This is a genomic window from Paenibacillus sp. FSL H7-0703 (assembly GCF_038003485.1).
Taxonomy (GTDB): domain Bacteria; phylum Bacillota; class Bacilli; order Paenibacillales; family Paenibacillaceae; genus Paenibacillus; species Paenibacillus polymyxa_B.
In genome coordinates this window covers 4,455,632-4,513,302 of sequence record NZ_JBBOPF010000001.1, presented here as the reverse complement: position 1 = coordinate 4,513,302, position 57,671 = coordinate 4,455,632, and the positions used below count along the sequence as shown (strand labels likewise).

53 protein-coding genes and 1 riboswitch (2 of these 54 running past the window's edge) are annotated in these 57,671 nt (G+C 48.2%); of the genes, 13 read left to right on the top strand and 40 right to left on the bottom strand.

What is annotated here, in order from left to right:
- The 16 genes from MHB46_RS20135 to MHB46_RS20060 form a co-directional block, all read right to left on the bottom strand.
- Positions 1–772, bottom strand: the 5' portion of a protein-coding gene (locus tag MHB46_RS20135) for an NAD-dependent epimerase/dehydratase family protein (protein WP_341163213.1). The gene continues 227 nt to the left of window position 1, outside the view; the window shows 772 of its 999 coding nt (coding positions 1–772); it begins with the start codon at positions 770–772; the stop codon falls past the left edge of the window.
- Positions 733–1,587, bottom strand: a complete 855-nt coding sequence (locus MHB46_RS20130; RefSeq protein WP_254326742.1) for a dTDP-4-dehydrorhamnose reductase family protein — start codon at positions 1,585–1,587, stop codon at positions 733–735. Before MHB46_RS20130 ends, MHB46_RS20135 begins: the two co-directional genes overlap by 40 nt.
- Complete coding sequence (locus MHB46_RS20125) at positions 1,584–2,570, bottom strand: polysaccharide biosynthesis protein (protein WP_069290300.1); 987 nt, start codon at positions 2,568–2,570, stop codon at positions 1,584–1,586. The genes MHB46_RS20130 and MHB46_RS20125 overlap by 4 nt, the downstream gene beginning before the upstream one ends.
- Positions 2,563–3,654: a non-hydrolyzing UDP-N-acetylglucosamine 2-epimerase gene (gene wecB / locus MHB46_RS20120; RefSeq protein ID WP_341163212.1), complete on the bottom strand. Its 1,092-nt coding sequence runs from the start codon at positions 3,652–3,654 to the stop codon at positions 2,563–2,565. The genes MHB46_RS20125 and wecB overlap by 8 nt, the downstream gene beginning before the upstream one ends.
- Positions 3,655–3,775: 121 nt before the next feature.
- The gene (locus MHB46_RS20115; protein WP_341163211.1) at positions 3,776–5,437 is read right to left on the bottom strand and encodes a glycosyltransferase; all 1,662 of its coding nucleotides are present in this window, start codon (positions 5,435–5,437) and stop codon (positions 3,776–3,778) included.
- Positions 5,438–5,497: 60 nt separating this feature from the next.
- Positions 5,498–6,631 (bottom strand): CgeB family protein, encoded by a 1,134-nt coding sequence (locus MHB46_RS20110; protein WP_165179117.1) that lies wholly within the window; start codon positions 6,629–6,631, stop codon positions 5,498–5,500.
- A gap of 33 nt (positions 6,632–6,664) precedes the next feature.
- Positions 6,665–7,756: a CgeB family protein gene (locus tag MHB46_RS20105; protein WP_341163210.1), complete on the bottom strand. Its 1,092-nt coding sequence runs from the start codon at positions 7,754–7,756 to the stop codon at positions 6,665–6,667.
- Positions 7,757–7,937: 181 nt separating this feature from the next.
- Complete coding sequence (locus MHB46_RS20100; protein ID WP_061830076.1) at positions 7,938–8,297, bottom strand: hypothetical protein; 360 nt, start codon at positions 8,295–8,297, stop codon at positions 7,938–7,940.
- Entirely contained in the window at positions 8,245–8,595 is a 351-nt protein-coding gene (locus tag MHB46_RS20095) for a hypothetical protein (protein WP_013311763.1), read from the bottom strand. Before MHB46_RS20095 ends, MHB46_RS20100 begins: the two co-directional genes overlap by 53 nt.
- Positions 8,595–8,927, bottom strand: coding sequence for a hypothetical protein (locus tag MHB46_RS20090; protein ID WP_029518277.1), 333 nt, complete (start codon positions 8,925–8,927; stop codon positions 8,595–8,597). Before MHB46_RS20090 ends, MHB46_RS20095 begins: the two co-directional genes overlap by 1 nt.
- Positions 8,928–8,956: 29 nt before the next feature.
- Positions 8,957–9,244, bottom strand: coding sequence for a hypothetical protein (locus MHB46_RS20085; RefSeq protein ID WP_013311765.1), 288 nt, complete (start codon positions 9,242–9,244; stop codon positions 8,957–8,959).
- 119 nt (positions 9,245–9,363) lie between these two features.
- Complete coding sequence (locus tag MHB46_RS20080) at positions 9,364–10,824, bottom strand: glycosyltransferase family 2 protein (RefSeq protein ID WP_341163209.1); 1,461 nt, start codon at positions 10,822–10,824, stop codon at positions 9,364–9,366.
- A gap of 72 nt (positions 10,825–10,896) precedes the next feature.
- Positions 10,897–11,628 carry a sugar phosphate nucleotidyltransferase gene (locus MHB46_RS20075; RefSeq protein WP_341163208.1) on the bottom strand — a complete coding sequence of 244 codons (732 nt, stop codon included), beginning with the start codon at positions 11,626–11,628 and terminating at the stop codon, positions 10,897–10,899.
- Entirely contained in the window at positions 11,625–12,425 is an 801-nt protein-coding gene (locus MHB46_RS20070; RefSeq protein WP_341163207.1) for a glycosyltransferase family 2 protein, read from the bottom strand. The genes MHB46_RS20075 and MHB46_RS20070 overlap by 4 nt, the downstream gene beginning before the upstream one ends.
- A complete protein-coding gene (locus MHB46_RS20065; RefSeq protein WP_341163206.1) occupies positions 12,422–13,357 on the bottom strand; it encodes a glycosyltransferase family 2 protein in 936 nt (311 codons plus the stop codon). The genes MHB46_RS20070 and MHB46_RS20065 overlap by 4 nt, the downstream gene beginning before the upstream one ends.
- Entirely contained in the window at positions 13,354–14,292 is a 939-nt protein-coding gene (locus MHB46_RS20060; protein WP_341163205.1) for a glycosyltransferase family 2 protein, read from the bottom strand. Before MHB46_RS20060 ends, MHB46_RS20065 begins: the two co-directional genes overlap by 4 nt.
- 560 nt (positions 14,293–14,852) lie before the next feature.
- Between MHB46_RS20060 and MHB46_RS20055 the strand changes: the two genes are divergently transcribed.
- Together MHB46_RS20055 and MHB46_RS20050 are read left to right on the top strand one after the other, a co-directional pair.
- Positions 14,853–16,631, top strand: a complete 1,779-nt coding sequence (locus MHB46_RS20055) for a M4 family metallopeptidase (protein ID WP_341163204.1) — start codon at positions 14,853–14,855, stop codon at positions 16,629–16,631.
- Between the two features lie 464 nt (positions 16,632–17,095).
- Positions 17,096–18,895 carry a M4 family metallopeptidase gene (locus MHB46_RS20050; RefSeq protein ID WP_341163203.1) on the top strand — a complete coding sequence of 600 codons (1,800 nt, stop codon included), beginning with the start codon at positions 17,096–17,098 and terminating at the stop codon, positions 18,893–18,895.
- A gap of 130 nt (positions 18,896–19,025) precedes the next feature.
- On the opposite strand, the gene MHB46_RS20045 is transcribed toward MHB46_RS20050, so the two are convergent.
- The gene (locus tag MHB46_RS20045) at positions 19,026–19,805 is read right to left on the bottom strand and encodes a WIAG-tail domain (RefSeq protein ID WP_341163202.1); all 780 of its coding nucleotides are present in this window, start codon (positions 19,803–19,805) and stop codon (positions 19,026–19,028) included.
- Between the two features lie 113 nt (positions 19,806–19,918).
- On the bottom strand, positions 19,919–21,082 hold the full coding sequence (locus MHB46_RS20040; RefSeq protein WP_341163201.1) for a glycosyltransferase family 4 protein: 1,164 nt from the start codon (positions 21,080–21,082) through the stop codon (positions 19,919–19,921).
- Positions 21,083–21,287: 205 nt separating this feature from the next.
- On the opposite strand from MHB46_RS20040, the gene MHB46_RS20035 reads away from it, so the two are divergent.
- Together MHB46_RS20035 and asd are read left to right on the top strand one after the other, a co-directional pair.
- Complete coding sequence (locus MHB46_RS20035; RefSeq protein ID WP_341163200.1) at positions 21,288–22,415, top strand: YheC/YheD family endospore coat-associated protein; 1,128 nt, start codon at positions 21,288–21,290, stop codon at positions 22,413–22,415.
- A gap of 88 nt (positions 22,416–22,503) precedes the next feature.
- Positions 22,504–23,301, top strand: coding sequence for an archaetidylserine decarboxylase (gene asd / locus MHB46_RS20030; RefSeq protein ID WP_341163199.1), 798 nt, complete (start codon positions 22,504–22,506; stop codon positions 23,299–23,301).
- Positions 23,302–23,488: 187 nt separating this feature from the next.
- Here asd and MHB46_RS20025 read toward each other — a convergent pair whose 3' ends face one another.
- Entirely contained in the window at positions 23,489–24,274 is a 786-nt protein-coding gene (locus tag MHB46_RS20025) for a helix-turn-helix domain-containing protein (protein WP_061830088.1), read from the bottom strand.
- A gap of 179 nt (positions 24,275–24,453) precedes the next feature.
- Between MHB46_RS20025 and MHB46_RS20020 the strand changes: the two genes are divergently transcribed.
- The gene (locus MHB46_RS20020) at positions 24,454–25,752 is read left to right on the top strand and encodes an aminotransferase class I/II-fold pyridoxal phosphate-dependent enzyme (RefSeq protein ID WP_341163198.1); all 1,299 of its coding nucleotides are present in this window, start codon (positions 24,454–24,456) and stop codon (positions 25,750–25,752) included.
- A gap of 101 nt (positions 25,753–25,853) precedes the next feature.
- Here MHB46_RS20020 and MHB46_RS20015 read toward each other — a convergent pair whose 3' ends face one another.
- The gene (locus tag MHB46_RS20015) at positions 25,854–27,131 is read right to left on the bottom strand and encodes a sensor histidine kinase (protein ID WP_028541463.1); all 1,278 of its coding nucleotides are present in this window, start codon (positions 27,129–27,131) and stop codon (positions 25,854–25,856) included.
- A 206-nt stretch (positions 27,132–27,337) separates the two neighbouring features.
- On the opposite strand from MHB46_RS20015, the gene MHB46_RS20010 reads away from it, so the two are divergent.
- Positions 27,338–27,454 (top strand): hypothetical protein, encoded by a 117-nt coding sequence (locus tag MHB46_RS20010; RefSeq protein WP_023990126.1) that lies wholly within the window; start codon positions 27,338–27,340, stop codon positions 27,452–27,454.
- A 118-nt stretch (positions 27,455–27,572) separates the two neighbouring features.
- On the opposite strand, the gene MHB46_RS20005 is transcribed toward MHB46_RS20010, so the two are convergent.
- The 5 genes from MHB46_RS20005 to MHB46_RS19985 form a co-directional block, all read right to left on the bottom strand.
- A complete protein-coding gene (locus MHB46_RS20005) occupies positions 27,573–28,796 on the bottom strand; it encodes an ABC transporter permease (RefSeq protein WP_341163197.1) in 1,224 nt (407 codons plus the stop codon).
- A gap of 2 nt (positions 28,797–28,798) precedes the next feature.
- Positions 28,799–29,545 carry an ABC transporter ATP-binding protein gene (locus MHB46_RS20000; RefSeq protein WP_013311782.1) on the bottom strand — a complete coding sequence of 249 codons (747 nt, stop codon included), beginning with the start codon at positions 29,543–29,545 and terminating at the stop codon, positions 28,799–28,801.
- An 18-nt stretch (positions 29,546–29,563) separates the two neighbouring features.
- Positions 29,564–30,955 carry a DEAD/DEAH box helicase gene (locus MHB46_RS19995; protein WP_341163196.1) on the bottom strand — a complete coding sequence of 464 codons (1,392 nt, stop codon included), beginning with the start codon at positions 30,953–30,955 and terminating at the stop codon, positions 29,564–29,566.
- A 122-nt stretch (positions 30,956–31,077) separates the two neighbouring features.
- Entirely contained in the window at positions 31,078–31,857 is a 780-nt protein-coding gene (locus tag MHB46_RS19990; protein WP_103050018.1) for an SDR family NAD(P)-dependent oxidoreductase, read from the bottom strand.
- A gap of 39 nt (positions 31,858–31,896) precedes the next feature.
- Entirely contained in the window at positions 31,897–32,355 is a 459-nt protein-coding gene (locus MHB46_RS19985; RefSeq protein ID WP_061830098.1) for a chemotaxis protein CheX, read from the bottom strand.
- A 428-nt stretch (positions 32,356–32,783) separates the two neighbouring features.
- Here MHB46_RS19985 and MHB46_RS19980 point away from each other — a divergent pair, with 428 nt between their 5' ends.
- The 4 genes from MHB46_RS19980 (at position 32,784) to MHB46_RS19965 (ending at position 36,680) form a co-directional block, all read left to right on the top strand.
- Positions 32,784–33,686: a LysR family transcriptional regulator gene (locus MHB46_RS19980; RefSeq protein ID WP_341163195.1), complete on the top strand. Its 903-nt coding sequence runs from the start codon at positions 32,784–32,786 to the stop codon at positions 33,684–33,686.
- Between the two features lie 60 nt (positions 33,687–33,746).
- A complete protein-coding gene (locus MHB46_RS19975) occupies positions 33,747–34,556 on the top strand; it encodes a histidinol-phosphatase (protein WP_209949719.1) in 810 nt (269 codons plus the stop codon).
- A 155-nt stretch (positions 34,557–34,711) separates the two neighbouring features.
- Positions 34,712–35,452, top strand: a complete 741-nt coding sequence (locus MHB46_RS19970) for a GTP pyrophosphokinase (protein ID WP_341163194.1) — start codon at positions 34,712–34,714, stop codon at positions 35,450–35,452.
- Between the two features lie 340 nt (positions 35,453–35,792).
- Positions 35,793–36,680: an NAD-dependent epimerase/dehydratase family protein gene (locus MHB46_RS19965; RefSeq protein ID WP_209949717.1), complete on the top strand. Its 888-nt coding sequence runs from the start codon at positions 35,793–35,795 to the stop codon at positions 36,678–36,680.
- 342 nt (positions 36,681–37,022) lie between these two features.
- Here MHB46_RS19965 and MHB46_RS19960 read toward each other — a convergent pair whose 3' ends face one another.
- The 7 genes from MHB46_RS19960 to MHB46_RS19930 form a co-directional block, all read right to left on the bottom strand.
- Entirely contained in the window at positions 37,023–37,631 is a 609-nt protein-coding gene (locus MHB46_RS19960; RefSeq protein WP_341163193.1) for a GNAT family N-acetyltransferase, read from the bottom strand.
- A gap of 51 nt (positions 37,632–37,682) precedes the next feature.
- Positions 37,683–38,423, bottom strand: coding sequence for a metallophosphoesterase family protein (locus MHB46_RS19955; protein WP_025724028.1), 741 nt, complete (start codon positions 38,421–38,423; stop codon positions 37,683–37,685).
- A 105-nt stretch (positions 38,424–38,528) separates the two neighbouring features.
- A complete protein-coding gene (locus MHB46_RS19950; RefSeq protein ID WP_341163192.1) occupies positions 38,529–39,473 on the bottom strand; it encodes a metallophosphoesterase in 945 nt (314 codons plus the stop codon).
- A gap of 65 nt (positions 39,474–39,538) precedes the next feature.
- Positions 39,539–40,348 (bottom strand): aminoglycoside N(3)-acetyltransferase, encoded by an 810-nt coding sequence (locus MHB46_RS19945; protein WP_341163191.1) that lies wholly within the window; start codon positions 40,346–40,348, stop codon positions 39,539–39,541.
- 161 nt (positions 40,349–40,509) lie between these two features.
- Positions 40,510–41,277 (bottom strand): succinate dehydrogenase iron-sulfur subunit, encoded by a 768-nt coding sequence (gene sdhB / locus MHB46_RS19940; RefSeq protein ID WP_013311795.1) that lies wholly within the window; start codon positions 41,275–41,277, stop codon positions 40,510–40,512.
- Between the two features lie 19 nt (positions 41,278–41,296).
- Entirely contained in the window at positions 41,297–43,042 is a 1,746-nt protein-coding gene (gene sdhA, locus MHB46_RS19935; RefSeq protein ID WP_061830109.1) for a succinate dehydrogenase flavoprotein subunit, read from the bottom strand.
- A gap of 93 nt (positions 43,043–43,135) precedes the next feature.
- Entirely contained in the window at positions 43,136–43,810 is a 675-nt protein-coding gene (locus MHB46_RS19930; protein WP_061830110.1) for a succinate dehydrogenase cytochrome b558 subunit, read from the bottom strand.
- Between the two features lie 226 nt (positions 43,811–44,036).
- On the opposite strand from MHB46_RS19930, the gene MHB46_RS19925 reads away from it, so the two are divergent.
- Positions 44,037–44,942, top strand: coding sequence for a LysR family transcriptional regulator (locus MHB46_RS19925; RefSeq protein ID WP_028541456.1), 906 nt, complete (start codon positions 44,037–44,039; stop codon positions 44,940–44,942).
- Positions 44,943–44,947: 5 nt separating this feature from the next.
- Here MHB46_RS19925 and MHB46_RS19920 read toward each other — a convergent pair whose 3' ends face one another.
- Both MHB46_RS19920 and MHB46_RS19915 read right to left on the bottom strand, forming a co-directional pair.
- On the bottom strand, positions 44,948–45,625 hold the full coding sequence (locus MHB46_RS19920) for a potassium channel family protein (protein ID WP_028541455.1): 678 nt from the start codon (positions 45,623–45,625) through the stop codon (positions 44,948–44,950).
- A 192-nt stretch (positions 45,626–45,817) separates the two neighbouring features.
- Positions 45,818–47,158: a TrkH family potassium uptake protein gene (locus MHB46_RS19915; RefSeq protein WP_103050007.1), complete on the bottom strand. Its 1,341-nt coding sequence runs from the start codon at positions 47,156–47,158 to the stop codon at positions 45,818–45,820.
- A 409-nt stretch (positions 47,159–47,567) separates the two neighbouring features.
- Positions 47,568–47,720, bottom strand: a riboswitch (cyclic di-AMP (ydaO/yuaA leader).
- A gap of 261 nt (positions 47,721–47,981) precedes the next feature.
- Between MHB46_RS19915 and MHB46_RS19910 the strand changes: the two genes are divergently transcribed.
- The gene (locus MHB46_RS19910; RefSeq protein WP_165179095.1) at positions 47,982–49,712 is read left to right on the top strand and encodes a CPBP family intramembrane glutamic endopeptidase; all 1,731 of its coding nucleotides are present in this window, start codon (positions 47,982–47,984) and stop codon (positions 49,710–49,712) included.
- On the opposite strand, the gene uvrC is transcribed toward MHB46_RS19910, so the two are convergent.
- The 4 genes from uvrC to MHB46_RS19890 form a co-directional block, all read right to left on the bottom strand.
- A complete protein-coding gene (gene uvrC, locus MHB46_RS19905; protein ID WP_341163190.1) occupies positions 49,681–51,762 on the bottom strand; it encodes an excinuclease ABC subunit UvrC in 2,082 nt (693 codons plus the stop codon). The two genes, MHB46_RS19910 and uvrC, sit on opposite strands and share 32 nt — an antisense overlap.
- A gap of 160 nt (positions 51,763–51,922) precedes the next feature.
- Entirely contained in the window at positions 51,923–52,240 is a 318-nt protein-coding gene (gene trxA / locus MHB46_RS19900; protein ID WP_010347861.1) for a thioredoxin, read from the bottom strand.
- 125 nt (positions 52,241–52,365) lie between these two features.
- Positions 52,366–53,313, bottom strand: a complete 948-nt coding sequence (dnaI, locus tag MHB46_RS19895; protein WP_025724035.1) for a primosomal protein DnaI — start codon at positions 53,311–53,313, stop codon at positions 52,366–52,368.
- Positions 53,314–53,354: 41 nt separating this feature from the next.
- Positions 53,355–54,872 carry a DnaD domain protein gene (locus tag MHB46_RS19890; protein WP_209949710.1) on the bottom strand — a complete coding sequence of 506 codons (1,518 nt, stop codon included), beginning with the start codon at positions 54,870–54,872 and terminating at the stop codon, positions 53,355–53,357.
- A 345-nt stretch (positions 54,873–55,217) separates the two neighbouring features.
- Between MHB46_RS19890 and hemQ the strand changes: the two genes are divergently transcribed.
- On the top strand, positions 55,218–55,997 hold the full coding sequence (gene hemQ / locus MHB46_RS19885; protein WP_341163189.1) for a hydrogen peroxide-dependent heme synthase: 780 nt from the start codon (positions 55,218–55,220) through the stop codon (positions 55,995–55,997).
- Positions 55,998–56,183: 186 nt separating this feature from the next.
- Here hemQ and MHB46_RS19880 read toward each other — a convergent pair whose 3' ends face one another.
- A complete protein-coding gene (locus MHB46_RS19880; RefSeq protein ID WP_341163188.1) occupies positions 56,184–57,350 on the bottom strand; it encodes an ABC transporter permease in 1,167 nt (388 codons plus the stop codon).
- Positions 57,347–57,671, bottom strand: partial view of an HlyD family secretion protein gene (locus tag MHB46_RS19875; RefSeq protein ID WP_341163187.1) — the 3' end only. 1,013 nt of this gene lie beyond the right edge of the window; the window shows 325 of its 1,338 coding nt (coding positions 1,014–1,338); its start codon lies off the right edge, out of view — the gene reads right to left on this strand; the stop codon is at positions 57,347–57,349. Before MHB46_RS19875 ends, MHB46_RS19880 begins: the two co-directional genes overlap by 4 nt.

Below are 57,671 nucleotides of genomic sequence, written 5' to 3'. Positions count from 1 at the left end.
CCGAGTAAACTCGGCCTGGCACACCCTGTTCCAATAGCACCCCGTATGCGCGAACGGCATCACGAACGTCGAGGAAATCACGTTGCGCATGTCGGGAAGATACCCGGAACGGGGCAGTTTCAGTTATGGACTGCCCCTCCAGACGTTCCGTCTGAACGATATACCCCGCGAGTAATGCACAGAATCCGGTAGATGGACCCGGACCGATCAAGTTGCAAGGCTCTGCCAGCATGACGGATTGTTCGAACAGCGCGCCCCACGAGAGCGCGACTGCCTCTTGGAGGCTTTTGCTAAGGCTGTATGGATGCGTTGGATGATACGGTGCTTGCAAAGCCGTCTTTAGCCGAGAACCCGCCACAACAATTCTGGCTTTGGGGAAAGGTCGCAGTACATCGAGCAGATACAGAGTGGACAGTACATTGGATTCCATGTATAGCAGGGGGCTTTGCCAAGATTCAGGGACGGAATTTTTACCACCTAGGTGAAGCACGTAATCTGGAGCAATCTGTCTAATGACTTCGCCTAGACGTTTCTTGTCGAGCAAGTCACACACATAAGGCGTAATACAGCTACGGGTCTCCGCCTCTGGGCTGCTATTTTCATCATCGTGAGCCAGTAAGATCAGTTCTGGGACGGAATCGGCAGTGCGAGTCAGCGCCGCTACCTCCCAACCGAGCTTTGCAAAATGGCGGCAGGCATGCATCCCGGTATAGCCCGCCGCTCCGGTAATGACTATGACAGGCCGACGTTGTTCCGCTGTGCTTCCGTCCATTCCAGCAGCTCCTTCAGCATGATGCTGTAGTGAGGAACATCGTAGAGCAGATCGGCCCGGGTAGAACGAAGCGTCCGGTCCTGCACCGGCTCATCTTTCGGCACGATCCGAATATCCTCCCTTTTCCAGATGTCTTTGAACAGCAGCAGCAAATCATGCTTGCTGATCGGTTCAGGGTGAACCAGATGAATGAGTCCGTCCAGCGGCTCATTCATCTGCACCTGTATCGCCTTCGCTAATTCCAACGTCGTAACCCCGTTCCAAAAGACTCGGCGATACCCGTTAACGTCTCCGCTCTGCTGCAAGAACCAGTGCAGCAGACCAATGCCTCCCGGCCGAATTTCCGGCCCGATAATGGAGGTACGGATAGTCAGATGTCCTGTGGCCTTTACTTCTCCGAGTATTTTCGTCAAAGCATAGGCACTTGTCCCATCGGGTTGATCCGTCTCCTTATATAAACCAGGTATGCGATTTCCTTCGAATACGCAATCCGTGCTGATATGAATCAATCGGGCACCAATACTGTCCGCTATCCGCCGGAGAAGATGTGGCAGCAAGCCATTGATTTGGTATGCTGCTATCTGATCCTCTCCGGCATGCTGATTCAGTACGCCTACCGCGTTAATCATAACGTCTGGCCGTACACTCCGTACCAGTTGCTCCACCATAAAGCTGTCCTTTACATCCAGCAGCAGACCGCCTTTATTTTCGGGATCACGGGTGGTGTAGAACACGTTATACCCGCTCTGGTTTTGGAAATACTTAACCAGAACATGGCCTGCCATGCCGTTACCACCCAAAATAAGCAGCTTCATTTGATGAACCCCCCGCTTTGGAGAATGCTGCGAATCTCCTCTTTCGACATCAAATTAAACTCCGAACTAAAGCTGCTGAATGACACCGGAGGGCACTGATTATAGCGGTCCTTTAATTGAGGAATATTCAGCGTTGGGAGAATGACCAAATATTGCTCGTCATAGACTACCGTCGTCAGGCTTTCAAAGTCACTCATCAAAATCTCATGAATTTTCTCGCCGGGACGCACACCTTTTTCTACAATTTCTACGTTTTCCACACCTGAATCCTCAATGAGCACCTCAGCCAAGTCCAAAATACGGCAGGTTGGCATGGTCATGATAAAAATTTCCCCGCCGACACTTTCCACCGAGGCTTTGAACAGGAGACTGATCGCATCACGCAAGGTCAGGAAGAAGCGGGTCATGTTCATATCTGTGATCGAAACCTTGCCTTTTTGGCGAATCTGGCTTTGGAACAGATGCACCACGCTTCCGTTGGTGCCTAAAACATTACCGCCGCGCACCGTCACGAAACGTGTATCGCTATTCAGCAGATTGGCGTAAACAATCAGTTTTTCTCCAATCGCCTTCGTCATGCCGTAAAAATTGGACGGATTCGCTGCCTTGTCAGTCGATATATAAATGACTTTCTTTACCTGATTGGCAACAGCGGCCTCGATCACGTTTTGGGTGCCTACGACATTGGTTTTGAGTGCCTCGTAGGGCTGATCTTCACAGACGGGAACGTGTTTGAGCGCTGCCAAATGAAATACATAGTCCACTCCTTGACAAGCGGTGGTCAGCGCATCCTTATCCCGAATATCTCCAATACAGAAGCTGAGCCGTTCATCCTCAAACTGCCTGTTCATTGCAACCTGACTGGATTCTCCGCGTGAAAAGATAATGACCTCTTTGGGGTTACGCGGCAGTAACTGGGTAACCAGCTCATGCCCCCAGGAGCCGGTACCGCCGGTAACCAAGATACGTTGGTTTTCAAACATGCCGTTTCCCTCCAAGCAGAAATTTAACTACCTTATCCGACACATCTTCCGCCAGATAGCCCGCGGGACATTGCCACTTATGGGTCATCCCGGTCATTATGGCTACCGCGTTTGCTATAACCTCGCCATCAAGACCAGACACGATATTGCTGCCGCAATCTACCGTTTCCGGCCGTTCGGTCGTCCGGCGCATCGTAACCGTCGGCACCCCCATGACACAGCATTCTTCCTGTACGGTACCACTGTCCGTCAAAGCGCAGCGGGCATGCCGCTCCAGCAGAACGAAGTCAAAAAAACCGAACGGTTCGTGAAATTCCACTAGCGGATCAAGCTGGATCGGCGGGTGGCTTGCGATTCGGGCGGCAGTGCGGGGATGAATACTGCAAATGACCCGCTGCCCGAACTGCTGGGCTACCCGGTTAAGACCATCTAAAATAGCCAGCAAATGCGGTGGATGGTCCACATTTTCAGCTCTGTGGGCAGTGACCAGGAAATATTCTCCCGGCGACAGTTCCAACTTTTTCAAAATTCCACTGCTCGATATCTCTTTCTTATAGTGCTGCATCACTTCGTAGATCGGATTTCCAGTCAGTATAATTCGTTGGCTTGGGAAGCCTTCGCGTAGTAGGTGCTGCTTGCTTTGCTCCGTATAAGGCATATTAATGGTAGATATCGCATCAATGACACGCCGGTTTTTCTCCTCCGGCACATCCAGATCATAACAGCGGTTCCCCGCCTCCATATGCACGACCGGATAACCCATACGTTCCGCAAGTAAGGCACATAAAGCGCTGTTCGTATCACCGAGCAATAGCACATGATCGGGGCGTTCCTTGTTTAAAATATCCTCCATCTGCGAGTACATGGCGGACAACTGTTTGCCCAGTGTCCCCGCTTTCTCCTGAAGTACATAATCCGGGGCACGCAGTCCCAGCTCGCGAAAGAACTGCCCGCTCAGGCTTTCGGTGTAATTTTGGCCCGTATGCACAAGCACATGTTCATCTGCATGGCGGTCCAGCTTCGGAATGATCAGGCTGAGCCGTATAATCTCCGGTCTTGTGCCGAGCACGGTCAATATTTTCATGGTTTTGGAACCCACCTTTGCTGTCGTTGTTTCATTGAATTGTGGCGTTCAATGAAGGATAGCCATCCAGCAGACTGGCTGTGCTCCAGCTTAACGTTCATCTCAACGGTCCGGCGTAGGTTCACCCGGACCGTTGTTTTGTATGCTGTCCAGCCTTGAGCGTGACTCGCTTCTGCTTGTGCGTGTTGTGTCGCCGTGACCGGTGCTTTAATTTCCGCTTGAGTTTCTGTCTGGACTTGGTTTTCGGATAAAGTCCCTTCGACAACGGGGACCCGTGAATTTTCTTGAGGCGACTCTTGCCGCCGCTTCTCTTATACCTGCGATTCCGCAGTCGGGTACGCTTGCGGCCCTTTGGCCATCTCGCCCGAATACTACGATTGCCGCGGGGCAATTCGGGTGGTGAGTCAGGTAAAGGGGATACTGGTTGTGGCAAGCCTTGAATAGCTGCATATTCGATTGGCGGCAGGCCCAGCACAGGCAGTTGACACACCACCGATTCGGGAAATTCTCGAATCGTGCTGGTATAACCCTCCGGTATAGCGGTGACCTGACGCAGTCCTTCGCCTTCCCTCGTCCATACAGGTCCACCCGGCTGCTGAATCAACGGGAACCAATGCGGATGATGACATACCCATTGACTGACCATGAGGTGTAAACTACCTCGGTAGGAATCAGGTCCGTATACACGTGTAGCCGCACTGTTGTTACGCACACCAATCCGTTCCACTTCTTCGGGATGATCGAGCAGATAGCCCACTTTTTGCGCCAGCATGTCGCTGTTGCCCGGCTCTACCAAAAAATCTGTATTTCCGGTCGCCTCCATCAACTCCACAAGTCCACCCTGCGCAAAGGCTACCACGGGCTTACCGTAAACCAGCCCTTCCAGGGCGGTCAGGCCAAAGCCTTCCTCCACCATACTTGGGATTACAACAATATCCATTGCGCTATAGGCCGTTGACACGGATTCCTCGAATGAATTGAACTGGAAGCGGCGGCTATAACGAGATTGGCGGATTAAAGAGACACATTTTACGTAATATTCCGAGTCCACCGAGCTGCCGATGATCCAGAAACGACACCGCGAATTGGTTTCGCACAGCTTTAGAGCCATTTGGACAAAAGGCAACAGCCCTTTGGCTTCGTAGATAAAGGAAGAAATATAACCAATACAAATATGGAAATCCCGCAGCCCCAGTTTTTCACGTTTCCTTTTCCGTTCCAGCACATGCTCTTTGGGAGACGGCATATCCATATCCCGGCAGGGAGACAACACCGTATGCGGACGTGTCAGTCCCCCACCATGCAAAGGACGCATTACAGCTTGCGAAATGCCGATGACCCATTGGCTATAGCGCTCAATAATAGAAACAGAAACTGGCGTATGCGCATTCTGGTTAATGACCTCGGTTATTTTCCAGATCACCGGAATATTAAGCTCTTGGGCAGCCATTGCAGGCATGACGTTCACACAGGTATTGACCAGCACCACATCAGGTCGAGCATGCCGAAGCATCTGGAACAACGGTGCATACGCCACATGGGTCCGCAAATTCTCCGCATCCTGCGCCAATCCCTCATATGGGGTATACATGCCATGCAGCATGAACAGGTTCTGTGTCAGAACGGTGATTCCGCGCTTGCGGGCCATTGAGGTCAGCCGCCCTTCACCAGGCGTTACGAGAATACAATCGAAGTACGTACGCATGTCTAGACAAAATTGCAATAGCAGCTTCTCTGCCCCTGTAATACTGCGGACGTTGCTAACATGGCTGAATAGCATCATTTTCGGCTTGATCGGAGTTCACCTCCTTTAAAATAGCAACCATCGGACGTGTGAATCACCTTATGGAAATATGACCGACAATAGTTGGTCAATCCGGTGACCATACGTGTGCTCCCGCAGGGTTCGTTCCAGAGCACGTAGGGCAATTTCATGGCGCTCTTTTTCATGCGTCAAATAAAACTCAACCTTCTCCAGCAATTCCTGCTGGGAGCTGTAGGTCTCTATCTCTTCCCCCGGCTTATAAAAACGAGCCAGATCATCTCTTGTATCTGTCAGTTGCAACGTGCCACTGGCAGAAATTTCAAACGTGCGCGGATTGGGCGAAGCCCCCGGAATTTTCAGTGAGTTGTTGTTCACCGAATCATCCTGATGGGAACGATGAAGATTAATTACGATTTTGCTGCCGTTATACGAATCATTGGTTTCGACCGGAGACATCCAGCGACCCAGCTCAATTTTGTCACCATACGACTGATAATCCGGGAGACGATCCCACCAGATTCCGTTGATTTTAATGTTACGAGCCATGAGCTGCGGCATAATCGGATTGAAGAAATAGATGCGGTTCCAGTAGGCTGAGCCTGTAAACCCAATCTCACGTCGTACCGAAGCGGGCGAGCTGAGTGGGAAATAGTGAGTCAGAAATGCTCCAAAGGGCAAATAGTGCACAGACGTGCAACCTAACTGACGGTACAGCTCCATGCAGTTCATTTCTAACGTGAACACATAATCATAATTCGTAACAATTTTGGTCGTCGTGTCAGTGTAATATGGATCGTCCGTTAGCCAGATGGCGGTGGGGATGCCCAACTGGCGTACCGCAGTAACTTGCTCCAACGGAAGATCCATTCCATCCAGTGCCAGCATCAGATTCGGACGGAGCTGAGCGGCAATATCTCCTACCGGCTGACGTGGGTCTGTTACGGTAACCTGAGCCGTCATGCTTTGCAACGTGGTAATGACCGCCTCATCCAGCGGAGAATACGGAAGGCCTTTGCCTGAGACGACATACAGTACATGGATTTGTCGAAAAGGGAAAACTGCTTTCATCCGTGCAACAATTGCGTTAGCACGTCCGCGCAGATATCCTTCGTCGTATCCGTCATGCACTCCCGCAATTCTCCCCCTTTCCCAGGAGGCTGCCGCCGTCTGGTGAACGGCCGGGTCATACGGTCCTGTCGTAGATATCGTCATCACTTTCACTCCTCACTGTTTATGGTGTTTACTTTAGGCCATCGCCTTGTCCAGCAGTTCTTCCATGCGATTGGAGTACATATGCTTTTGCATAGTCGTGTACAATGCGCGCCAGGCCATGCGTTCGCGTTCCCAGTCATGCTTGAGATAGTAGTCCAGCTTCACTTTCAGTTCCTCTGCTCCAGAGAAGGTTTCAATGTCATAGCCTGGTCGGTAATAACGGCTCAAATCCTTCCGAACATCTGTCATTTGAAGCGTGCCGCAAGCAGAAATTTCGTATGTCCGAGGATTGATGGACTCCGCTGAAAGCTGGTGTGTATTCCGATTATCCAGTCCGGGGTCTGTCGGGCGGTGCATATTGATGACAATTTTGGAGCCGTTATAATATTGAGCGGTCTCTTCCGGCTCCATAAAACCCGGACGGATAAAGCGTTCCAGCACATCCCGCCGGGTCAGCCGATCCCAGTGTCCACCTACGATCAGCACTCTTTTGTCCGCCAAGAAGGGAGCAAGATGGTCGAACAGCTTCACACGGTTCCAGAAGGCATTTCCAATGAAGCAAATATCATGCTGATGCTCCCGCTCTACCCTTCGGGGATAAAAGATACGAGCTGACGCAGCCAGCGGCAAATAGTGAACCCTCGTTACTCCCTGATCGCGATAAAACGGCAGGCAAGAAATTTCGTGCGTAAATACGACATCGTAGGATTGACAGATCAACGCCGTATCCTCCGTAAAGTAAGGATCATCTACAAACCATATGGCCGTCCGAATGCCTAGGGCTCGTATTTGCTGCACCTGCTCCAGATGATCCGCCGGAAAAACATGCAGCCCGTTCATGACCAGCACAAGGTCTGGACGTTGAGCCTCGGCGTCAGCTAGCATCGTAGCAGGTGTACCGATGGCGCATGAGCTGCATATTTGGCCTAATGCCTCTTGCACACCTGTGTCTATAGCTGCGAAACCTTGCGGAATATACAACACTTTCAAATGACGAACAGCAGGCTGTATTGCCACGACCTGTGACAGAGCAGCCGTGCAACCGCCCATTCTGCGTCCTTCCCGATAGCCGCATCGGTACGCTTCGCGTTCATGTCCGCTTTGTTGATCGTTCACATCCTTCACCCTGTCCTGTTGTAAGATAAACTTCTGTCACTCCTAAACTATATGCGGAGGGGTCAAACGCATCATGGACGACTGCCACTGCCCGGACAAAATTGGCGTTTGCCCGTCCAACTGCCGAACCGCAAATAACCCCAAAGCTGTTAGCTTCGGGGGTGAACAGTAATAGAATGATTTGTCCAGTTTACTGAGCTTTGTAAGCGAGCTGGTGTCCATCTTCATAACCTTTGGCAAAACCTGAATTGAAACCCTCGTTGTAAGCTGCATCATATCCCTGCTGAAATGCCTGCGGATCATGCTCCAATGCAACAGTCCCGGGCTGTGGATTCTCCGCAGAAGGGGCTGCCACCGGGTTAGCTTGAGGTTTTTTCCGCCGCCGTAAATGAGGATGTCTTCTACGTGCAGAATAAAGTCCCCTTTTACGGCGTCTTAGAGCAAGGAGACGTCTTCTTCTTCGTTTTAATCTACGAATGCTGGAACGCCGGGCATCTTTACGTCTTTTGCGGGCTTTGTCCCGAGTGGCGCGTTCCCACCTTGTACTCATTTTCATTCCTCCTTTGCTTTCTCGTGGTGGTTTCATTTTTCTGAACAGGCACATGGAGCCACGGCTTAGTCGGTTTTCCATATACCTGTCGTCTTAATGGAATACCCGCCAACATTTGCGTGATTTCTCCCTGGTAGTTGCTGAGTATACGGATGGTTTCTTCCAGACGGGTAGCCGACATATCCGCATGGGGCGTCAAGTCCGCAAGACTGGTCAGCATCCGAGCAACGGCGTGCTGGCTGGCAGCAATAGACTCCATCATATCCAGCTTGATCTCACGTTCACGCCTCATGCTCATTAGTTCATATCCCCCGAGCCCATTCCTCCCATCATCCCTTCCATGCCGCCACCCTGCTGCTCATCCTGATCCAACAATGCTTTGAGATTGCTGCAAAGTCCAGTCTGAAGCCGCGTTAATCCCTCCAACATTTCCACCATCTGCTCGTGAATTTCCAAAGGCCGTCCCAACTGCTCTTCATCGGTGTCAAAGGCGTGGGGGGCCAGATGGTTCAACGCCCAATTACGCACTTTTTCTGCTTCGACCGCCTTGGCCTCCAGGATCATAGACACATTCCGCTGCATTTTGGAGGCTGCGTCCAGCATGTGAATCATTGCTTGTTCCCTACTCATGTGTTCACTCCCTGCCCTCGGTTGGTACGTTACTCCTCTTCCGGGTATGCCGTCTCTTTCACGACACGAACGAGCATTTCAGCCATTGCTTCCTGAAGATCGGCAATACCGTTCAAGTAGGCAACAATGCTTTTGTTTACTTGTCCCGAGCTGTCGAGAATGCCCGGAATTCCGTCAAAACGCGGCTCCTCATCTGGCAGTTCATGTATGATCTGCGCCATGCGCACAACCACCTGCCGTTCCGCATCCAACAACCTTGACATCTGTTGTTGCGAGTGCGAAATGTGGATCAGCAAATCATCTAACTCGTTATGCATAAGCCCCTCCTTTATGTGCTCCGCCGTGCGGAACGCACGAATTACCTACGGGCTTTCCGCTACTACAGCGTATGCCGCAGCGAGTAGTCGGTTCCGCCTAAAAGCGCCTATTCAGATCATTACAGATGCCCGTGCAGCACTGGTGGAGCAATAATAGGCTGCTTCTCCACCAAAGCCGACAAATCTCCGGGAGACAAAAACTGAATTCGGTAGTCCTCTGCCCGCCAGCTCATCGCAGCGTACAGAGTAAGGAACGGCCTTTTCCAGCCGTTACCGATTTGATACAGTTGCCCGCCCTCAGCATACAATACCTCGATCCATCGCTTGCGTTGAGCCGGTATATTCAGTGTGGGCAGCATGGACATGTTCTCCAGATCGGGAGCTGCCAGTACAGGAATGGGTTCCTCTGGCAGCTCAGCTGTAGGTGCATCAATGTTGCCGGAAACTGTAGCCTCCGGCTTCCCTACCAAGGGAAGCACCAACAAATCCAGCTGAGACACTCTAACAGGGCGCACATTTTCACCTCCCGCAGCACTGACTCCATGCAGATATCGCCTTCTTCCCGGCTCTAACCGAAATACTGCACCGGACGGTCCCTGAACAACCGCTCCGATGGGATAAAAGCTTGCCCCTGATACGTGTGTTTCCTTACCTGTTGATATCTGGCCGTCCGTCTCCGCTGTACTGAATTCCAGATTGCGGATTAGCTTATCCGCGTCTCCCCACTTTTGTACAAAAAAGGATCGGTTCCGGCTGCTTTCCTCCATTGAACCGCTTTTTTCGGTCGTTTGAGGAAAACCATACACCGTATCCCGATCTCTTTCTTCATAATGGATAAAAGCATCTCCAGCAATTGCCATACGTATCCCCAACAAACGCACACGCAGTAGCCAATCTGCATGGGCTTCCTCAGTACTGTGGCAGCCTTCGTCCCAATAGCCCGTTTTTTCCAATGTCTCTCTGCGCAGCAATAAACAAAATCCGGCTAAGCTTTCGGTCTCTCGCCATGCATCCGGATTGGGAATATTGAAGGCCATGGCAAATTGACGAGCTCCATTTTCGTTCATATAAGGAACCTCAATCTGCTGTTCTTTGAATGGACCATTCGTTACAGCCCCAACAACACCAATACGCGGATCGCTGTATAAACACCCTAACAACCGATCCAACCAGCCGGGGGTCACCATAGAGTTTTGATCCAGTACCACGATAGTTGTGCCTTTTGCCATCATCAGCCCCTGATTCAGGCAACCTATCATTTGAACATCTTTTTTTAACAGCGCATAACGCACAGCGATGCTTTTACGGAGCAAATAGGTGGGTGTCCCGTCCGTCGATCCGCAGTCCACCACAATAATTTCGTGAGGATGGCTCGTATTCTCCTCAATACGGTGAATGCATGCACGGAGCTGCTGAAGCTGATTGCAGGACGGAATGATAATACTGACACCTTCAAAAACCTTGCCGAACGAAGCCTGGCCCAACCTGTTGCCCTGCTCCTGCCCCCTTTTATATCCTGACCAATAGCCTTTCTTTCCGAGCCGCTTGCTGTGTTTCCTTTGCATACTCAGGCGTTTCATGCCGTTCACTCCTCCGGGTGGCATTATGCCTATACTATATGCCTGGCCCGGCCGGATGGTGTTTCGTTGAGATCAGGGTAGAAGTCCTTTCATTTTCACTCCAGCTTCCTGAAGGGAATCGAAGGTTCCTGCGTCGCTCCAATAGCGCCGTAAAATATCATATTCCAGCTTGCCTTCAGCTGCATAACAGTTGTTAACATCCGTGATCTCAAGCTCACCGCGTGCCGAAGGTGTAATTTGCCGGATCTTATCGAACACGGCAGTATCGTACATATAGATACCCGTAACGCAATATTTGGATTGGGGATGCTGCGGCTTTTCTTCAATCCGCATAATGCTCTCCGGGCGCTCAGGATCAAATACGGGTACCCCGTAACGACGAGCATCTGCCACCTTTTTCAACAACACTCTGGCGCTCCCCGGGGGCTGTTGCTTGAACCGTTCGATCACAGGTCCCAAGTCTTCCTTGAACAAATTATCACCTAACAAAACAGTGAATTGCTCTTCTGACTGCATGTAACTTCTTGCCAGTTCGAGTGCTTCCGCAATGCCGCCCGCCTTTTCTTGAATCCGGTATGTCAGTTGGACACCATAATCACTGCCACTGCCCAAAAAATCGGTATACAGCCCGGCCGATTGTTTACCAATAATAATAAGCATATCGGTGATTCCAGCCTGTCGTAGCCTCTCGATACCATATACGATCATGGGATACTTGCCGACCGGAAGCAGATGCTTGTTGATTAATGTAGTCAACGGATGAAGGCGCGATCCGGTTCCTCCTGCGAGAATAACCCCTTTCATATCTTCCTTCCTCCTTCGACAGCATGTTCAGTGCATGCAACCCCAGTGTTTCCAGTTTCGATGAACATTCTGGGATCTATGCTCCATTTCTCTATAAACAAACGATAGTTCCGCTCGATCAGCTCTTCAATCCAGGAAGTTTCCGAGCGTGAGAAGCTCGCATTCCCCTCGTGATAGACAAAACAGTCGTTGCACATGAGCAGCTTGTAGCCATGCACGCGTGCGCGCAGACAATAATCGTCATCCTCATAATGTCCGGGACTGAACCGTTCATCCAGCAATCCGATCCGTTCCATCAGATCGCGCCGGAACAGCAAACAAAACCCGACCAACCGCTTGACCTCCTGCCATCTGGAGGGATTACTTGCATTATTCTGCTCCGCATATCTCAGACAACTGGCCAAATCTCCTTCCAATCCGTGTATCTGCTGAATACCGCTGACGTAATTCGTCACCGGTCCCACCAATCCCACCATGCTTTCGCTCTGCAATGCAGCCAACATAATCGATAGCCATCCCCGCGTAACCGTCACATCATTGTTTAAAATAACGAACTGATCACCCGAAGCTAGCCGGAGCCCCGTATTACATGCTGCTGGAAAGCCCCTGTTTTCAGGAAGACGTATGCTGATCAGCCGCTCGGATGCGCAAAAACCATCCGTTCCGTCATTCGAAGCGTTGTCCACAACAATGATTTCATACGGTACATCTATCGTATGTGTCCGAATTGCTTCAATACACGGCTTTAACAGATGTAGGCCGTTATAAGTCGGAATAATGATGCTCGTCAGACTCATTGTGCATTCCTCCCTTTGGCAACGTCTACCCGTGTTGGAACAGGCCCGAGCGGGGAATACCCGGCTACCTGAAACAACGCCGTCAGTGCCTCTGCATGATCACCGACGATCAACTGTTCCATAGCGTTCCCTTTGCCAGCATTGAAGGTCCGCTTACGGTTTGTTTTAATGACATCGACAGCATGTACTGCCGCCACGATCATGCCATGCAGAATTGCCATGGCGTGGGCTTTTGGCGGTACGGCAAGCACGGCTGAGCCAAGCTGATCCAGTAAACGCCGAGATAATGCATGCGGTACGGCGGTTAATGAGCTTGCTCCCAAATCCGGCCTGCGCAGTACGCGATTCAGGAATGCTTTGCACCGTGTCACGCTGTCCTGCTGGGCATAGGGCGGCAAATGTCTGCCCAGATCATTAAGCGCAACATCCGTTCCCTGATCCACCGCGTGGAGAAAAGGCAGCAAATCAGATGCTGGAATCGGCAAATCTCCGTCCACGAACAGCACAATATCAGCCTGCGTCATACGCGCGCCTACCGCCCGGCCAACATCATGCCCCAGTCGATCCGGCACGTTGACAAGAGTCACACTGGGATGATGTTTGGCTACGGTGGAGCGCGTGCCGTCCGTGCAGCCGTTCAATACGACAATGATATCCGTAAGCGGAAGTTTTTCCAGCTCGCCCAGTACCCGGTCAATCGTTGACTCTTCATTACAGGCGCTGACCACGGCCGCTGCCGTTCCCTGTAACATAATATCTCCCGGAACTTCGCGTTCCACAGGCGGAGTCACTTCGGTCATTCCTTTCGCCCGAGGTGTGGGCTTTCTCACCCTACGGCTATGCATTGAAGTCGTCGTTCCTCGTTTTCGCTGCACACGTCTGATCCCCCAGCTCGGTTCTTCACGCTTCCCTCTGCGATACTGTCTACTCACAGTTTCACCTCGTCTCTGATCCGTTTGCGCCCCAAATCCGTATATCCCGCACGCGTTCCCAGACGCGATGTAAGCCAGGCAATGGCATCCAGATGATCCTGAACAATTACATCTGCCAGCGGGTCCTTGCCGTTCTGTTTTTTACGTGTCGCATTTATTTTACCGACAGCTATTCCATATACAGTCACCACTCGTAACCCGGAGGCGATGGACATAGCTTGAAATAAAGGAGGTTTCTCCAAGGGCTTTAGACCTATTTCCTTTAGAGCCTTTTGACTTATGGCGTGTGGAATGCCAGTCATAGATGCTCCCCCTAAATCAGCACGATTCGACAAGATATTCAATACATGCTTTGCCTCCACTACAGGATGTACGGGCGTACGATTCACAGGTCCATGGTAATCATTCAGCACCACATCCGCCCCTGCACATATGGCGTGTATAAACGGCCGTAGTCTAACGCAGGGAATGACGATATCCCCATCCAGGAAAAGCAGGATCTGTCCGGATGCCGCCTCCGCTCCAATACGACGGCCAACATCATGTCCGAGCGGTTCCGGAAAGGAAAGCACACGAGCTCCCGCCGCTGCTGCCACCTTCGCCGTTCTATCGTGTGATCCGTTCTCAACGACGATAACCTCTGTATGTGGATGGACACGGCGCGCTTCGCGAATCACAGCTCCGATTGTTTTTTGCTCATTCATGGCCGGAATAATGACAGATACGAAAAACTTTCCCACTGATGACGGTTCAGATGGTCGCTCTTCGCCGATCTGTGCCCCTCTCTCCGTGTCGAGTACCTCCCTCATGGCAGGGGCTACCGGATTCTTATGCATGTTCGGCATTCGTAACGGCAGCCACATCTTAGAATGATAGTAAGCGCCGGAATGCCGCCTCCGTTTGATCTTGTATCCAGCTCTTCCCTGTTTCTTCATGCTCCCGTCTCACCTCCCTTCCTGCTGTATAGATGGACAGCATGATTAGGACAGTTCAACATAACCTATGCGGTCCAAAAGCCGTGTGTAACGGCAATCGTGGAGTCTTTTCGACACAGCAATTTTCGACTTTATTTTACATAACTTATTAATCCTATTAAATAAATGAGTTATTAGGGTCTAAAGAATCATTTTGGATAAATTTGTGACATAGATCTTCTCGTCCGTCATTCTCTGTGCTAATATCAGAGCCAGATGATGGGAGTTCAAAAAATCAACATTTGTTTTTTTTGCATAACTCAATATTTTTCCATTATCCACCATTATTCTATTTTCTTTTTATACGACAGGAAAGGAGGAGTTTGTCACCTTATTAGGCTACATGCTTCATATTGCAGTACCCTCTTTTCACGTACGCTTCATGAAAAACACTTCGGTATTTCTCTTCATGTTCCATTTTCTTCTATTCCAGACGACAACACGACCTACATAAATGGCGCAATGCCTTATTCAAGACAGGATGATTCATCCTGACAATAATCGAGGAGAGTGAATTTTTAATGAAAAAAGTATGGGTTTCGCTTCTTGGAGGAGCTATGTTATTAGGGTCTGTCGCGTCTGGTGCATCAGCGGAGAGTTCCGTTTCGGGGCCAACTCAGCTTACACCGACCTTTCACGCCGAGCAATGGAAAGCCCCTTCCTCGGTATCCGGGGACGACATTGTATGGAGCTATTTGAATCGGCAAAAGAAATCGTTACTGGGTGCGGACAACTCTAGTGTACGTGAACAATTCCGAATCGTTGATCGCACAAGCGACAAGTCCGGTGTGAGCCATTATCGGCTGAAACAGTATGTAAACGGGATTCCCGTATATGGAGCTGAACAGACTATTCATGTGGGCAAATCTGGTGAGGTCACCTCTTACTTAGGAGCGGTGGTTACTGAGGATCAGCAAGCTGAAGCTACGCAAGGTACAACTCCAAAAATCAGCGCTTCTGAAGCAGTCTACACTGCATATAAAGAAGCAGCTGCACGGATTGAAGCCCTCCCTACCTCCGACGATACGATTTCTAAAGATGTTGAGGAACAAAGCAGTGTAAGCAAAGACACTTACGCCGAAGCAGCTAACAACGGAAAAACGCTATCTACTGATAAGGACGAGCTGAGTCTTGATAAAGCATCTGCCCTGAAAGATAGCAAAATTGAGGCGGTGGAGACAGAAAAAAGTTCCAATGCCAAAATCGCTAATCTGCAGCCAGAAGTAGATCCTAAAGCTGATCTGTACTTCTATCCTAAAGGGGATGACCTGCAGCTAGTTTATGTAACAGAAGTCAATGTTTTAGAACCTGCCCCACTGCGTACTCGCTACATTATTGATGCCAATGATGGCAGCATCGTATTCCAGTATGACATCATTAATGAAGCGACAGGCACAGGTAAAGGTGTGCTTGGTGATAGCAAATCATTCACCACGACGGCTTCCGGTAGTAGCTATCAGTTAAAAGATACAACACGCGGTAATGGTATTGTGACCTACACGGCCTCCAACCGTCAAAGCATCCCAGGTACCCTTCTGACCGATGCCGATAATGTATGGAATGATCCAGCCGGCGTGGACGCCCATGCGTATGCTGCCAAAACATATGATTACTATAAGTCCAAATTTGGACGCAACAGCATTGACGGACGCGGGCTGCAACTCCGTTCGACAGTCCATTACGGTAGCCGCTACAACAACGCCTTCTGGAATGGCTCCCAAATGACTTATGGAGATGGGGACGGTAGCACATTTATCGCATTCAGTGGGGACCCCGATGTGGTAGGTCATGAACTTACTCACGGTGTCACAGAGTATACTTCGAATTTGGAATATTACGGAGAGTCTGGTGCATTGAATGAGGCTTTCTCGGACATCATCGGCAATGACATTCAGCGTAAAAACTGGCTTGTAGGCGATGATATTTATACGCCAAACATTGCAGGCGATGCTCTGCGCTCTATGTCCAATCCTACGCTGTATGATCAACCAGATCACTATTCCGACTTGTATACAGGCAGCTCCGATAACGGTGGCGTTCATACGAACAGCGGCATTATCAATAAAGCCTACTATCTGTTGGCACAAGGTGGTACTTTCCATGGTGTAGCAGTAAATGGAATTGGCCGCGATGCAGCGGTCCAAATTTACTATAGTGCCTTTACGAACTACCTGACTTCTTCTTCCGATTTCTCCAACGCACGCGCTGCTGTGATCCAAGCAGCAAATGATCTGTACGGTGCGAACTCGGCACAAGCAACTGCAGCTGCCAAATCTTTTGACGCTGTAGGCGTAAACTAAATCATATACGCTATAATCCTCATATCCCGTCCATAGACCTTTGCCGTTGTGCAACTGTCACTTAGGCCTGCTCATAATGGACGAAAAAATAGGGGTGCAGTGTACAAGTCTGCGCCCCTTCCCCCCTTATTTATGGCGTCCCCTCAAAGGGGCGCCCTTTTCTTGTTCATCGGGTCCCTTCGATCATTTTCGACTAAATAAGACAAATAAACAGTAAATCAGGGACTAAAGATTCATTTTGGGGTATTTTGTAAAATTAATCTTCTCGTTCGACAACCTCTGTGCTAATATCAGAGCCGAGACGATAAAATTGCAAAAAAATAAACCTTAATATTTTACATAAGGTCATTTTTATCCAGCCTCTTCACGTTTCAAAGGAGCAACAAGACTTACATATATGACGCAAGACTTCTTCAAACAGGGTGTTTTTTACCTCAACATTAACTAGGGAGAGTGAGTATGAATTGAAAAAAGTATGGGTTTCACTTCTAGGAGGAGCTATGTTATTAGGATCTATAGCGCCCGGGGCCTCCGCAGCTGAAAATTCTGTTCCCGATCCGACTCAGTTTACACCAACATTCCAAACGGTGAACTGGAAGTCTCCTTCAACGGTAACAGGTGACAATCTGGTCTGGAGCTTTTTAAATCGACAACAAAAAACATTATTGAGTCTGGACGATACCCACATCGGCTCCCATGTGCGCGAGCAATTTCGTATCGTGGATCGCACCAGTGACAAATTTGGTACAAAGCATTATCGGTTAAAACAATATGTAAACGGAATTCCCGTATTTGGAGCCGAACAGACCATCCATGTGAACAAATCTGGTCAAATCACCTCTTATTTGGGAGCGGTCATTTCGGAAGATCAACAAGCCGATGCCAAAGAAAATACAACTCCAAAAATCAGTGCTACTGAGGCTGTATATACCGCATATGAAGATGCAGCTATACGGGTTCAATCTCTCTCCTCCTCCGTCCAAATCGTTCCTGAACCTTACGAGGATACAAGTAGTGTAAGTAAAGACACTTACGAAAAAGCATCTAACAATGAATTATCAATTTCTACTGATAAGGACTCCTTGGATTTGGATAAAGCAGTTGAACTGGAGAACAGTAAATTGGAAATGGTAGAGCCTGCATCCTCTATCCCCAAGATTGCCAATCTGGAACCAAGTGTAGACCCTAAAGCAGAACTGTACATCTATCCCGATGGAGACTCAACACATCTCGTCTATGTAACCGAAGTTAATACTTTACAGCCCGCTCTGCTGCGCACACGTTACTTTATTGACGCTAATGACGGAAAAATCGTATTCAAGTATGACATTCTTAACGAAGTGATCGGCACAGGGCGCGGTGTATTCGGTGATACCAAAACATTTGAAACAACAGCTTCGGGTAAGAAGTATCAACTAAAAGATACGACTCGTGGTAAAGGAATCCTAACTTATAACGTCTACAACACCGAGACGCTCCCCGGCACCCTGTATACAGATTCCGATAACGTATGGGAAGATCCGGCTGCGGTGGATGCCCACGCTTACGCTATCCGCACTTACGATTATTACAAGGATAGATTTGGGCGCGACAGTATTGACGGGCATGGCATGGCCATCGCTTCGGCAGTCCATTACGGCGCAAAGAACTACAATAATGCCCACTGGGGCGGCACTCATATGCTTTATGGAGACGGAGACGGCACGTTATTTGCCCCTTTTAGCAGCGACCTTGAAATTGTTGCCCATGAGCTGACACACGGTGTAACCGAGCATTCATCAGGGCTCGTGTATTTCGCTGAATCTGGTGCATTAAGTGAAGCCATCTCAGATATTATAGGCAACGACATTGAGCGCACCAATTGGGATTTCGGCAAAGTCGCTTATACCCCTAATATTAAGGGCGACGCCATTCGCTCCCTTTCCGATCCTGTCAAATACGGTCAAGTCGATCACTACAGCAATCTCTATCCTGATCCTAACAACGAGGATTATGGTGGAGCCCACATTAATAGTGGTATTATTAATAAAGCCTACTATCTACTGGCACAAGGAGGCACTTTCCATGGTGTCAAGGTAGATGGAATCGGACGTGATGCAGCCGTATATATTTATTATAATGCCTTCACCAATTATCTGACTTCCACGTCTAACTTCTCCACTGCGCGAGCCGCTGTGATCCAAGCGGCCAAAGATGGTTATGGTGAAAATTCAATAGCAGTAACCTCTGCTATGAAGTCTTTTGACGCTGTAGGTGTGAGATAAGTGAAATAATATAAACTTCCCCGATATTACAAGTCTCCCCCCTTCTCTCTTATGTATACGGCGTCCCACTATGGGACGCCTTTTTTCTAGTATAAAGCTGATTATTGGCAATTATATTTCCGGCTTCTTATTATTGCCCCATCGCAATCCAAAGGACCAACCCTTCACATAGCGGACCTGAGTGTATGCGTTCCACAGTAAGTACTGCTGAATACCTCTGACGTTGTGTGACGGATACCATCACTCCCGGTATACTCGCATTGGCAGTGATTACATACTGTGTATTTATAAAAGGCTTCTCAAATACAACGCTCACTTCACCCCTATCCGCTCGTGCGGGGAGGTGAAAAGAAATGCTCCCATATTGAGGTGAAGCTATATGATCGTCAGAAGCCTCGTCACTGGTCGCTGATCCGTCGTGAATGGCATTCAGGTTTAATTCTTTCTCCATATCGAAAGCTAGATCGATATCTTGCTCAGACAAGACCACGCGTTGCTTTGGGCGTGGTCTTCCTTCAGCAATGTGAATACTGGTTATGGAACAATCCAGTAACGAATCTTGCTCTGCCTGATCTTCCGTCGTAATAGACGGTTTGTCGTTATCTAACCTGTATTCCGTATCTGACCCAGGCACAGACAACAGCAGTACAGATGCTCGATTCATCTGCATCGCTTCCTCTAGCGTTTTGGGGAGCTTATGCTTCTTCCATGCCGCTTCCTCTATAGCTTGAACCGATGTGTCCTTCTCTACGGGGGCAGGGACCGTTGCCGTTCCACGCTGGTTCGATTTATGACTGCCGGAAGTCGAAGCCGCTTTTTCCTTGTTAACACGGGGGGAGGGAACCGCATGGGAAAGGTTACGCCGTGCTGTTCTTTTATCCTTAGGGCTATGGTTCGTACGATGGTTCATGGTGACCGCTCCTTTGGCACAGGAGTGAACCAGCGGTCGCTCCGCTTCATTCACCCGGCTGGGAATCATGGCTAATGCCTATAAGATAGCCTATGCGCGTAACAGCGCCTACGTCACTCCGCTACGCAGTCCGTTATGATTTGTGCCCAGCGTTGTGCTGAGTGTTGCCATAAAAATCGTCTCCGTACCTCGCCAAGCCCGGCTTCTCCCATCCGTCGTCGCAAGCTTGGTTGCTGGAGCAGCCTGATGATGGCATCGGCCATTTCCTGCTCACCGTGAGACGGATACACAAGCCAGCCTGTCTCGCCGTGTTGTACAACCTCTGGAATACCGCCGATTCGTGAAGCGACCACAGGCACTCCTGCCGCCATGGCTTCCAGATTGACCAGCCCGAAGGCCTCATCCTTCACTGAAGGAACAACGGTCACATCGGCTAGCTGATATAGCGAGGCCAATGCTGGATGCGGAACATAGTCCAGGAATTGCACATGCTTCCCCAACCTTAGTTTACGCATCTGCCGATGCAACGACGCCGTGTATGGCGTGAGGCGGTCATGCCCGTAATAGGCACTACCTGCAATGAGCAGCAGTACGTCCGGGCAGGCGCGGACCACATGCCGCAGGGCCTTCAGCAGCCGGTGAACGCCCTTCCCTGGCATCAGTCTGCCCGCGAATAACATGATTTGGCGGCCTGACCAGCCGAAATCGTCCAATCGCGCCGATCTGGCTGCTTCTGCTGCTGGAGTCCACCGTGGCAGGAAATCGCCGGGATGGATACCCAGCTTGTTTATGACGATGCGCTCTCTGACGGCCTCGGGACAGTCAGAAGATACGATTGCCCCTAAATACGCACTGTTCACGATAATGCGATCCATCGACAACAGCAGCCTGCCCATATCCTTCCGTTTGAGGTAAGGCTCCCGGATGAACGTGGTCGAATGCAAAGTCAACACAACTCGGCTATCGGGTAAAGCCTCGCGAATTGCATACGCAACTGCCGGGCGGTTGTGTACATCTACTACCGCTGGTAACCATCTCTTTAAATCGGCAATCACCTCAGAAATATAGCCTGTTCCCCGCGTATAACGCATGCAGGGAATTCCGTCGACATCGCCATGATCCGGTGCCTCTGCTCCCTTTATGCCATAGATCTGCGCTTGAAGCTCATGACTAGCCAGCGGTACCATGCGGGCAATTACCCGCTCCACAGAACTGCTGCGGGGCGAAGGTATAACAAAGGAGCCCGGTGTAACGACTGCTACCTTCGGCCTCTGCATTACCTCACCTACTTTCTGAGCTTATTCCAACACTCTTCAACACTCATCTTTTATCATATCGTCTGCCTCGCTGAAATGTGCCTCGCTTCTAACTTTGGGCTTACCGCAAGGCAAGCGTCCATGCCTGGCCGATCTTTGATACATATGATGGACTAGAATCACAGTATGATCAGTTGGAGTGACTACAAGGAGGGCGGACATACTCATGTTGCATGTCGGCGTCATGCTCAACCCGGCAACCTACCGGGGCATTCCCGCCATGAGGACGCGATATGAATCTATCGCCAATTACGAGGACGCCGGGTTAAGCTACGAGCTCATCCCCTGCTTTCTTCGTCTGGAGGATATTCATATAGCGACCGGAACATGCCGGGCTTATGTTAAAAACGGCAACGAGTATCGGCAGATGATTCTTCCGTTGCCGCCGGTCATCCACAATCGGACTCTCTATCGGCAAAATGAAAATGCTAGAGATATCAGCAAGCTTGTACAAAAGGGGTTCTATATTTTTAATGAACAAAACCGTTTCCACAAAGACCATATACATGCAATTCTGCAGGAAGACCCTTTGCTACGAATCCATCTCCCCAAAACATTGCAAGGCAACCTTTCCTCCATCCATACCTTGATGGAAGAAACCGGAGATGTTGTAATTAAACCCAGTAGCGGTAGCGTGGGTAGAGGAATTATGCGTCTGCGGCATTCCCGCGGAGGCTGGACTTTGCAATGCGCTCATCCGGCTATACCTGAGCGTTGGTCCACCCTACGTTTGAATGTCGGAGAACTCCCATTATTTCTGCACAAGCGACTGCTGCAGGTGCCTCATATCGTACAGGAAACCATACCGCTTGCTTTGTACAACAATCGTCCGTTTGATGTCCGTGTGTCGGTTCAGCGCGGATATGGCGGTATCTGGGGTGTGACAGGCATGTATGCTAAAATTGCTCCTTCCCACACCTTCGTCTCCAATGTGGCACAGGGCGGTACGGCCCGTTCCTTACTGGAAGTGTTATCACAAACAGAGACGGTTCAGACTTCGAACGTAGTCCGGCTGATGAATGAACTGGAGCGACTCTCATTACAAATCGTGCACCGACTGGCACAAACCCTTCCCCGTCTCGCCGACGTCGGTCTGGATCTGGGAATTACCCATGAGGGCAAGATTGTTTTTATCGAATGCAACGGTCGTGACCAGCGCTATGGCTTCAGCCAGGCGGGCATGCACAATGTCTGGAAAGAAACATACACTCAGCCGATGGCTTACGCTCGTTGGCTTCTCGAACGGATGCCTTCGTCAGACACCGAACGTTCACCAGGCCGTCCACTGTATTGATTTACGTCACATTCTGTGTCAATATAGTTCAGAGCGGCCGGACAGGTTCCGGCCAAGACGGCTCGGAAATGAACAAGGGGGATCTGTAATGGCAAAACAGTGGCTGCGGCTCATGACGGAGCTATCATCGCGCAAGTGGGTGTGCCGGATTGTAGGCTCCTTCGCGCAAAGCGGTGCAAGCCGACTTTTTATCCCCACCTTTATACGTACGTACCAGATCCAGACGCATGAGGCGGAACAGGAATGGAAGGAATACCGTTCTCTAAACGCCTATTTTACACGCAAATTAAAAGCGGGCATGCGCCCGATTGATACGAACGCCGAGGTGATGACCAGTCCGGTGGATGCACGGATTACTTTCACTGGCCCAATTACGTCCGGCACTCTTTTGGATGTCAAAGGGCAGGACTATACGCTGGAAGAGCTTCTTAACCGTTCTCCGCGTCTTGAAAAATACACACACGGCTATGCTTTTGTGCTCTATCTCAGCCCGACGGATTATCATCGCATTCATGCACCAGTATCCGGTACACTGGTAGAAAAAGAACATCTGCGCGGCAAGGTATACCCAGTGAATGACTTCGGCTTGCAACATATGCGAGCAGTTCTTAGCCGCAATGAACGACAGATTACGTACATTGCCCATGAATATGGTGAGGTGGCGGTCGTCAAGGTTGGCGCAATGAATGTGAGTAGCATCAAATATACGGATGATAAGGCCGTCTCATGGACAAAAGGAGACGATCTAGCCTATTTCGAATTTGGATCAACTGTCGTTTTGCTAACTGAGAACGGCACGTTTGAGCCAGACCCCGCATTGAAGCCGGGGGATGCGGTGAAAATGGGACAACGTCTGGGTTGCTTTCGACATGATCCCAAAGCATAAGTGAATTTATCGTAACAGGATTATAGCTACACATATGAGCATTGGGATGGATGATGTTAAATTCCTCATATAAAAAAGGACCCGGCGTAACTGCTCGGGTCCTTTTTTTGGAATTTATCCTTTATATTCTTCATGCGTTAATCCCATTACGCCTAAATCCGAAACAGCTTGTCCACCGTCCGTATCATTACCGGATCTCAGACGGACTTTTCCCCGTGTACTGCTTGAATTGGCGGCTGAAAAAAAAGATGTCACGATACCCCAAAGCCTCTGCCACCTCGGTCACATTCATTCCGGCATGTAGTAATAGATGCTGTGCACGCTCAATCCGCATGCTGATAATATGAGATTGCGCGGAAACACCCAGCAGCTCCTTGAATTTAATCGAAAAATAACGCGGTGACAGCCCCGCCCGTGCAGCCAAATCCTCGACGCGATGAGGAAGTCCCGGATGCTGACGCACATAGTTGGCCGTTTCCCGAATGACCTCGGTGAGCTGGTTACTGGCCTGTTGCTCCTGAGGCTCCTTGCGGTCCGCACGCAGCAGATGAATCATCAGTTGTTTCAGGATCAGCTTGCCTTCCTCGTCAGCTCCGTAAGCACGCTCCAGGCGTAGTCGAACGTATCTGGCAAGCATATGCTCTACCTCGAACGTTTCCTCCAGCATACGGTAGCTTGCAGGGATAAGCTTTGGTTGTTCGATGAGATCAAAATGAATATAGGTAAGTATGAGCGGCTTTTGTGGGTTATGTGTGGCACGGGTATCATCTCCCGGCTTGAACAGGAAGCAACTCCCCTTGCTCACCGGATACGACGTCCCGTTTAAGACCACTGTTCCTTCTCCGCTCCATACATAAAATAAATCATAGTTTGGCATCGGCTTCTCGCGTACCTGCCACTTCCAGCCCGGCTCGCACACAATTTTGGCGAAGGCCGACAACAGGATAAACGATGACGCAGATGTATCCAGCAAAACCTGCACCTCCTTTTGTTAATCTTTGGTTGTCCTCTATCCCGTTAATTTATAATATAAGCTCAGCGCCGTCATTAAGCAAAAAAATGCGCTTTTATGTTCCAGATGCTTTTGCGTGACGCTTACCGTGTGTAATGCTATAATATGTAATCAAAATGACTTGGAAGGATGAAACGGGAATGAATCCACTGGCAGCGCAGTTAAACCAAAACATTCAGACAGGCAACGAGCATGTATATCAAATGCTTTCTCTTTTAGGGAAAGAAATTTATTTCCCAAAAGAAGGGATTTTGAGTCAATCCGCAGAAGCAGGGAAGCTTGCTAAAAAGTACAACGCTACGATTGGCATTGCTACAGAAGGCAATGGTCCTATGCATTTGGAGGTCATTCAGGAAAAGCTGTCCGCTTACAATCCCAAGGATTTATACCCTTACGCTCCCCCTGCGGGCAAACCTGAACTACGTAGTGTATGGCGCGACAAAATGCTGAAGGAAAACCCTTCGTTGGCTGGAAAAAGTTACGGCCTTCCCGTAGTTACGAACGCGCTGACCCACGGTTTGAGCATCGTTGCCGACCTGTTCACGGATGAAGGGGATGCTGTCATTTACCCAGACAAAAACTGGGAAAACTATGAGCTGACTTTCGGTATTCGCCGTCATGGACGTTTGGTGAATTTCCCGTTGTTCACAGAGGATCAACGTTTTAATAGTGAAGGATTACGCGACGCTCTACTGGCACAGAAAGAATATGGCAAAGCGATCGTTGTGCTGAACTTCCCGAATAACCCGACGGGCTACACACCGGGAGTCGAAGAGGGTAAAGCGATTGTTGCTGCCATCCAGGAAGCCGCGGAAGCAGGCATCAATGTCGTAGTTGTGACGGATGACGCTTATTTTGGTCTGTTCTTCGAGGACTCCCTGCACGAATCACTATTCGGTCAGTTAGCTGGACTTCATCCGAGAATTCTACCAGTCAAAATTGACGGAGCTACCAAGGAAGAATTCGTTTGGGGCTTCCGTGTCGGATTTATTACCTTTGCTTCGGAACATCAGGATGTACTGAGCGCACTGGAACAAAAAACATTAGGGATTATCCGGGCAACGATTTCGAGCGGTCCTCACCCATCTCAAACCTTCGTACTGGATGCCCTAAAATCAACGGACTTTGAACAACAGAAGAAAGAAAAGTTCCAAATTATGAAGGGGCGGGCTAATAAAGTCAAAGCGTTACTCGATAGTGGAAAATACGGAGATGTATGGGGCTACTATCCTTTCAATTCGGGTTATTTTATGTGCCTCAAGCTGAACGGCTTGTCCGCTGAACGACTGCGCACACATTTGCTGGAACAATATGGGGTAGGGACGATTGCGCTGGGTGAATATGATCTCCGAATCGCATTCTCATGTATCGAGGAAGAGTATCTGGAAGACCTGTATGACATTGTTTACCGTGGCGCACAAGATTTGTTGAACGCCTAATATGTAACAGATTAAATATAGCATCATTAGCGGTATGCCGGATGTTGCGGCATACCGCTTTTTAATGGGCTGAACCATTGTAAGTCACACTTCGCAACAAACTATCCTTCAGCAGCGAGCAAAGATTTCTGTGCGAGTGGCAGCAGGATGACTACCTCGGTTCCGACTCCGGGCTCACTCTCATAGTGTATACTTCCGTTCATGGCTTCAATGATTCGAAAGGAGACAACCGTTCCCAGTCCCGTTCCTACCTCTTTGGTTGAAAAAAACAAAGTACCCACTCGCTCCAGATGCTCCTGACTCATGCCTTTTCCGGTATCCCTAATATGCAGACATGCCTTCTCTTCCTGAATCGCCAGCTTTATGTATACCCTGCCCCCATCATCCGCAGCTTCGATCGCATTTTTCGTCACATGTATTAACGCCTGTAACAGCTGATTACGATCCATATGTACGTATATTTCATTCCTTAGCTCAGTATACAGTCTTACGCCTTGCTTGGTCGCCATCGGTTTCAAAAGCAAAACAATCTGTTGAACCATGCCAGACAGATCCATCAGCTCTGTGTTCCCAATCTGCGGTCTGGATAAGTTCAGATAGTCGCTAATAATTCTTTCAGCCCGATCGACCTCTGCTAGTGCCAAAGCAATATATCTGCGATTTTTCCCTTCTAGCCCTGACTGAACCATTTGCAGGAACCCTTTAACCACGGTCAACGGATTCCTTACTTCATGAGCCATAGAGGCAGCCAGTTCACCTAAGGTATTCAGATGCTCAGCATATTTAATCTTTCTTCTCATTTCTTCCCGTTCCAAACTAAACTCCATCCAGAAAGAGGAGGCTCCAATGCTTAGGAATTGAATCACACCGAACCAGAGTATTGCCCGGATCAGCTCGACCTCATCCTTATCCAGCCTGCCATTGGCCCAGGAATGTATTAACAAAAATATAAGCATGGCAATATTGGTCCATATACTCATTAGCATATTCATGCCCACCCGAAGCAACATACTATTGAGCTGCATAAACTTTTTTCTTACCAAGAGAGGGCCCAAATAACACAACATCATGCTGGGAAAGCTCACCACCATAGACTCAGGATCTATATACATACGAGCCATCACTATCAGCGTTATATTCAGAAGCCCTGCCTTAGGACCAAAATATAAAACAGAGAGGATCAAAGGAACATATCGGAGATCCCAATATAATCCATACCAAATGTACGAAAACATAAGGCAAAGCACAGAAGACACACCCAGCACCCCTCCCATAAGCAACGGGGTATGTTTCCTATGCCGATGATCTGACAAAGCGCTATATACTAATAACGGTACAAACACAAGAAATATGTTCACGAGCAGCTTATCTACCAGCATCTCGTCTTTCCCACTTTCCAAGTGATAATGACTACGTACTTCTTCTATTCTCGATAATACGTGTCTTTTCCTCTATCCTCCCCTACATCTGATGAAAAATATAAGGCGATTCGGCAACACACCTGAGCATTGGCCCACGCAATCTGAAAATCCACTTCATAAGATACGATGTATCCTTTATCACAATGACCGAGAGGAGAATGAGCATGGGAGCAGAAGAAACAAGAGGCGGTTACGGTGGTTACGGCGCATTCACAAGCACAGGAACAATTCTGGTACTGTTCATTTTATTAGTTATCATCAGCAAAACGATCTTTATATAAGCAGACGGATATCTGCACCCACGGCTACGATAGCAGTGAGCGTACAAAAAAAAGGCTAATTCGCAGACAGCTCTTGCTGCTTGCGAATTAGCCTTTACTTTATTCACATAGATACAAATTACACTTCTTCCTCATCCTGACCGTCCAAACGCCATTTTTTGGCTTGAGCGCCTCGTAACAGAAACACTACTGCAACTCCCCCAAGCAGCGTGAGCAGTGTAGACAGTAGATCTTCCGTTCCTTTTGCCAGAAAAGGAAGCCACAAAACCACAGCAGCCGGCAACGTCAACCGAACAACAAAGTCGAGAAAAGACGCACGACGACTATGCGCAGGAATCGGATATAACTGAAGCCACAACGAATCCTTGTGATACTGCCTTAGCGAAGTGACCTGTACACCGATGAGGAATATGAAAAATAAATATACTGCAATCCCAATCCAGCTAGCATGGGTGATATATATAATTAACAACCCCAGAATTCCAAGCCGAATGACAATACCTGCTGGCTCTGTACGCAGGAATGTCTTAAACAGCAGGTAACGATACGCTCCCCTTCTGTTCCAAGGTATATTACCTCCCAACCAGGACAGCCAACGACGTGGCGTCACTCTCTGCGTAAGGGCGGGCACATCGACAAACCAGCCCAAAGTGCGCATCACCCGAGCAGCCTGCATACCCTCTGTACGAATCAGCTTTTCCCAAGCCACTAGCAGCTTGACCGGAAAGCGCAGAACAAGCACGTACACCACACCGACTAATATGATAAAAGGCACGCTGTGTAGTGGAGGCTGCCATAGCCATGCGGCTACCATCAGCACAGCCAACACCCACCGAAGCAGACGATAGCCTACACTCCCACCAATCGATACCATGCGAAGCTCTTGCCAGCCGCCGTAGCTGAATAGCAGCTTTAACAGCACAAACAGTAGCAGGGTCAGTAGCAACGGCTTAGGCGCGGCATCACTGCGAATATACAGCGGCCACATGATAATAGACAGCAATAGCAAACCGAATATTTTATACACCACACCCCGAATCCGGCTGGACTTAAAATAATGGTGCATCGCATGCTCCTGTGGACGGAGGAAAACAATATCCGCTGCGTTTAAATACGTACGAAAGCTCGCATGAGCAATCGGAATAGCCACAATAAGCATGATCCAGCGGATGGGCAAATCCGGTGGAGTATGCATTAGTAGCGACGTGTACCATGCGGCAAAGGCAATCAGCGCAAAGCCGAAGACCACCGCCAGACCGCTTTGAATGACATAGCCCAGATAGGGCAGCACCTGTCCCCAGAACGCTACACGTCTTTCTTTATGCAAACGTTGCAAATCCATGCTCATTCCCTGCCCTGTACCAGCTCATAAAATGCATCTTCCAGCGGCATGCCCGGCTTACCCGCCTGTGCTGTCACTTCGTCTAGCGTACCCTGTGCAATGATGGCACCCTGATGAAGTACAATGAAACGATCACAATAATTTTCAATCGTGGACAAAATATGAGAACTGAGCAGGATAGACGAACCCGAACGCTTCATCTCTAACATAAAGTCAAGCAGGGAACGAATACCCAGCGGGTCCAAACCCAAAAAAGGTTCATCTATGACATACAACGGCGGTCCCGCTAAAAATGCGCACATAATCATCACTTTCTGGCGCATCCCTTTAGACAGGTGCATCGACATACTCCCACTTTTATCGCGCATACGGAACAAGTCCAGCATTTGATCACTGCGCGTGCGGAAATCTGCTTCGCTAACTCCGTACGCTCTGGCCGTGAATTCCATATGCTCCATCACCGTCATTTCAGGATACAGCTCTGGAGATTCAGGTACAAAAGCAATGGCTCCCTGATACTCCTCGGGATTTTCATCCTGCTTATGACCCTGCACACGAATTTCTCCGGCCTGCGGTGTCATCAGACCCAAAATATGCTTCATGGTCGTACTTTTTCCGGCCCCGTTTAGACCGATCAGTCCTACCATTTCGCCCGGTTTCACATCCAGCGAAATCTGATGCAGCACCGGGCGCTTGGCGCTATATCCGCCAGTCAGTCCGTTAATTTGCAACACAGGCTGTTGTTCCATGGCTCCCCCTCTTCTCCCTTACTCGTTCGGTTTTGATCCTTTTTCCTTCAGCCATCTTGGTGCACCCTTGTTTTTGCGATCACGCTCGCGCTGTGCTTTTCCTGCTTTGGACAAGGCTGCTCCTTTACTCTTGCCTGGAGCTGAACCGTTCGCGGAATTCCTGCCAGGACGTCCGTTTTCGGTACGAACAGGTGCCTTACGGTTTTCCGTCTGTGCTCCGTCAGATGTGGATCTGGACTCGGATGGTCTTACAGGTGCACGCTTGGCATCCGCCGGACGCGGCACGACTACTCGACCTCCGTGCAACGCACGCTCTGCGATGTCAATGCCCAGTTCACGGGAGAACTTACGCATGATGAACGTTTCACGGTCGGTGACAACCGATGCCACCAATCCTTTGCGTCCCATCCGTCCTGTCCGTCCTGCACGGTGAACATAAGCTTGACTATCCGTAGCCGGGTCAAAATGAATGACCATTTCAAGTCCCTCAATATCCAGACCACGAGCTGCCACATCCGAAGCGACCAGCACTTTGAGCTTGTCCTCGCGGAATTTGGCCAACACGTTGCTACGCGTGACTTTATCCGCATCTCCATACAAGGACGCCGTAGTCAGCCCCATATGCTTGAGCTTGGCTTCAATTTCCCCGATGGCATTGGTTGTATTCACGAATACCAGCGCTTTTCTCGGATTAAAATGACGCACCAGACGGCGTAGCATATCCACCTTATCCCGTTCTTCAGATACAAAGTAATAGTGTTCCAGTCCACTGGCCGTCTTCTGGTCGGGATCAATCCCAATTTCTACGTATTCACGCATCTCCCGTTTCGCCAGCGACTGAATCTCATCGTTCAGCGTTGCGGACAGGAATACCAATTGACGATCACGTTGGGCGGTGCCCAATATGTTGGTTACATCGCCTGCTCCGCCGAGCTGGAACATCTGATCCACCTCATCGATGACAATGGCTGTAATATTGTGCATTTTCAACTTTTTCGAAGCGATGAGTTCCCGTACACGTCCTGGTGTGCCCACGACAAGCTGTGGATGATCCTTGAGCTTTTCGATTTGACGTTTAATAGCCGCCCCACCAATCAGACCGAGCACACGGATTCCACGATGCTCTCCGTAGTGCTGACCCTCACGTACAATTTGCATAGCCAGCTCCTGGCTTGGAGCTAGTATCAGCTTTTGCGTAGCCTTTTTCTGTGGATCAATCGCTTGCAACAGCGGCAACAAATAAGCCAGTGTCTTGCCTGTGCCAGTTTGTGAGCGCGCCAATACATGCTTTCCCTTCATTATTTCCGGTATAGCCTCTGCCTGAACTGGCGAAGGCTGTGTAATTTCATGCTCAGTCAGTTTGTCCAACAGATCTTGTTCAACGCCGAGCGATTCAAAATTCAATGTCATGAAAAGGTCCAACCCCTATACGTAAATTCGTTACTCTCCATTATATGCGAAAATAGCCCTGTTACCAAATCACAAAAATAAAAGATGTCCCTCACCATAGCTAATGGCTTACGGGACATCTTTTATTTCTTATTCATCACACCATGCCCCAGCCTGTCGGTCAGTCTGGGAGCTAACTGATACAGCTTGAGAAAAGGAGATACCCACCGTGGCAGATTAACCTCCTCCTTGCCAAGCTCCATCGCTCTTACGATATGCCGTGCTACCTTATCTGGTTGTAGCATAAACCAGCTTACATTTCGAACATATCCTCCTGAAGGATCTGCCAGTTCAAAAAACGGTGTGTCGATCGGCCCGGGGTTAATCGTCGTTACAGTCACTCCACTCCCGCGCAGCTCTTGCCGGAGCGCATTGCTGAAACCGAGCAACGCATGCTTCGTCGCCGTGTAAGAAGACGATTTGGCTGTCCCGATTTTCCCAGCCATTGATGCTACATTGACAATCTGTCCATGGCCCCGCTCTGTCATTTGCGGCAGAAACGCCTTGATGCAGCGAACAACACCCATGTAGTTCACGTCCATCATTTGTTCAAACTCCGTCAGATCGGTTTCATTAAAATACTCAAACTTTCCGTAGCCCGCATTGTTAAGCAATATATCGACCCGTCCGTACTGTTCCAATACTCGTGCAGCAACAGCCTCTACCTGCTCCTGGCGGGTGACGTCCAGTTGGATAAGCTCATGTCTGCCGCTGATTCCCGCAGATACTTGCTTCAGTCGCTCCTGCGAGCGTGCTGTTAAAATAGGAATCGCGCCCTTTTCGCTTAACAACTGAGCGCAAAGGGCGCCAATCCCACTAGATGCACCTGTAATCACAACTATCTTGTCCTGTAGTATATTCACAGTCATCCCCCCACATTAAAGAAACTTGTTCCTTTAATATTAAGAGATCATCACCTGAATATCCAGCTCCCCGATTCCTTCCACCGTAAGCGGAATATAAAGGGCACGCTGAGGCACAAAAGTGGTCAAGTTTTCTGATTTCATGACCTGCGGAGGCGTAATATCCACGACAATTCCCTGACTGGACAAAATCGTACTGGCATTACCACTAATCATATTGCCCAATTCTGAAATTGCGCTTTTTCCCATCTCATCAATTTCAGTCAACACAAATCCGCCCATCATCGCTGATACCATACGTAGCGCCACCTGTTCATTCAGGCCGAACACAATATTTCCGCTAAGCTGTCCGGTCATCCCGATCATAATCCAGATGTGGTCGTCCACCAGCTCGACATTTTTCACACCAAGATTTCCGGGTGAAGGAGATACTTGGATCAATTGTTCAATGACCCGTCGCGCCGACTCCAAAAAAGGATTTATCACTTCTGCCTTCACGATCAAAGCGCCCCTTTACGATGGGCTTTTAGACACACAACAAAAGTCCCATTTAAATTAGAATTTTTTAATTAAATATTACTGTAAAACGAATCGATCCTCAATAAAATGCTCTCTATATCACTTATCGACAGCTACCCGGCAATTTTTTATAGCTAAATCACAAAAAATGTGAATAATGTCCTATATCTTTACTTCTTACCGGTTTAGATTGATTATTTTTGAAGGATATCAGGACTTTAGTCTTTATTTCCCAATATACCACACTTTAAGGTGCTCTGCTTCGATTCATTGCCCTTCCTGCTCGAATAACCTATAATTTAATGAAATAAAGCATAACGACGGTTTTACATATGAACCTATGGATTGGCTAAAAATATTCATTCTATACAGCTGCGATAAGATTAAGAAAAGAGAGGAGGAACTTCATGAACATCAGTCAACTTGAAACACTTATCATGATTTCCAAAACGATGAGCTTCCGCAAAGCCGGAGAACTTCTCAATTTGACGCAGCCGGCGGTGTCCGCCCAAATTAAAAGTCTAGAGGATGAGTTCAAAACCATTCTGATTGACCGCAACCAGCCTGTCACCCTGACCGACCGGGGAGCTGTTTTTTTGGAACACGCCGAGCGCATATTAGAGGTTGTTGAGGAATTAAGACAAAAATTATACGATCTAAACGAAACACCGCAGGGTCACATTGCGCTGGGCACCACAACATCCATCGCTATTCAAATTTTACCGCGCGTGCTTTCCTACTTTCAGGATCAGTTCCCTCTCATCAAAACCTCCATTCAATCCATGGCTTCCTCCATGATTTATCAGCAGGTGGAGAACGGACTTATTGATGTTGGCATCGGTTATCTGATTGAACGTAATCCCAATTTAAGCACTTCGGTTCTGTACTACGATTCCTTTGAGCTAGTCGTGTCTCCTACTCATCCACTGGCCTCACAACCACATGCTACCATTGAAGCCCTTCGGGAAATTCCGTTGATTCTGCTCTCTCCCGATACGGTGGGACGAAAATTCGTGGATGATGTATTTAAAAAGCACCAAATCATACCTCATGTCGTGATCGAGTTGTCCAGCAGCGAGGAAGTCAAACGGATGGTCGAAATTAATCTCGGTGCTGCCATTATTTCCAGACTATCGGTCACTTCTGAACTGCGTGCAGGCACATTAAAAATGATCCATATTCCCGAGCTGGAAGTTAGTCATCCGGTAGGAGTGATTTATAAATCCGGCCGATATCTAAACTCAGCCATGCAGCAATTTTTAAGTGATCTGAAGGGGATGCCGGAGACGAATTTCACCAGTTCTGAATAACGTAATTCGCTATGAACACCATACGAAATATAAACCCTGATTACGAAAGGAAGACAGGCTATGAAATTTGATCTGCACACCCATCATTTCCGCTGCGGTCATGCAGACGGAAACATTCGAGATTACATTGAAGCAGGCATTCAGTCGGGCTTACAAGCGATTGGTATTTCGGACCATTCCCCTTTCTTGGGCAGCGAACAAGATCAGGCTTTTCCTAAAATTTATATGGCTAAGTCACAGCTTGCTGAATACGTAGAAGAGGTACAACAGCTTAAAAAGGAATACGAAGGCCGTATTGACGTGCTCCTCGGTTTGGAAACGGATTATTTTCCTGATTTTGCTGAATTATATCGTTCCACTCTGGCTCCTTATCCATTTGATTACCTCATTGGGTCGATTCACAATGTCGAAGGGGACAGCATTTTTAACCGTAACCGTTGGAACAAATTAAGCGATGCTCGTAAAATCGAGGTCAAACAAGCCTACTATGCGCTCATTCAGGAATCTGCGCGAAGCGGCATGTTTCAGATTTTAGGCCATATTGACGCAATGAAGGGGAACTTCCCTGCCTTTTCAGACATTCCTGCTGATGCAGCCATTGATGAAACCTTGCGGGTAATTGCGGAATCCAATGTGGCGATTGAAATTAACACTTCGGGTAAAACCAAGCTAAGTGGCGGATGGTACCCGTCTGCTTCTATTTTAGAGAGAGCGCACCATTTTGGTGTGGAGGTTACTTTTGGTTCGGATGCTCATAAGCCTTCGCGTGTAGGCGATGACTGGGAAGAGGTAAAGGCAATGCTGAAGGATATCGGCTTCCGCGAATGGGTTTATTTTAAAGAAAAACGTAAAATTCCTGTGGCGCTTTAAAATTCAAGGCGGGGATTGCCGCTCCGCAAATCATTTGATCTTACGAACGCTGCTGCAATGGGATTGTTGGGGATTGTAATTTATAAGGTGATAATTCCATTGCAAAGGCGAACGCTTAGCAAGATTATGACATCTATGTGTGAGGAGAATTACATATGCACTTGGAAGATCCTATGGACAAGCTTAAAAAGCTAAAGCATGACATCACGCGATTTATGCTCATTTATAAATTTGCGCTCGACGAAATGGAAACCAAGATTGAAATATTAAAGCAGGAATTTCAAGCATTGCACGATTACAGCCCTATTGAGCATACCAAATCACGCCTTAAATCTCCTGAGAGCATCATGAATAAAATGATTCGTAAAAATAGCGAGTTATCGCTGGATGCTATCAAAGATCATATTAAGGATATCGCAGGTTTGCGAATTACTTGCTCTTTTATTTCTGACATTTATGATGTCAATAACATGCTTCAGAGACAAAGTGACTTGAAGGTACTGGAAATTAAGGATTACATCAAGAATCCCAAGCCGAACGGTTACCAGAGCCTGCATTTACTGGTTCAAGTTCCTGTATTCATGTCGGATTGTGAGGAGCTAGTCTGCGTAGAGGTGCAAATTCGAACCATTGCGATGGATTTCTGGGCCAGCCTGGAGCATAAAATCTTTTATAAGTACAACCAGTCCGTTCCCGAAAGTCTGACACGTGAATTAAAGAACGCAGCGGATTCCGCTAATGCGCTCGATCTTCAAATGGAGCGGCTGCATCGTGAAATTAAGGAGATTAAAGACGCTAGAGGTGAAGAAGACTCCATAGAGGAGCTCCGGAAGATTACGATTAATAATCAGCAAATTACGGTGCCGGCCAATTTCCTGAAGCTTCTAGGGGAATAAATGGATAGGCTTCGACGGTGATCCACCGCTATGCGAATGATTTGATCTTATGATCGCTGTTGCAACGGGATTCACTGGATATTATAAGCCCTTTAAAGGGTAGAATCCCATTGCAAAGGCGAGCGCCTGCGCTTCTTCAGATTCAAATTCTCCACTCCTGTTCAAATTCATCTGCCCCCTCAGGACATGCGACTCCACTACAGCCTATGATCCTCCTCTTTTTACTTAATTGTTAGATAAACTATGTAACTAAGAGCACTTCATCAAACTCTTTTCATTCGCTCTGTATCCTTAACAGTCATTATTTCGTCTACCTTAATATATAAGGAGTGATGTAAGTATGAAAAAGATACTTGTTTTGGGTGGAACGCGCTTTTTTGGCAAGAGACTGGTGGAACGTCTGCTGGAGAGCTCCCAGAACTCCGTTACCATCCTCACACGAGGCCAAACGAGCGATTCGTTTGGTGACCGCGTTCAGCGGATCTGTGCAGACCGTACCGACCGGCAAGCGCTCGCTGAGGCGGTAGGTGAGCAAGTGTGGGACGTTGTTTATGATAATATTTGCTTTTCTCCAGATGAAGCCAGCGAAGCCTGCCGCATTTTTGATGCTAAAGCCAAGAGGTATATTGTTACCTCCAGCCTATCCGTCTATGATTCGAGCCCGGAAGTGCTGACAGAGAGCATCTTTGACCCTCAATCTTACCCGGTTCGCAAGGGCGGGAAAGACGATTTTACATATCAGGAAGCTAAACGGCAGGCAGAAGCAGTTTTTATGCAGCAAGCTACATTCCCTGTAGTCGCTGTTCGCTTTCCGATTGTATTGGGGACAGATGATTATACGAAAAGGCTTCATTTTCATCTCGAACATGTTCGTGAAGGAACAGAAATCGGAGTCCCTAATTCCGAAGCACAAATCTCATTTATTCGATCCGATGAAGCCGCAGATTTTCTGCTTTGGCTCGGTCACACTCATTTATCAGGTCCTGTAAATGCTTGCTCCGACGGTACAGTGAGGATTGGGGAGATCATTTCGATCATTGAGCAGACAACAGGAAAACAAGCTGTGGTGAAAGAAAAAACAGCAGACGAGCACATGTCTCCATTCGGTATTACACAATCGTGGTACATGGATACGTCCAAAGCCCAGTCAGAGGGGTACTCATTTCTCTCCCTGAATGAATGGCTTCCAGAGCTGATAACCAGCCTGAACCGTTCTTATAAATCATAAAAAAAGAGGACCCGAAACTTCGGGTCCCAGCAATATATATATGATTTAAAGGGGGTCATGTCTATGTTGTACCCACTGTATGTTAAAGTAACTTTGCAGTTATGTTTCATTTTTGTAACAAAATGAAATACAAATGAGCGCAGCCAAGGCAAGAAGACCACTCGCCGTCACAGCGATAGAGAATGCCCTACTACAGAATAACAAAAAAAGAGGACCCGAATCATCGGGTCCCAGCAACATATATTATTCAAAAGGGGGTCATGTCTGTATTGTACCCGTCCTGTGTTAGAGTTGTTTTGCAGTTATATTTCATCTTTGTAACAAAATATTCCACTGCCATTTCTACGCATAATCCCCTTGGGTCATTGAAAATACCAATACACTCGGCACCTCGCCTGAGGGATCATAAGCACCAATTGTACGCAGCAGGCGCATCTTATTTTTAATAAGTACGCGCATGGAAGCCTGATTATCCTCTTGGCAACGACTTTCGATCCGCTTGAGCTTCAAAGATCCGAAACCAAAATTCAGCATTTCTCCCACCACTTCTGTAGCCAGCCCCTGTCCCCAAAAAGGACGATCCAGAATATAGCCCAGCTGTGCCTCACCCGTTCTTTCATTCCATTGCTGAAAAGAGACGATACCGAGCAACGGTGAGGAGGTAAGCTCATTGGATTCACCAAGTAGATTGCTTTCTCCTGTATTTCTCTGATGCCATTCCACCGCAAAATGCAGGGAATCTAGTGAATCAGCAGATATTTTAATTTGCGCAACCAGACCCCGCATTCGTGTATTGACTGGTTTGCGAATTCGATTCACATATTGGATCACCAATGGATCGGATAGAATCCGTTCCAGCGCGGGATAATCCTCCGTTCTTAGCTGGCGCAATCGGACTCGGCGGGCGTAAAGCTCCGGTAGCCCAAGACGAAGCATTTCTCTGGTCAGCACAATGTTCCCCCCTGCGGATGGATTGGCTTTTAGAAATGAATGTTTCCATACTTAATCCAGGTCCTGAATCCCGCGGTAAATTCCTGTGCGCAGCTCTCGAATATAATACGGCAAAGAAGGCACAGCAGCTTCCTCCGCTTGTTTTACCGCCAGTTCTATATCATAAGGTACACGTACAAAATGAATGGAGAAGGACGTAGGCTGCTCCTCTCCCATCTCACCCTCTAAAATGCAGTAGGAAGCCTGCGTAACATCCAACGGATTCCCGACACTGCCGACGTTAAAAAGGGTTTTTCCCTGAAAATGCTGGATAAAAGCATTGTGCACATCACCATATCCCACGACATCTGGGGCAAAAGCAACTTTTCCATTTTCTTCTGCTAACGGATCGAACATGGCAAGCCGTTTTTCCGGCTCATCCCATGGCTGCACACGGTGATATACACTTTGCGGCGAGGCATGCACCAGACGGATACGGCGTCCGCTCATTCTGAAATCATAATGAAACGGTAACTGTGCCAAATACTGCACTCGTTCTGCACCCAAGCGCTCGGCTTGCCAGCTAAAATTGAGATCATCCGTAATACTAACCAGCTCATCCCAATTCCCCCGCACGACCACTTCACAACGTTGACGGACAGCATCCAGAACCTCGCACGGGCTAGGCCCTTTGCCGATCAGATCCCCCAAACAAAACACACGGCTAATGCCTCGAGAAGCAATATCCTCCAGCACCGCCTCACAGGCAGGCCAATTGCCATGAATATCTGAAATGACAGCAATACGATCCATCTGAACCTCACTCCTTTGTCCGAAACGACTACATCTCTACACTACATTCAAGCCATCTTTATGTAGTTCCAACATATATGATAAAGATGAAAAAAAGATCATGGCCTATTGGCCGGATTTTAGCGTAATGACACTAAGCTCTGGTCTGCACAGCACGCGAATCGGCAAATGTGTCATGCCAATGCCTCGGCTGACATACAGCGGCATTCTCTCTGTTCCCACATGAAATAATCCCTGGATGTACTTGCGTCCACCCGGAGGCGGCATTGGTGCTCCAATGACCGGCAAGCGTACCTGTCCTCCATGCGTATGCCCCGACAGTTGAAGATCAAAGGACATTTGCGCCGCTACATCTGCATAGTCCGGCTCATGCATCAGCAGCAGCTTGCACATCTCATCAGGTAGCCCGTGAATGGCACGCTGCGGATTGGGCTTGCCCATAATGTTATCCTCTAAACCGACCATGGCTACACGCTGTCCCGCAAGCTCTACAATCGCATGCTCGTTTCTCAGCAGCGTAAACCCGGTTTTCGGATACAATTTCTGAACTCCGGCTGGTAAGCCTCTATAATCATGATTGCCCAAAATAGCAAATTTGCCAAGTGTGGCGTGCATCGAAGCCATAACTGGAACAGCAGCCTTCATGGATACTGCATAGTCATCTACAATATCGCCTGTAAAACAGAGCAAATCTGGCTTCAGACCTGCTATACGGTCCGCAAGCTCGCGCAGATCCTGCTCATCCATATGAAAACCCAAGTGCACATCACTGAAATGTACGACCCTGATTCCGTCAAAAGCAGACGGAAGACGAGGGAGAGTCAAGTTGAAGCGTGTAATTTCCAAATGATTAGGCTCCCATAAGGAAGCATATCCTCCAGCCAGAAGCGCTGTTCCGGCTGTGGCTAAAGCCGCCTTTTTCAAAAAATGACGGCGCGAAGGATTGGCTGGTTCATTTGAAATGGAACGCCGCGAAGAACCGGGAGGGATAGCGGCCCCCTGATGCGGGCCATCCTGACTCTCGCGGCGGGTGTGCGGCGTCTTCTCCATATGCGTTCCCCCTTGCGATCTATTCCTTGATCTCACTTTTTAGAAACTCTTACTGTCCAGAAGCTTTAGCGATGGGTGGACAACCACTGCTCCGCATAGTCTACCAAATCACGTTGCCTCGCGAAAAAACATGAAGCCTCTCCAATGTTCACTCGCTTAAAAGCTGAGGGACAGTCCCGTTCAAAATCAAGTCCCAGCTTCTCAAAGTCATCTGAGGTAATATTAAAATCCTGAAAAGATACCCACGCTTTTGCTCCATCCACCATCATAGGAGCTTGATGCATGATCACTTCTCGTCCATTATAGGCTGTTCGATATTCCGCCAAATGCAAGGACGTGTTGCTGTCATGTCCGCACCCCAACAGCAGCACATAGGCATCTGCCTCATACAGCTTTGCCAAGGGCGAATGCTCACCCAGCCCATAGTCGAGCTGATGATCTGTCAGTAATCCCAAAGCAACAGGTCCACGTGCCGCCAGAGAAACATGCGGATGCCCGCTGCGCTTGGTTCCCGGCAGGCCACGGAACGTTTCTACAATGATGCCCATCCCCCCGGTCAGCGTCCAGGCCGGATCATAAGCGGGCATTTCCTCGCGTACCAATTCCCACCATGACTCGTCCAGAGGTGGGTTCATCCAAGTCGAGGGATCAGTCAAGTCATGAGACTGTGTCGGCATCACCAGCGTCCCTTCCGGGCCAACCGCTTCGGTTAGCGCGGCAAGAATGGCCGAGGCCCCGCCTGGAATAAAGCGTCCAAAGCTGCGCATCGACGAGTGAACAAGCAATGTCATGCCGCTCCGAACTCCCAGCTCCTTTAATCCCTTCATGACATCCGACCTAGTGACAGGTCGATTCGTTATCGGTTGCACAGTCACCTGTCCAGCCTCCTTTTCTCCAAAAACGATACACAATACCATAATTATACCATAACTGCTATCCGCGCTCCTTCCTCCATGTTACCCTCCATCTTTTCTGAGCGCAAAAAAACAGGCTTTCTCCAGTTTGAGAAAAAGCCTGTTTGGGCATAACCTATTTGCTATACAGTCAGCCAGCGCTTGAACATATGCTTGGTCGTTTCCTTATTCATTTCGGCAATAGAAGTTGTCAACGGAATGCCTTTCGGGCAAGAGCGTACGCAGTTTTGCGAGTTCCCGCATCCTTCCAGCCCATCGTCCGTCATCAACGCCTCCAGCCGCTCTTCCTGATTCATTTCCCCTGTCGGATGGCTGTTAAACAGGCGAACCTGAGATATCGCCGCTGGTCCGATGAACGTCGTCTTCTCGTTGACGTTCGGGCAAGCTTCCAGACAGACACCGCAGGTCATGCACTTGGACAGCTCATACGCCCACTGACGCTTTTTCTCTGCCATTCTAGGACCAGGGCCCAGATCGTAGGTACCGTCAATCGGAATCCACGCTTTGACCTTCTTGAGCGCATTAAACATCCGGCTGCGGTCGATGACCAAATCCCGAACTACCGGGAATGTGCTCATCGGCGCGATCGTAATCGGCTGCTCCAGCTTATCGACGAGTGCTGCACAGGCCTGACGCGGCTTGCCGTTAATCACCATGGAGCATGCTCCGCATACTTCCTCCAGGCAATTCGACTCCCAGCATACCGGAGCCGTCTCTTTACCGTGGCTGTCCACCGGGTTACGCTGAATTTCCATCAGCGCGCTAATCACATTCATCCCCGGACGATAAGCCAATTCGAATTCTTCCGTATAGGGACTGGCTTTAGGATCAGCTTGACGGGTCACAACGAACTTCACTGTTTTATTCGACTTCACTGCTTGCTCCGACATCTAAATACACTCCCTTCCGTTATTTGTTCTTGGAATAATCCCGAATACGCGGCTTGATCAGCGAAACATCCACCGCTTCATACGAGATTTGTGGTCCTTCCGGTGTCCAGTCCGCAATCGTTGTTTTCAGGAAATCCTCATCGTTGCGATCCGGGAAGTCTGGTTTGTAATGGGCCCCGCGGCTTTCGTTGCGCAGTAGCGCACCTTTGGTCATCGCTTCAGCCAGTTCCATCATATTCCACAGTTGCCGTGTAAACGCCGCACCCGCATTGTTCCAGCGCGAAGCGTCATTGATGTTAATGTTAGAGTAACGCTCCTTCAGCTCCTTGATCTTGTGGATCGTAGCTTCCAGCTTGTCATTATAACGAACCACAGTCATGTTGTTCGTCATCCACTCGCCCAGCTCTTTATGAAGAACATAAGCATTTTCTTTTCCGTCCATATGCAAAATACGCTCATATTTCTCCGTCTGCTGATGAACTGCTGCATCAAATACGGAGGTAGCTATATCCTGTGCAGATTTTTTCAAGCCCTTGATGTATTCCACAGCCTTAGGTCCAGCCACCATCCCGCCGTAAATGGCTGACAGCAACGAGTTCGCACCCAAACGGTTCGCACCGTGATATTGGAATTCACACTCACCAGCCGCGAACAAGCCCGGTATATTCGTCATCTGATTGTAATCGACCCACATACCGCCCATTGAATAATGAACAGCCGGGAATATTTTCATCGGGATTTTGCGCGGATCGTCACCGACGAATTTTTCATAAATTTCAATAATGCCGCCCAGCTTTACATCCAGCTCTTTCGGGTCCTTGTGGGACAGATCGAGGTAGACCATGTTCTCGCCATTAATACCCAGTCCATCATCAACGCATACACTGAATATTTCACGTGTCGCAATATCACGAGGGACCAGATTTCCATAAGCCGGATACTTTTCTTCGAGGAAATACCATGGCTTGCCGTCCTTATACGTCCAAATACGACCGCCTTCTCCCCTTGCCGACTCGGACATGAGACGCAGCTTGTCATCACCTGGTATAGCCGTCGGATGAATCTGGATAAACTCACCGTTCGCATAGCGTACGCCTTGCTGATACACTGCACCGGCAGCCGTGCCCGTATTAATGACGGAATTCGTGGTTTTACCGAAAATAATCCCGGGGCCACCAGACGCCAAAATAACTGCATCCGCCGCAAAAGTCTTCACTTCCATCGTACGCAAATCCTGCCCGCAAATCCCTCGACAGATGCCTTCATCATCCAGTACAGCCTGTAAAAACTCCCAGTTCTCGTACTTGGTCACCAAACCCGCAGATTCCCAGCGCCGTACCTGCTCATCGAGAGCGTACAGAAGCTGCTGTCCTGTCGTCGCACCGGCAAAGGCGGTCCGATGATGCTGGGTACCGCCGAAGCGGCGGAAGTCCAGCAGTCCTTCCGGTGTCCGGTTAAACATGACGCCCATGCGGTCCATGAGATGAATGATCCCCGGAGCCGCTTCGCACATCGCTTTTACCGGAGGCTGGTTGGCCAGAAAGTCCCCCCCATAGACTGAATCATCAAAGTGAATCCATGGTGAGTCTCCCTCACCCTTGGTATTAACCGCACCGTTGATGCCGCCTTGAGCACAAACGGAGTGGGACCTTTTGACCGGAACCAAAGAAAATAAATGAACGTGAACTCCCGCCTCTGCCGCCTTGATCGTAGCCATTAGACCTGCCAGACCGCCGCCCACGACAATAATGTTGGATGCTGCCATTTCTGCTCACTCCTTTTTTTCAGGATTTTAACCAAATCCCCTTTTACGTTTGAAAATAGAATCTCAACACGATGTATAATTGATATGAGTCGTTTATAGTAGCTGTTTAAAAGCGCCGCATTGCACCAAGGCAGTTGCCGTTTCCTGAAATTCCGCACTGCGGAATGCAAGCAGGGAAGCGATGAAGCCGATAGACACCACCACGAACAGGGTCATACAGATATAAGAAGATACTTTTTGCGCACGTGGTCCCACGGTAATCCCCCAACTAACCATAAATGCCCACAGTCCGTTAGCAAAGTGAAAGGATGCCGAAACGACACTGATTAAATACAAAATGAAATAAACCGGGTTCGTCACGATGCCATGCATGACTCCGCCTAGCTCCTCATGGGTTACATTACCCAGAGCCACCTGAAAGCGCGTGTCGTATACGTGCCAGATAATAAATACAAATGTAATGACGCCGGAAATACGCTGGAACAGAAAGCGCCAGTTACGTGAATAGCCGAATCTTTTGACATTCGGGTCAGCCTGATAAGCAATATACAAGCCATAAATTCCGTGGAACAGTAATGGCAAGTAGATGAATAACGTTTCTAGCACAATAACCAGTGGCAAACCATTCAGGAAGGCCACGCTGCGATTAAATCCTTCCTTGCCGCCCTCCACCGCTGTGAAGTTCGTCACCAAATGCTCAACAAAAAATAGAGCCAGCGGAATGACGCCAAGAAGCGAATGCAGCTTTCTGGAATAAAATCCTCTCATCTAGGTCATGCTCCCTTCTCCCGATAATAGCGTTTTCAATAGTAATATAACATATAAATTGACAGTTTCCGACAGGAAATGTCCAACAAGGTGTCCCTTATAAGGAAAAACAAAAGTGTGAACATCTTGTGTCGCTTTCATGTTACTCCTTTTCGGCTTATAATGGAATTGCAATATACGTATTAATTATTATGTCTTTTTTGCATATAGAGAGGAAGTGGATGATTTGTTTGAGGATTTGAACGCTTTTGCCGTCATTGTCGAGCAGTCCAGCCTGAATAAAGCCTCCAAACTGCTGAATCTGTCCCAACCTGCCCTGTCTCGCAAAATTGCCAAGCTGGAGGAAGAGCTGGGTGTGAATCTCTTTGATCGTCGGGGCAAACGGCTCGAAATTACGTCCACTGGCCGATTTGTTTATACATTCGCGCTAGAGCAACGGCAACGACAGCTTCGCTTTTTACAAAAGCTGTCCCAGCACAAAAATGAAGCCCAGAGTATGCTTACACTCGGCGCAAGCCTCACGACGCTCCAAACGACGCTGCCTACCCTCGTCGAAGCTTTCATGAGCAAGCATCCTCAAACCGAGCTGAAGCTGCTCACCGGTAAAACCCATGAAATCGTCGCCTTTGTACGTGACAAAAAAGCAGACGCCGGTATTGTCGGGTCTGCCATTCATGAAGCTGGACTGCGTTGCATTCCGCTATTTGATGATCATTTGGAGCTCGTCGTTCCCATCGGACATGAATTAACGGTCAAGACAGGAACAGCCTCGATGAAAGATCTGCAAGGATTGCCGATGATTATTTTCTCCAAAGGGACCTGGTACCGCAGTCTGACGGATGACTTGTTCCAGCGCAGCGGCATCATGCCGGATATCCGTATGGAAATCGACTCTTTCGAGGCGATTGTACGCCTGCTTCCAACCTGTAAGGCTTCAGCCTTGCTGCCCAAATCCTATTTGCGTAGCGAACTATTGCGGGATAATGGACTCACTGCATTGTACTTGCCCGATTTGAAGGAGACACGCCGAACGACCTCCCTCATTTACTCGGAGACGACCGATCTCGGTCCGACAGCACGACGCTGGATTAGCGAGACACGGGCTTCGTTTGCAGGCTACCGTATGGTGTAGAGGGTTTAATCCTCTTCATTAACATTAACAACCTCATCCTCAAAGCGACCGATATTGTCATTCGAACCGATGATGACCATAATATCGTCTGCTTTTAGCCGATCCATAGCCGTCGGTGCGATCAGGATACCGTTCGCTGTATGAAGCGCCACGACGCTACAACCAAAGCGAGTACGGGCATTTAGCTCTGCTAGCGTTTTGCCATTCAGACATGCAGGTACATTGAGTTCCACAATACTGTATTCCTTAGACAACTCCAAATAATCGAGCAAATTAGGCGTGACTAGCTGGTGAGCCACCCGGATACCCATATCCCGTTCTGGATAAATAATCCGGTCCACACCGAGCTTTTCTAACGCACGCCCGTGCAGCACAGATATGGCTTTGGCTACAACTTTTTTCACACCCAGCTCCTTCAGCAAAATGGCGGTGAGGATGCTTACCTGAATGTCATCACCAATAGCAACAATGCCACAATCGAAATTACGGATGCCCAGTGATCGCAACGAGTCTTCATCGGTAGCGTCCGCCACGACAGTATGTGTCAACATCTCACTCATACTGTCCACAACATCCTCATTCCGGTCAATGCCTAGCACCTCGCACCCCATATCCACCAATTGCAAAGCCAGGCTTGAGCCAAACCGCCCCAAGCCAATAACTACAAACTGCTGCGTTTTCATATCTACTCGAAAACTCCTTATCTGAATCAATTTCATAAATGGGGATTTTGCAAAAATCCCATAAGCGACTTCCAATGAAGAAGATATAGATCGAAATGGTTTAGTTCGTCTATATCTTGACTTCGGAGCGACTGGTATCGAATTTTGCAAAATCCTGAAATGATTAAACCAACGAAATGTATATGAAATGATTCATCCTATAATCATTTTGCCTTCCGGATGACGATATAATTCTTTACCCTTTTTCGGCCCCAGTGCATAAGCTAGCGTGAGTGGCCCCAGTCTACCTGCAAACATCGTCAGGGTAATCACCAGCTTACCTATGACTGTTAAATCAGGTGTAAGCCCCATCGACAGCCCCACCGTACCAAACGCAGACACCGTCTCAAACAAGATCATCAGAAAATGATGATCTTCGGTTGCCGACAAAATCATGGTCACCCCGATCACGAACAGCAACCCCAGCAGTGTAATGGTCAAAGCCTTGTAAATTCGTCCCTGCGCAAGTCGGTACTTGAACAGTACAATATCTTCCCGCCCCCGCAGCATCGAAATCACTGCTCCAATGAGCAGGGCGAATGTTGTGGTCTTAATCCCGCCTCCAGTGGAGCCAGGGGAAGCCCCAATAAACATGAGTATGATGATAAAAAACTGCGTAGCCTGCCGCAAGCCTGCGATGTCCAGCGTATTGGCACCTGCGGTACGGGGAGTAACGGACTGGAATAAAGATCCCAGTAGCTTACCACCCCAATCAAGCGAGCCAAGAGTCTTTGGATTCGTAAACTCAAATACAAAAATCACGAGCGTGCCGACTACAATCATAGCGCCCGTCATGCTGAGTACCACCTTGGTGTGCAAGGACAGTCTCTTGCGCTTGCGATATTCTGCCAGGTCTGACATCACTACAAAACCAATGCCGCCAGAAATAATTAGAAACATTGCGGTAAAATTAACAATCGGATCATATACATAACCTGTCAAGCTGCGAAATTCACCGAATAAATCAAAACCAGCATTGTTAAACATGGAGATGGCATGCCAGATTCCAAAATAAATCGCCCTGCCTACAGGCATATCAAAGGACCAGCGAACCGAGAATATCGTAGCGCATACGCCTTCAATAACTAGTGAGTACAGTAATACCTTACGGATTAACCCGACAATTCCCTCTACAGAAGTCTGATTCATCGCTTCCTGCAAAATGAGACGCTCCCGCAAGGAAATCCGACGCTTGAACACCAGTGCAATCAAGGTAGCCATGGTCATAAAGCCAAGACCGCCGATCTGGATCAGCGCAACGATGACAACTTGACCAAAAGTGGTAAAAAAGAGCCCGGTATCCTTTACGACAAGCCCGGTTACACAGGTCGCAGAGGCGGCAGTAAACAAAGCGTCTATAAACGCAAGTGGCTTTCCTGTTGTATTGGAGATCGGCAGCATTAACAATAAACTACCTATAAGAATGATAATGGCAAAGCCCGCAACGAATATCTGCGGTGGAGAAAGCCGAAGCCAGCTTGCATTGGGATTCATCTATTCATCACTTCTCTCCTAATCCTTAAAACTATAAAAACAGTGATTTAATACGGTGTAAGCTCGCTACGCGTTCCATTTGATCTTTCGATCGTCGTTGCCCCTGAATTTTTTGATTTTTCCAAACCTTAGTTAACTATAATTAGCATTCCCTGAATACAGGAAGAATGCATGTCAAGCACTACTCAGCCCCCTGTGCTATTGGCGGGCAGTAGCGAAAGGGGCAGAATTGTTCTGAAGAAGCGAAGCGTTTGCCTTTATCTCCGGATTTTAACCATTAAAGGGGGTATACAATCAAAAAATCCGGGGATAACAGCAATCGGAAGAATAATCTGCACCCGCAGCGGTCTAACCAATCCAAACACTTTTATACGCACAAAAAAAGACACCGGAAAACCGAGTGCCTGACTTGGTTCCTGCTCATAGCCTACGAGGTTAGCTGACGGATTCGGGCAGCACAGTATGCCCTATTTACACTTCCGATCCAGCAGGATCGGTTGTAAAATTCACCCCAGTAACATGGTTCCCCCGTTTTCCCATAGAAATTCGGCTCAACTGTATATCATTACCTATGTATTTTATAGGCATTGCCTCAAGATTATAATCCTTCTATATCCAGATCACAAAACCGATTTCGCCGAAAAAACGTGAAATTGGCTTTATTTTGCGAATGGGCATCGTTTAATCGCAGCTTATCTAATTTTATTGGAACTTTAAAGTGCTTTCACTCTATTTTCATGAATATCGCTGGTCTGTTGGCGGGAACCTGTGCAGTATGATATCTTTAATGGATGTTCTTATTTACAGATTAAGGAGGAAACTCATGAATCCTATCGGGAAACCGGTCGTGCTCACGGCCAACTTCAAAAAATTAGGCTTGCTGGGCGGGATTGGCCTGATTTGCTTTTTTATCTTTCAATTGCTTATTCCCTCGCTTAGCAATCCGAGTCCAGAATCAGTAATGAACGCAAAGGTCATCAGCAAACAAGAAGCGGTCATACACGCATTGGACTTCGCCCGCTCCGAGCTGGGCTATACTGAATCACAGCCTGAGGAGCCCGTCGTGACCTATCAGGCCGAAACAGATTTGTACGGTTATTTATCTAGAGAAAAACTGCTTCAACAGTACGACCGTACATGGAAAAAGAGTTACCCTTACGAAACCTTTCGGGTCGATCTGCCTGAATCCTCAGCGAAGAGTAAGCTGCAAATTCATGTGGATTTATCCACTGGCAAGGTCGTTAGCTTTAAACGAATCACCTCCAGCACCAATTACACACAGGCTGATATTTCTACGGATGAACAAGCACGTAACAGGCTTGTACGTGTGGCTGAGGACGGCATGACCCTCGAAGCCAAGGAGCAGGCGGCCGCAGTATGGGTCAAGCGCTTTGGCTTTAAGCCGTCGGATTTGAAGCTTGCGACCACTGAACAAGAAGGCGGATTAAAGTATACCGTAGACGATAAAAAAATCGGCGCCTCGGTACTTACACTGGCTTTTACTTTTGAAGACGGTGATGTTCGCTCCTTCACTCAAAGCTTTTCGGCCCCGTCGTCCTATACCGATTATATCGAAAAGCAAACATTTTGGGCGAATTGGATGACCTATGCGGGTTATGCCCTATTTAGCTTTGTACTGGGTGTACTTGCCATTGTGTATGCGTCACTCACCCGACGACATACTTCATTTGTACGCGGCATTGTTCTATCCGTTGTATACTTTATTGCTAGTATAGCTGGGACCATGAACATGCTGCCTTTATTGCAAGCAGAAGCAGGCGGTAAGGGCATGCTTATATTTCTTATGGTTTTCCAGATTGGTGTTACCTTCGTCATGGCTGTAGCGCTCTACTTCTCCTTGGTCGGCGGTGACGGGCTTATGCGTCAGGTTGGACTGAATGCATGGCCACGTGCAAAAGAGCCGGGCTACGGGCTGTATGTGCTTCGCAGTATGTATGTTGGCTACTTGTGGGCCTTTATTTTACTCGGGGTACAATCCATTTTGTTCTTTATACTGGAGCGCACATTTAATACATTCTCCACCACAGATGCCACGCAATCCCCTTACAATATGGCTTATCCATGGCTACTGCCGATTATGGCCTGGATGGCAGGTATTGGAGAAGAGACTGTCTACCGTCTGTTTGGTATTCCGATGGTCAAAAAAATAGTGAAAAATACTTTTGTTGCGTGTCTGATCACCACGCTGATTTGGGCACTGGGACATACACTTTATCCAATCTATCCGGTGATTTCCAGACCTATTGAGCTGACTTTTCTTGGTTTGCTGTTCAGTTTTGTGTTCCTGCGTTACGGCTTTATTGCCGCCATGTTCAGCCACGTTATTTTTGACAGCATTCTAATGGGACTTAGTGTGATGAGTCTGGGAGACACTGTGAATGTGAGCGCTGGTCTATTCTGGATCTTACTTCCAGCCATTGTGGGTTACATCATTTATTGGTTTAGTCCTAAAAAACCAAATCGAATTATGTTTGAACCTATAAAAAAAGAGGAGCCGTATTCTACGACTCCTCCTCCCGAAGGGCAGCTATAATCTGACGCGCAAGCTTATCCCCAATAGAGAGAGGCCGGAAGTCTTCGACACTGGCCTCTCTTATTTTTTTGAGCGATCCAAAATGCTTAAGCAGTAACTTACGCCGTTTCTCGCCGATGCCTGGAATAGAGTCCAGCCGGGAAGTTACCATAGATTTGCCGCGTTGCTCGCGGTGGAACGTGATGGCAAAACGGTGAACCTCGTCCTGAATCCGTTGCAGCAGATAAAATTCTTCGCTATTGCGTGCAAGTGTCACGGCCTCAGAGGACTCTCCCACTAATAGTTGGGAAGTTCTATGTTTGGCATCCTTCACCAGCCCACACACAGGAATGAACAAACCCAGCTCATTTTGCAATACATCGGTCGCCGCCTTAATTTGTCCACGTCCACCATCGACAACGATCAAGTCGGGACGTTCCAAATTTTCCTTAAGCACACGTTCATATCTACGTCGGATAACCTCACGCATTGTTTCATAATCATCGGGTCCCTGCACAGAACGGATTTTATATTTTCGATACTCCTTCTTGGCAGGCTTGCCATCAATAAACACGATCATGGCTGAGACTGGATCGGAACCCTGGATGTTGGAGTTATCAAACGCCTCCACCCGGTGCAAGCTATCCAGTCCAATGGCACGTCCGAGATTGCTTGCAGCTTTGGATGTCCGTTCCTCATCCCGCTCGATCAGCTTAAACTTCTCATCCAAAGCAACACGTGCATTTTCCGTCGCCATGCCTGTCATTTGCTTTTTCAGTCCACGCTGCGGTACAAGTACCTTTACATCCAACCATTCAGCCAGAGCGAGAGCCGCCGTACTCGGGTCCTCCAGTCCACCGGATAGTTGGGTTTCTGTTTCCTTTACTCCGGTATCTTGGTCACCAACTTGGTCTTGATTTGTTGCTGCATAAGTTACCCGTTCTTCAGCCACCAGCAATGAGTCAGCAGAAGGCTCTGTCTCCGTTTGTATCGCTTTCTCATCTGTCTGTCCGGTAGCATCGGTTGTAGCTGCACTGTGGAGTACAGTTTCTGCCGCAACCGGTTGATCGACATTGACCTGTTCTGCCTGCATCAGCCTAGGAGAATCTGGCAGCAATATTTCTTGCGGCACTGCCGGGTTGTCACTATAATATTGCGTCACATAGGACATAAAATCACTGTAAGCTTCACCGTAGAAAGGAAAAGTCGACATATGGCGCTCGATCATTTTACCTTTGCGGACATATAGGATTTGTACACACATCCAGCCCTTATCTACTGAAAAACCGAATACATCTCGATCCTTCGCATCCGATGTGGTGATTTTCTGCTTTTCCATCATCGCGTCGATGCTGATAATCTGATCTCGCAGCTCCTTGGCCCGCTCAAAGTACAATTCCTCTGCGGCCTCCTGCATTTTACGCTGAAGATCCTTTTTAATTTCCTCATGTCCCCCGCTTAAAAAGGAACCAATCTCCTGACCAATCTGGTCATACGTTTCCTTCTCGACCTCTTTCACACAAGGCCCCAAACATTGATGCATGTGATAATACAGACACACTTCCTTGGGCATCACACCACACTTGCGTAACGGATACATACGATCCAGCAGCTTCTTCGTCTGATGTGCCGCGTAGGAATTGGGGTACGGTCCAAAATATTTTGCTTTATCTTTCAGAACGCGACGGGTCACCTCCAGCTTGGGGTGTGCCTCGTTCGTAATTTTCAAATACGGAAAGGTTTTATCATCCTTCAATAGCACGTTATAACGAGGCTGGTACTTTTTAATGAGGTTGCACTCCAAAATGAGCGCCTCCATATTACTGCCTGTAACGATATATTCAAAATCACGGATATCGGAAACCAGTCGCTGCGTCTTGCCGTTATGGCTACCTGTAAAATAGGAACGGACCCGGTTTTTCAACACTTTGGCCTTGCCGACATAAATAATGGTGCCTTCGCTATTCTTCATCAGGTAACAGCCTGATGCATCCGGCAGTAACGCTAATTTGTGCCGTATGTTCTCCAGCGCCTTCTCCTGATTCTGCAAGTCCTCCGCATAAGGTTTCATTCGCCCGGTTCCTCCTTCCATTCTTAATGATTACTCAACTAACTATTTATAATATATAGGAATAGTACACAAAAACGCCCCCGGTATTTACAACCGGAGGCATTGACCTTTCATGGCCGCTCCACCAAGCCCCCGCAGGAGCATGGGTCACATGCGATGATTATTGGTGTTTAGTAAGCATGCTTTTCAGCGCTTCTTTGGAGTTCAGACCTACCACTTTATCAACAGGCTGTCCGTCTTTGAAAACGATCAGGGTAGGAATACTCATCACGCCGAAACGGGAAGCAGACTCTGGATTTTCATCCACGTTCACCTTCGCGATTTTGACGCTGTCGCCAACTTCTGTGGACAGATCCTCCAGAATAGGAGCGATCATTTTGCAAGGACCGCACCATGGCGCCCAAAAATCAACCAAAACGGTTCCTGTGCCTTCGACTTCTGCGTTGAAGGATTGATCGGACACGTTAACAATTGCCATTGTATGTTCCTCCTTTATAGAAAAGTCAAGATTATTATAACCTGTAATGTCTGTTTCGACACCTTTTAATTATATCACAATAGTCTTTTAATTGTAAGATATCAAAATAGCAGACGGATAAACGCTTACCCCCGCTGATTTTTTCCCTTTACGGTAATGACATCTACAAAAGGACGAATCCGGTCCATCAAGCGTTGTCCTTTGTACATTTCCTCTCCGTCCTTGCTCGTAAAGCTGAGATGCTTCTCCAGCCCCTGCAACGAATAATTGGAAGTATAAAAAGTAGGTTTGCGGTTCATTCGGTAATTCAAAATGGAACCCATCACATGGTCCCGTACCCACGGGCTTAAATTTTCGGCACCAATATCGTCAAATACGAGCAGATCACAATTTTTGAGCATTTCGGTCGTTTCCTTCAGCTTCTGTCCATCCTGAATCATGGACTTTAAGTCCTCCACAAAATCAGGCATATACACGATCACACCGTTCAGACCCGACAGAGCCAGCTCGTGCAATAGATAGCCCATCAAAAAAGTTTTACCCGTACCAAACGTACCTTCCAGATACAGTCCTTTTTTGGATAGACCCTGACTTTTCGTCTCTTCAATGTAACGGAATAGCTGTGTAACGGCAGGCATACGCTGTGAATCCTTACGCGCAATCTCAAGAGCGTTATATCCCTCAAGAAGTGCCCGTTCATCCACATAAAAGCTTTTAATTCGCTGACGCACCCGTTGTTCATGTTGGGAAGCAACCAACTTCGCACATGGGGTCCGAATGTCCACGATTTCGGCTGTTCCATTCGGATATTCCACGCCCAGCTTGCAAAAGTGGCCCTGAAAATCGTTAGGACATCGTTCCAGCCCCGGACAATTGTCGCAATTTCGACGATCCCGGGCATACTGAAAGAGCATGCTCATGTTGAGTCGCAATTGTGTTTCGTCCACATCAGGATGCGCAGCACAAAACTCCTGCACGAGCGGATCATTTAGAACTTGATCGGCTACATTGCGAGTGCGCTGGCGAAACGAAGGGTTCTGCATCTGCTGTAGCAAATCGCCCAGTGATTCCAAGAACGCTCCTCCTTTCTTAAAATGTGCAGAGTTATGGACACCTACACCTTTTTCTGTTTACCGGATTGCATTCGTTCGGCCAGACGCAGCAATTCATCCAATTCTTCCTCAGATACAGACTCCTCGGAAGGTTGATCTTGAACGATTGGAATGGATGGCTTGGCTGGCCCGTTATTTTTGGCATACGCGCGGGATCGGCCGCCGGAAGGAGAAGCAGAGGACTGTTTTCCTTTTACTTTGGCTTGATCCCTTATATATTGAACGGCTTTTTCATAAGTGTTTACCTGCTTAAGCAGCATGTTGGAAGCAACGGCCTCGACAAAGTTGCGGTTAATCCGCTGATCGCTCCCAGATACGAGCAGTGACATTAAATAATGGATCAGCACGTTGATGACTTCACCGGGCAGCTTATAGCTGATATCAATTTTCTCGAATATATCCAGCAGGTTACCGGGAACCGTGCCGGGGAAAAAGGTTTGCAACAAGCGACGATAAGGCTCGTTGCGCAACATCATATTATACTGGTGAATGTCACATTTGGCTGTGAATTGTGGTGGAACCTCCACATAAAATTCCATTTCCACAGCCTGTTCTGCAGGCGGCTCTTCAGATGTGGAAGTTTCCCTCTGGCGCAAGGCGACCACTTTGGCGGCCTGTACCTGCTGTTCCTCCTGACGCTTCCGATCCTGTCTGGAGTGCTGACTAGCTCGAAGTTGAAGCTCATCGAGCAACAAATCGCCTGCTTCGGTAAAAATACCATCCTCATCCAGCAAGCGACTGATATCCTGTACAGAAAGGTCAAATTTGCGAACAACGTAATTGACCATGCCTAACTGCTCGTGCTCAAACCGAAGACGTTCCACGTGCTTACGATTGGCAGATTCACGCGGAAAACGGAGAATAATATCTGCATAATTCAATGCTTCCTCCGATTCTGACGCAATTGGTCCAGTCTGACGGCTAGTGGACACCTCGGACAGCGCCTGCTCCAGTTCATAATCTATAACATGGGTATTCAGTTCAAATAACTCATAAAATGGAATCGAAATATTCTCTTTATTATAGGAAGATTGCGACCATTCGCTAGATTCTCTGCTCCACAATGATTCTCTCAGAGAAAGCACTGCAAACTTACCGATTTTGTCTCTCAACAAAAGGGTGAGATGCTGCGTTCTGAAAAATTCAGCAGGTGCGAGCGGCGGCTGCATCTCATATTCATACATATAGTCGTCCGTTTCGGGTGCATACAGCCTGGACGTCTGTAACAGACCGACGGCCTCCAGTTTGGAGGTCTGTTCAATCAAATACTTGCGTCCCTTTTCACTCGGCTCCAGTCCCAGTGTCAGAAAAAGGCGACGCTGCTGTTCCAACGGCGAATAACCAATTTGTCCAACTGGCACATGCTGGAACAACAGTCGATACAGACTGACCGCAAATGCGCCTACCATCGGCTGATAGACGCTTCCCAGCATCAATTCATCCAGTGCGCTCAAGCCAAATTCCCGATAAACGCAATAGCGGTGGTTCTCAGTATAGTGCAGCAGGTTTTTCATCCGCATTCCAACATTCTTCCTTTCCTGACATAACGGTCTCCAAGATGTTTTTCTATTCTATCATACTTGCCTTCTGGTGGGGCCAACAAAATAAGGGCAATTGTTCTCCTTTTTGGCAGCCATATTCGTCTGAGTTCTACTTTTTTCGAGAATACTAACTATTTTATGACTTTGTGACCTGCATCATGGTAAAAATAAAATTCTTCACACTTCTTTCATTGGTGAAAAGCTTTACTTTGAGCTACAATATAATGGTTAAGCATCACGTATTGGATACAGGAAAGATATAAGGAAGTACACATAGTTCGGCTAAGCCGATTATCATTTACAGATCGTAAAGGAGTGTAGATCGTGAGTCAACATCAACCACAACAAACCCCAGCAACACCTAACGAAGTAGCCTCCACACTGGAAGGCTGGTATGCGCTTCACGATTTCCGGTCCATCAACTGGACAGCATGGAAAACCGCAGACGATGAAGAACGCGCTGGAGCACTGGATGAGCTTCAAGAGTTTATGAAGGAATGGAACGTTACCGAGGAAGCGGGTCTGGGCAGCTCAGCTGTCTATACTGTAGTCGGACAAAAGGCTGATTTTGTCATGATGCACCTGCGCGAAACGCTGGAAGACCTCAATAATCTGGAAAATGACTTTAACAAAACAACCTTCGCCAAATATACAACTAAAACCTACTCTTATGTGAGTGTGGTTGAACTGAGTAATTATTTGAGCAAGGATGAAGATCCTATGCAAAATCCACAAATTGTCGCACGCTTGAAGCCTGTATTAAACAAGGCCCGTTATATTTGTTTCTATCCAATGAACAAAAAACGTGATCTGGATGACAACTGGTACATGCTTTCAATGGACGAGCGTCGCACCTTGATGCGTAGCCACGGTTTAATTGGACGCAGCTATGCTGGCAAAGTAAAGCAAATCATTTCCGGTTCCGTCGGCTTTGACGATTGGGAATGGGGTGTAACACTGTTCTCCGATGACGCACTTCAGTTCAAGAAGCTAATCTACGAAATGCGTTTTGATGAAGTCAGTGCCCGTTACGGTGAATTCGGCTCCTTCTATGTCGGCAGTGTGTTGAATGAAGAGACATTTGAAGACATGTTGAAGCTGTAAAGCACAACCGTCAGTACCATTCGCAGCATACAATTTAGGATTCCGCGAACTCCCACTTTCGGGACGACGGAATCCTTTTTTTATAAGACCTAAAGCTATAATAGAAGAGAAAAGGCCCCTCACGGGTGCCTGATTAAATCGTATTCTTTATGAATGCCAGTCATAGCCAAGGAATGATATCTCCGATTATTGCAGCACAGGCTCGACCCCTACGGATGTATCCTCACTTTTCGCCAGCTTTCTTTTCTCCAAAGCGATCAGGATAAAGATCAGAAGCAGCAAACCACTTAGTAAGACCAAAAAGCCTCCCAACTCGGGAATAAAATATTTTAAGCTCCCACCTTTGAAGCCCATACCTCTCAAAAACTTGAAATGCCAGGTCAATGGAAGAATATTACTAATATATTGCAGCGATGTAGGCAGCATAGCTACTGGCAATTGAGCGCCACTCAGTAAAAACGAAGGCAGTATAATTAGCATGAGGCGTGGGGAAGCTTTTCCCGGATTCGCCGCACTCCACCCTAAAGCCATCGCAAACAAACTCAACGTAATCGTGTACAGGAGAAATGGAATACTGAGCTGCCATACATTCGCTTCAAAGCGTAATCCGCTAATTTGCTTAAGTAAACCAATGGACAGGTAAAAGGACACACATCCTACTAACGCATACGGCAACACCCTAAGAATCAAGCCATACGAATGCTGAAGCTCCTCTTTTAATCTTCCTTGCTCCCGCAATCGCGGGACAATGGTCAGTACAGTAGCACCAATCAGTGAAATCATGACCGTATTAATGAACCCCATAACCGAGGTCATTAAAGTAGCATTGGTAGGATTATATAATAGGCGCTGCTGAAGCAGCATATTGGAAGTAAGTCCCGTTACCTGGCTGTCACTCATCCCCATGCCCTTTAAACCACCACCAGCCAGTGTTGCATTCTCCGTAGCAATGATCTCTGTGACTGCCGAGCGTAGATTTCCAGTAGCCTGACCTACCGTATTATCTACATAAAAACCGATGTTGCTCTGAACTCCTTTGATCCTATTTTCCTCCAACCCAGCTGGAAGGTAAATCACCGCAAAAAACTTTTCATTATATAAAAGTAAATTCGGATCGGCTTCATTCTCTTGCACATGGCGTACATCAATATACTGCGATGCATCTAATTTATTAATAAGCTGTCGACTATAACTGCTATGATCTAAATCGACTACAGCTACAGAGGCATCGTTAAGCTGATTATTTTTAAAAACAAATCCAAAGGCTACAGCTACTACGATAGGAACGAGCAGCATAACAAAAACCATCTTACCGCTGATCAACAGCTTCCATTCTTCTATAAACGCCTTCATTTCGTCACAACCTCTACCGTCATTCCAGGTAATAATTCAGATGTGCGCTGAACATCCACCCGTACTTGGAAGGAGCTTATATCCGACAGACCTTTGTCCCGACTCATTCTCATGTTGGTATACTGAGGAGCAGAAGTAATGTACCTCACCTTGCCTTGGACATCTTTATCTAAAGCTACAATGTGCGAAGTCACATTTCCCCCAGCTTTAAACTGTGATATGGAATCCTCGCCCACATAAATATCGTAGTATAGCTGATTGGTTTCAATAACGGCGCCCGTTGCCCCCGTAGAAACGATCTCTCCCATTTTAGGTACAATA

Bases quoted from the DNA above. Each gene is read 5' to 3' on its own strand.
- MHB46_RS20095 (WP_013311763.1), bottom strand. From the start codon at position 8,595: ATGAGCATGAGGCGTGAACGTGAGATCAAGCTGGATATGATGGAGTCT.
- MHB46_RS20075 (WP_341163208.1), bottom strand. From the start codon at position 11,628: ATGAAAGGGGTTATTCTCGCAGGAGGAACCGGATCGCGCCTTCATCCG.
- MHB46_RS19910 (WP_165179095.1), top strand. From the start codon at position 47,982: ATGAATCCTATCGGGAAACCGGTCGTGCTCACGGCCAACTTCAAAAAA.
- MHB46_RS20000 (WP_013311782.1), bottom strand. From the start codon at position 29,545: ATGGAACAACAGCCTGTGTTGCAAATTAACGGACTGACTGGCGGATAT.
- MHB46_RS20020 (WP_341163198.1), top strand. From the start codon at position 24,454: ATGAATCCACTGGCAGCGCAGTTAAACCAAAACATTCAGACAGGCAAC.
- MHB46_RS20125 (WP_069290300.1), bottom strand. From the start codon at position 2,570: ATGTTTGAAAACCAACGTATCTTGGTTACCGGCGGTACCGGCTCCTGG.
- MHB46_RS20055 (WP_341163204.1), top strand. From the start codon at position 14,853: ATGAAAAAAGTATGGGTTTCGCTTCTTGGAGGAGCTATGTTATTAGGG.
- MHB46_RS20080 (WP_341163209.1), bottom strand. From the start codon at position 10,824: ATGAAACGCCTGAGTATGCAAAGGAAACACAGCAAGCGGCTCGGAAAG.
- sdhB (WP_013311795.1), bottom strand. From the start codon at position 41,277: ATGTCGGAGCAAGCAGTGAAGTCGAATAAAACAGTGAAGTTCGTTGTG.
- MHB46_RS19995 (WP_341163196.1), bottom strand. From the start codon at position 30,955: ATGACATTGAATTTTGAATCGCTCGGCGTTGAACAAGATCTGTTGGAC.
- MHB46_RS20035 (WP_341163200.1), top strand. From the start codon at position 21,288: ATGTTGCATGTCGGCGTCATGCTCAACCCGGCAACCTACCGGGGCATT.
- MHB46_RS20110 (WP_165179117.1), bottom strand. From the start codon at position 6,631: ATGACGATATCTACGACAGGACCGTATGACCCGGCCGTTCACCAGACG.
- MHB46_RS20115 (WP_341163211.1), bottom strand. From the start codon at position 5,437: ATGATGCTATTCAGCCATGTTAGCAACGTCCGCAGTATTACAGGGGCA.
- MHB46_RS19920 (WP_028541455.1), bottom strand. From the start codon at position 45,625: ATGAAAACGCAGCAGTTTGTAGTTATTGGCTTGGGGCGGTTTGGCTCA.
- MHB46_RS19975 (WP_209949719.1), top strand. From the start codon at position 33,747: ATGAAATTTGATCTGCACACCCATCATTTCCGCTGCGGTCATGCAGAC.
- MHB46_RS19890 (WP_209949710.1), bottom strand. From the start codon at position 54,872: ATGCGGATGAAAAACCTGCTGCACTATACTGAGAACCACCGCTATTGC.
- MHB46_RS20090 (WP_029518277.1), bottom strand. From the start codon at position 8,927: ATGAGTAGGGAACAAGCAATGATTCACATGCTGGACGCAGCCTCCAAA.
- MHB46_RS19930 (WP_061830110.1), bottom strand. From the start codon at position 43,810: ATGAGAGGATTTTATTCCAGAAAGCTGCATTCGCTTCTTGGCGTCATT.
- wecB (WP_341163212.1), bottom strand. From the start codon at position 3,654: ATGAAAATATTGACCGTGCTCGGCACAAGACCGGAGATTATACGGCTC.
- sdhA (WP_061830109.1), bottom strand. From the start codon at position 43,042: ATGGCAGCATCCAACATTATTGTCGTGGGCGGCGGTCTGGCAGGTCTA.
- MHB46_RS20130 (WP_254326742.1), bottom strand. From the start codon at position 1,587: ATGAAGCTGCTTATTTTGGGTGGTAACGGCATGGCAGGCCATGTTCTG.
- MHB46_RS20040 (WP_341163201.1), bottom strand. From the start codon at position 21,082: ATGCAGAGGCCGAAGGTAGCAGTCGTTACACCGGGCTCCTTTGTTATA.
- MHB46_RS19955 (WP_025724028.1), bottom strand. From the start codon at position 38,423: ATGGATCGTATTGCTGTCATTTCAGATATTCATGGCAATTGGCCTGCC.
- MHB46_RS20045 (WP_341163202.1), bottom strand. From the start codon at position 19,805: ATGAACCATCGTACGAACCATAGCCCTAAGGATAAAAGAACAGCACGG.
- asd (WP_341163199.1), top strand. From the start codon at position 22,504: ATGGCAAAACAGTGGCTGCGGCTCATGACGGAGCTATCATCGCGCAAG.
- MHB46_RS20100 (WP_061830076.1), bottom strand. From the start codon at position 8,297: ATGAGTACAAGGTGGGAACGCGCCACTCGGGACAAAGCCCGCAAAAGA.
- MHB46_RS19950 (WP_341163192.1), bottom strand. From the start codon at position 39,473: ATGGAGAAGACGCCGCACACCCGCCGCGAGAGTCAGGATGGCCCGCAT.
- trxA (WP_010347861.1), bottom strand. From the start codon at position 52,240: ATGGCAATTGTTAACGTGTCCGATCAATCCTTCAACGCAGAAGTCGAA.
- MHB46_RS20005 (WP_341163197.1), bottom strand. From the start codon at position 28,796: ATGGATTTGCAACGTTTGCATAAAGAAAGACGTGTAGCGTTCTGGGGA.
- MHB46_RS19880 (WP_341163188.1), bottom strand. From the start codon at position 57,350: ATGAAGGCGTTTATAGAAGAATGGAAGCTGTTGATCAGCGGTAAGATG.
- MHB46_RS20060 (WP_341163205.1), bottom strand. From the start codon at position 14,292: ATGAAGAAACAGGGAAGAGCTGGATACAAGATCAAACGGAGGCGGCAT.
- MHB46_RS20085 (WP_013311765.1), bottom strand. From the start codon at position 9,244: ATGCATAACGAGTTAGATGATTTGCTGATCCACATTTCGCACTCGCAA.
- MHB46_RS20070 (WP_341163207.1), bottom strand. From the start codon at position 12,425: ATGAGTCTGACGAGCATCATTATTCCGACTTATAACGGCCTACATCTG.
- uvrC (WP_341163190.1), bottom strand. From the start codon at position 51,762: ATGAAACCTTATGCGGAGGACTTGCAGAATCAGGAGAAGGCGCTGGAG.
- MHB46_RS19915 (WP_103050007.1), bottom strand. From the start codon at position 47,158: ATGAATCCCAATGCAAGCTGGCTTCGGCTTTCTCCACCGCAGATATTC.
- MHB46_RS19965 (WP_209949717.1), top strand. From the start codon at position 35,793: ATGAAAAAGATACTTGTTTTGGGTGGAACGCGCTTTTTTGGCAAGAGA.
- MHB46_RS19980 (WP_341163195.1), top strand. From the start codon at position 32,784: ATGAACATCAGTCAACTTGAAACACTTATCATGATTTCCAAAACGATG.
- MHB46_RS20015 (WP_028541463.1), bottom strand. From the start codon at position 27,131: ATGCTGGTAGATAAGCTGCTCGTGAACATATTTCTTGTGTTTGTACCG.
- MHB46_RS19970 (WP_341163194.1), top strand. From the start codon at position 34,712: ATGCACTTGGAAGATCCTATGGACAAGCTTAAAAAGCTAAAGCATGAC.
- MHB46_RS20010 (WP_023990126.1), top strand. From the start codon at position 27,338: ATGGGAGCAGAAGAAACAAGAGGCGGTTACGGTGGTTACGGCGCATTC.